At 33.7% G+C, this 57671-nt stretch carries 57 protein-coding genes, 1 pseudogene and 1 other annotated feature (2 of these 59 only partly in view); of the genes and pseudogenes, 47 read left to right on the forward strand and 11 right to left on the reverse strand.

Annotated features, from left to right (window positions below):
• From ACSKY2_RS01430 to ACSKY2_RS01445, 4 genes are all read left to right on the forward strand, one after another.
• A protein-coding gene (locus tag ACSKY2_RS01430) for a YdcF family protein (protein ID WP_489877843.1) crosses the window boundary here: on the forward strand, positions 1–447 show its 3' portion. The gene continues 633 nt to the left of window position 1, outside the view; only the last 447 of its 1080 coding nucleotides appear in the window; the start codon falls outside the window, past its left edge; the stop codon is at positions 445–447.
• A gap of 60 nt (positions 448–507) precedes the next feature.
• Complete coding sequence (locus ACSKY2_RS01435) at positions 508–1473, forward strand: D-2-hydroxyacid dehydrogenase (protein ID WP_489877844.1); 966 nt, start codon at positions 508–510, stop codon at positions 1471–1473.
• A 218-nt stretch (positions 1474–1691) separates the two neighbouring features.
• Entirely contained in the window at positions 1692–3374 is a 1683-nt protein-coding gene (gene dld / locus ACSKY2_RS01440) for a D-lactate dehydrogenase (RefSeq protein ID WP_489877845.1), read from the forward strand.
• A gap of 272 nt (positions 3375–3646) precedes the next feature.
• Positions 3647–4492 carry a metallophosphoesterase family protein gene (locus ACSKY2_RS01445; protein WP_489877846.1) on the forward strand — a complete coding sequence of 282 codons (846 nt, stop codon included), beginning with the start codon at positions 3647–3649 and terminating at the stop codon, positions 4490–4492.
• Between the two features lie 54 nt (positions 4493–4546).
• On the opposite strand, the gene ACSKY2_RS01450 is transcribed toward ACSKY2_RS01445, so the two are convergent.
• Complete coding sequence (locus ACSKY2_RS01450; protein WP_489877847.1) at positions 4547–4972, reverse strand: Hsp20/alpha crystallin family protein; 426 nt, start codon at positions 4970–4972, stop codon at positions 4547–4549.
• 192 nt (positions 4973–5164) lie between these two features.
• Here ACSKY2_RS01450 and ACSKY2_RS01455 point away from each other — a divergent pair, with 192 nt between their 5' ends.
• Positions 5165–6499, forward strand: coding sequence for a threonine/serine exporter family protein (locus ACSKY2_RS01455; RefSeq protein WP_489877848.1), 1335 nt, complete (start codon positions 5165–5167; stop codon positions 6497–6499).
• 239 nt (positions 6500–6738) lie between these two features.
• Here the strand turns inward: ACSKY2_RS01455 and ACSKY2_RS01460 are convergent, their stop codons facing one another.
• The gene (locus ACSKY2_RS01460) at positions 6739–7515 is read right to left on the reverse strand and encodes a 2-keto-4-pentenoate hydratase (RefSeq protein WP_489877849.1); all 777 of its coding nucleotides are present in this window, start codon (positions 7513–7515) and stop codon (positions 6739–6741) included.
• A gap of 219 nt (positions 7516–7734) precedes the next feature.
• Here ACSKY2_RS01460 and ACSKY2_RS01465 point away from each other — a divergent pair, with 219 nt between their 5' ends.
• The 4 genes and pseudogenes from ACSKY2_RS01465 (at position 7735) to ACSKY2_RS01480 (ending at position 11326) form a co-directional block, all read left to right on the forward strand.
• Positions 7735–8427 (forward strand): phosphatase PAP2 family protein, encoded by a 693-nt coding sequence (locus tag ACSKY2_RS01465; protein WP_491737199.1) that lies wholly within the window; start codon positions 7735–7737, stop codon positions 8425–8427.
• A gap of 304 nt (positions 8428–8731) precedes the next feature.
• Positions 8732–9209 (forward strand): annotated as a pseudogene (locus ACSKY2_RS01470) (NUDIX hydrolase); the annotation flags it as partial.
• A gap of 208 nt (positions 9210–9417) precedes the next feature.
• On the forward strand, positions 9418–10092 hold the full coding sequence (locus ACSKY2_RS01475) for a 2,3-bisphosphoglycerate-dependent phosphoglycerate mutase (RefSeq protein WP_489877851.1): 675 nt from the start codon (positions 9418–9420) through the stop codon (positions 10090–10092).
• Between the two features lie 76 nt (positions 10093–10168).
• Positions 10169–10423: a binding site (T-box leader), on the forward strand.
• A gap of 84 nt (positions 10424–10507) precedes the next feature.
• Positions 10508–11326: a MetQ/NlpA family ABC transporter substrate-binding protein gene (locus ACSKY2_RS01480; RefSeq protein ID WP_489877852.1), complete on the forward strand. Its 819-nt coding sequence runs from the start codon at positions 10508–10510 to the stop codon at positions 11324–11326.
• Between the two features lie 72 nt (positions 11327–11398).
• On the opposite strand, the gene ACSKY2_RS01485 is transcribed toward ACSKY2_RS01480, so the two are convergent.
• Complete coding sequence (locus ACSKY2_RS01485) at positions 11399–12331, reverse strand: sugar-binding transcriptional regulator (RefSeq protein WP_489877853.1); 933 nt, start codon at positions 12329–12331, stop codon at positions 11399–11401.
• A 293-nt stretch (positions 12332–12624) separates the two neighbouring features.
• Between ACSKY2_RS01485 and ACSKY2_RS01490 the strand changes: the two genes are divergently transcribed.
• The 8 genes from ACSKY2_RS01490 to citG all read left to right on the forward strand — a co-directional run bounded on the left by ACSKY2_RS01490 (position 12625) and on the right by citG (position 20103).
• A complete protein-coding gene (locus ACSKY2_RS01490; RefSeq protein WP_489877854.1) occupies positions 12625–13779 on the forward strand; it encodes an NAD(P)-dependent malic enzyme in 1155 nt (384 codons plus the stop codon).
• 66 nt (positions 13780–13845) lie between these two features.
• Entirely contained in the window at positions 13846–14832 is a 987-nt protein-coding gene (locus ACSKY2_RS01495) for an AEC family transporter (RefSeq protein WP_489839667.1), read from the forward strand.
• A 29-nt stretch (positions 14833–14861) separates the two neighbouring features.
• The gene (gene citC / locus ACSKY2_RS01500) at positions 14862–15914 is read left to right on the forward strand and encodes a [citrate (pro-3S)-lyase] ligase (protein ID WP_489878214.1); all 1053 of its coding nucleotides are present in this window, start codon (positions 14862–14864) and stop codon (positions 15912–15914) included.
• Complete coding sequence (citD, locus tag ACSKY2_RS01505; protein WP_489877855.1) at positions 15904–16197, forward strand: citrate lyase acyl carrier protein; 294 nt, start codon at positions 15904–15906, stop codon at positions 16195–16197. Before citC ends, citD begins: the two co-directional genes overlap by 11 nt.
• Positions 16197–17111, forward strand: coding sequence for a citrate (pro-3S)-lyase subunit beta (gene citE, locus ACSKY2_RS01510; protein ID WP_489839665.1), 915 nt, complete (start codon positions 16197–16199; stop codon positions 17109–17111). The genes citD and citE overlap by 1 nt, the downstream gene beginning before the upstream one ends.
• On the forward strand, positions 17101–18639 hold the full coding sequence (gene citF / locus ACSKY2_RS01515) for a citrate lyase subunit alpha (protein ID WP_489877856.1): 1539 nt from the start codon (positions 17101–17103) through the stop codon (positions 18637–18639). Before citE ends, citF begins: the two co-directional genes overlap by 11 nt.
• Before the next feature lie 70 nt (positions 18640–18709).
• Positions 18710–19255 (forward strand): citrate lyase holo-[acyl-carrier protein] synthase, encoded by a 546-nt coding sequence (gene citX / locus ACSKY2_RS01520; protein ID WP_489877857.1) that lies wholly within the window; start codon positions 18710–18712, stop codon positions 19253–19255.
• Between the two features lie 2 nt (positions 19256–19257).
• Positions 19258–20103 carry a triphosphoribosyl-dephospho-CoA synthase CitG gene (citG, locus tag ACSKY2_RS01525; protein ID WP_489877858.1) on the forward strand — a complete coding sequence of 282 codons (846 nt, stop codon included), beginning with the start codon at positions 19258–19260 and terminating at the stop codon, positions 20101–20103.
• Positions 20104–20179: 76 nt separating this feature from the next.
• Here the strand turns inward: citG and ACSKY2_RS01530 are convergent, their stop codons facing one another.
• Positions 20180–22399 carry a glycoside hydrolase family 3 C-terminal domain-containing protein gene (locus tag ACSKY2_RS01530; RefSeq protein WP_489877859.1) on the reverse strand — a complete coding sequence of 740 codons (2220 nt, stop codon included), beginning with the start codon at positions 22397–22399 and terminating at the stop codon, positions 20180–20182.
• A gap of 381 nt (positions 22400–22780) precedes the next feature.
• On the opposite strand from ACSKY2_RS01530, the gene ACSKY2_RS01535 reads away from it, so the two are divergent.
• The 8 genes from ACSKY2_RS01535 to ACSKY2_RS01570 all read left to right on the forward strand — a co-directional run bounded on the left by ACSKY2_RS01535 (position 22781) and on the right by ACSKY2_RS01570 (position 30027).
• Positions 22781–22903, forward strand: coding sequence for a teichoic acid D-Ala incorporation-associated protein DltX (locus tag ACSKY2_RS01535; protein WP_489878215.1), 123 nt, complete (start codon positions 22781–22783; stop codon positions 22901–22903).
• A 48-nt stretch (positions 22904–22951) separates the two neighbouring features.
• A complete protein-coding gene (gene dltA, locus ACSKY2_RS01540) occupies positions 22952–24478 on the forward strand; it encodes a D-alanine--poly(phosphoribitol) ligase subunit DltA (RefSeq protein ID WP_489878216.1) in 1527 nt (508 codons plus the stop codon).
• Positions 24475–25701 carry a D-alanyl-lipoteichoic acid biosynthesis protein DltB gene (gene dltB, locus ACSKY2_RS01545; protein ID WP_489877860.1) on the forward strand — a complete coding sequence of 409 codons (1227 nt, stop codon included), beginning with the start codon at positions 24475–24477 and terminating at the stop codon, positions 25699–25701. The genes dltA and dltB overlap by 4 nt, the downstream gene beginning before the upstream one ends.
• A 22-nt stretch (positions 25702–25723) precedes the next feature.
• The gene (gene dltC / locus ACSKY2_RS01550; protein ID WP_489839659.1) at positions 25724–25963 is read left to right on the forward strand and encodes a D-alanine--poly(phosphoribitol) ligase subunit DltC; all 240 of its coding nucleotides are present in this window, start codon (positions 25724–25726) and stop codon (positions 25961–25963) included.
• Positions 25956–27212 carry a D-alanyl-lipoteichoic acid biosynthesis protein DltD gene (gene dltD, locus ACSKY2_RS01555; protein WP_489877861.1) on the forward strand — a complete coding sequence of 419 codons (1257 nt, stop codon included), beginning with the start codon at positions 25956–25958 and terminating at the stop codon, positions 27210–27212. The genes dltC and dltD overlap by 8 nt, the downstream gene beginning before the upstream one ends.
• A gap of 97 nt (positions 27213–27309) precedes the next feature.
• Entirely contained in the window at positions 27310–28452 is a 1143-nt protein-coding gene (locus tag ACSKY2_RS01560; RefSeq protein ID WP_491737200.1) for a hypothetical protein, read from the forward strand.
• Positions 28436–29275 (forward strand): alpha/beta hydrolase, encoded by an 840-nt coding sequence (locus ACSKY2_RS01565; RefSeq protein ID WP_489877863.1) that lies wholly within the window; start codon positions 28436–28438, stop codon positions 29273–29275. Before ACSKY2_RS01560 ends, ACSKY2_RS01565 begins: the two co-directional genes overlap by 17 nt.
• Positions 29276–29496: 221 nt before the next feature.
• Complete coding sequence (locus ACSKY2_RS01570) at positions 29497–30027, forward strand: hypothetical protein (protein WP_489877864.1); 531 nt, start codon at positions 29497–29499, stop codon at positions 30025–30027.
• Between the two features lie 95 nt (positions 30028–30122).
• Here the strand turns inward: ACSKY2_RS01570 and ACSKY2_RS01575 are convergent, their stop codons facing one another.
• On the reverse strand, positions 30123–30869 hold the full coding sequence (locus ACSKY2_RS01575; protein WP_489877865.1) for a LysR family transcriptional regulator: 747 nt from the start codon (positions 30867–30869) through the stop codon (positions 30123–30125).
• Between the two features lie 124 nt (positions 30870–30993).
• Between ACSKY2_RS01575 and ACSKY2_RS01580 the strand changes: the two genes are divergently transcribed.
• The 3 genes from ACSKY2_RS01580 (at position 30994) to ACSKY2_RS01590 (ending at position 34955) form a co-directional block, all read left to right on the forward strand.
• Positions 30994–31494 carry a cysteine hydrolase family protein gene (locus tag ACSKY2_RS01580; protein WP_489877866.1) on the forward strand — a complete coding sequence of 167 codons (501 nt, stop codon included), beginning with the start codon at positions 30994–30996 and terminating at the stop codon, positions 31492–31494.
• Positions 31495–31723: 229 nt separating this feature from the next.
• Positions 31724–33961, forward strand: coding sequence for a GH25 family lysozyme (locus ACSKY2_RS01585; RefSeq protein ID WP_489877867.1), 2238 nt, complete (start codon positions 31724–31726; stop codon positions 33959–33961).
• 214 nt (positions 33962–34175) lie between these two features.
• A complete protein-coding gene (locus ACSKY2_RS01590; protein ID WP_489877868.1) occupies positions 34176–34955 on the forward strand; it encodes a YdcF family protein in 780 nt (259 codons plus the stop codon).
• Between the two features lie 48 nt (positions 34956–35003).
• Here ACSKY2_RS01590 and yaaA read toward each other — a convergent pair whose 3' ends face one another.
• The gene (gene yaaA / locus ACSKY2_RS01595) at positions 35004–35747 is read right to left on the reverse strand and encodes a peroxide stress protein YaaA (RefSeq protein ID WP_489877869.1); all 744 of its coding nucleotides are present in this window, start codon (positions 35745–35747) and stop codon (positions 35004–35006) included.
• Positions 35748–35983: 236 nt separating this feature from the next.
• Here yaaA and ACSKY2_RS01600 point away from each other — a divergent pair, with 236 nt between their 5' ends.
• The 18 genes from ACSKY2_RS01600 to ACSKY2_RS01685 all read left to right on the forward strand — a co-directional run bounded on the left by ACSKY2_RS01600 (position 35984) and on the right by ACSKY2_RS01685 (position 53337).
• Positions 35984–36628 carry an SDR family oxidoreductase gene (locus ACSKY2_RS01600; protein WP_489877870.1) on the forward strand — a complete coding sequence of 215 codons (645 nt, stop codon included), beginning with the start codon at positions 35984–35986 and terminating at the stop codon, positions 36626–36628.
• Positions 36629–36935: 307 nt separating this feature from the next.
• Positions 36936–37991, forward strand: coding sequence for an acyltransferase (locus tag ACSKY2_RS01605; RefSeq protein WP_489877871.1), 1056 nt, complete (start codon positions 36936–36938; stop codon positions 37989–37991).
• Positions 37992–38057: 66 nt separating this feature from the next.
• The gene (locus tag ACSKY2_RS01610) at positions 38058–38618 is read left to right on the forward strand and encodes a GNAT family N-acetyltransferase (RefSeq protein ID WP_489877872.1); all 561 of its coding nucleotides are present in this window, start codon (positions 38058–38060) and stop codon (positions 38616–38618) included.
• Between the two features lie 382 nt (positions 38619–39000).
• Positions 39001–40623 (forward strand): peptide ABC transporter substrate-binding protein, encoded by a 1623-nt coding sequence (locus ACSKY2_RS01615; protein ID WP_489877873.1) that lies wholly within the window; start codon positions 39001–39003, stop codon positions 40621–40623.
• Positions 40624–40632: 9 nt separating this feature from the next.
• Complete coding sequence (locus ACSKY2_RS01620) at positions 40633–41805, forward strand: metal-dependent hydrolase family protein (RefSeq protein WP_489877874.1); 1173 nt, start codon at positions 40633–40635, stop codon at positions 41803–41805.
• Positions 41806–41963: 158 nt separating this feature from the next.
• Positions 41964–42410 (forward strand): MarR family winged helix-turn-helix transcriptional regulator, encoded by a 447-nt coding sequence (locus tag ACSKY2_RS01625; RefSeq protein ID WP_489877875.1) that lies wholly within the window; start codon positions 41964–41966, stop codon positions 42408–42410.
• Positions 42400–42840 carry a GNAT family N-acetyltransferase gene (locus ACSKY2_RS01630; protein ID WP_489839643.1) on the forward strand — a complete coding sequence of 147 codons (441 nt, stop codon included), beginning with the start codon at positions 42400–42402 and terminating at the stop codon, positions 42838–42840. Before ACSKY2_RS01625 ends, ACSKY2_RS01630 begins: the two co-directional genes overlap by 11 nt.
• A 293-nt stretch (positions 42841–43133) precedes the next feature.
• Positions 43134–44099 carry an aldo/keto reductase gene (locus ACSKY2_RS01635; protein WP_489877876.1) on the forward strand — a complete coding sequence of 322 codons (966 nt, stop codon included), beginning with the start codon at positions 43134–43136 and terminating at the stop codon, positions 44097–44099.
• Positions 44100–44141: 42 nt separating this feature from the next.
• Positions 44142–44993: an aldo/keto reductase gene (locus ACSKY2_RS01640; RefSeq protein WP_489877877.1), complete on the forward strand. Its 852-nt coding sequence runs from the start codon at positions 44142–44144 to the stop codon at positions 44991–44993.
• A gap of 26 nt (positions 44994–45019) precedes the next feature.
• The gene (locus ACSKY2_RS01645) at positions 45020–45790 is read left to right on the forward strand and encodes an SDR family oxidoreductase (RefSeq protein ID WP_489877878.1); all 771 of its coding nucleotides are present in this window, start codon (positions 45020–45022) and stop codon (positions 45788–45790) included.
• Positions 45791–45832: 42 nt separating this feature from the next.
• Positions 45833–46231 (forward strand): MerR family transcriptional regulator, encoded by a 399-nt coding sequence (locus ACSKY2_RS01650; RefSeq protein ID WP_489839638.1) that lies wholly within the window; start codon positions 45833–45835, stop codon positions 46229–46231.
• Positions 46232–46596: 365 nt separating this feature from the next.
• Complete coding sequence (locus ACSKY2_RS01655; RefSeq protein ID WP_489877879.1) at positions 46597–46890, forward strand: KxYKxGKxW signal peptide domain-containing protein; 294 nt, start codon at positions 46597–46599, stop codon at positions 46888–46890.
• A 23-nt stretch (positions 46891–46913) separates the two neighbouring features.
• Positions 46914–47051 (forward strand): hypothetical protein, encoded by a 138-nt coding sequence (locus tag ACSKY2_RS01660; RefSeq protein WP_489877880.1) that lies wholly within the window; start codon positions 46914–46916, stop codon positions 47049–47051.
• Positions 47038–47925, forward strand: a complete 888-nt coding sequence (locus tag ACSKY2_RS01665; protein ID WP_489877881.1) for a pectate lyase-like adhesive domain-containing protein — start codon at positions 47038–47040, stop codon at positions 47923–47925. Before ACSKY2_RS01660 ends, ACSKY2_RS01665 begins: the two co-directional genes overlap by 14 nt.
• A gap of 146 nt (positions 47926–48071) precedes the next feature.
• On the forward strand, positions 48072–48617 hold the full coding sequence (locus tag ACSKY2_RS01670; protein WP_489877882.1) for a helix-turn-helix transcriptional regulator: 546 nt from the start codon (positions 48072–48074) through the stop codon (positions 48615–48617).
• Between the two features lie 395 nt (positions 48618–49012).
• Positions 49013–49444, forward strand: a complete 432-nt coding sequence (locus ACSKY2_RS01675; RefSeq protein ID WP_489877883.1) for a MarR family winged helix-turn-helix transcriptional regulator — start codon at positions 49013–49015, stop codon at positions 49442–49444.
• Positions 49434–51701, forward strand: coding sequence for an ATP-binding cassette domain-containing protein (locus ACSKY2_RS01680; protein WP_489877884.1), 2268 nt, complete (start codon positions 49434–49436; stop codon positions 51699–51701). The genes ACSKY2_RS01675 and ACSKY2_RS01680 overlap by 11 nt, the downstream gene beginning before the upstream one ends.
• A 514-nt stretch (positions 51702–52215) precedes the next feature.
• Positions 52216–53337 (forward strand): aminotransferase, encoded by a 1122-nt coding sequence (locus tag ACSKY2_RS01685; RefSeq protein ID WP_489877885.1) that lies wholly within the window; start codon positions 52216–52218, stop codon positions 53335–53337.
• 223 nt (positions 53338–53560) lie between these two features.
• Here the strand turns inward: ACSKY2_RS01685 and ACSKY2_RS01690 are convergent, their stop codons facing one another.
• Positions 53561–54232, reverse strand: a complete 672-nt coding sequence (locus ACSKY2_RS01690; protein ID WP_489877886.1) for an HXXEE domain-containing protein — start codon at positions 54230–54232, stop codon at positions 53561–53563.
• Between the two features lie 14 nt (positions 54233–54246).
• Entirely contained in the window at positions 54247–54900 is a 654-nt protein-coding gene (locus ACSKY2_RS01695) for an HXXEE domain-containing protein (RefSeq protein WP_489877887.1), read from the reverse strand.
• A 103-nt stretch (positions 54901–55003) separates the two neighbouring features.
• Between ACSKY2_RS01695 and ACSKY2_RS01700 the strand changes: the two genes are divergently transcribed.
• Positions 55004–55561: a TetR/AcrR family transcriptional regulator gene (locus tag ACSKY2_RS01700; RefSeq protein ID WP_489877888.1), complete on the forward strand. Its 558-nt coding sequence runs from the start codon at positions 55004–55006 to the stop codon at positions 55559–55561.
• Positions 55562–55939: 378 nt separating this feature from the next.
• On the opposite strand, the gene ACSKY2_RS01705 is transcribed toward ACSKY2_RS01700, so the two are convergent.
• From ACSKY2_RS01705 to ACSKY2_RS01715, 3 genes are all read right to left on the reverse strand, one after another.
• On the reverse strand, positions 55940–56968 hold the full coding sequence (locus ACSKY2_RS01705) for an MFS transporter (protein ID WP_489878217.1): 1029 nt from the start codon (positions 56966–56968) through the stop codon (positions 55940–55942).
• Positions 56969–57118: 150 nt separating this feature from the next.
• Positions 57119–57286, reverse strand: coding sequence for a TetR/AcrR family transcriptional regulator (locus ACSKY2_RS01710; RefSeq protein WP_489877889.1), 168 nt, complete (start codon positions 57284–57286; stop codon positions 57119–57121).
• Positions 57287–57442: 156 nt separating this feature from the next.
• On the reverse strand, positions 57443–57671 hold the 3' portion of the coding sequence (locus tag ACSKY2_RS01715) for a MerR family transcriptional regulator (RefSeq protein ID WP_489877890.1). The gene runs 176 nt beyond the window's last position; only the last 229 of its 405 coding nucleotides appear in the window; its start codon lies beyond the right edge, outside the window; the stop codon is at positions 57443–57445.

Below are 57671 nucleotides of genomic sequence, written 5' to 3' on the forward strand. Positions count from 1 at the left end.
GAGAAAACAGGTTACTATCCTTGGTTAATATTTTCTGGTGGTCAAGGTGGGGATGAGTTACTACCTGAAGGGGAAGCGATGGCGAGTTATGCAGAACAACACGGTGCACAAACGTCACATATATTAATCGAAAATAAATCAAAAAATACTTATGAAAATATGCTTTTCTCTAAAAAAATATTAGCAGATAAAGATATTAATTTCTTAAATGGTTTATTTGCCACGAGCGACTATCATACTTTCCGTGCAGCTGGTTATGCTCGTTTAGTTGGCTTAAATATTGACGGTTTGGGTGCTAAAACAAGTCGTTTCTTTATCCCAAACGCATTTATCAGAGAATATATTGCGCTATTGGCAAATCATAAATTATTTCATCTCATTTGTTTGTTTATCATTTTAGTGTTTGAAATTCTTAGTTTTATTGTTGGTAATGGTATATTTTTCTAAAATGTCACTATCAAGGTTATAATGTTATTGTAGGTATTTTAGATATATGGGGGAATCATAATGAAAATTATTGTTTTGGATGGGAAAGCTTTAAACCCAGGGGATCTGGATTGGCATATTCTTGATCAATTTGGTGAAGTTGTTGTTTATGATGAAACACCGTATGATGATCAAAAGGAAATTAGTGCACGTCTAGCAGATGCAGAAATTGTGTTAGTTAATAAGGTACCGATTACCAATTCAGTTATTGATGCATCACCAAAGCTTAAATTGATTGCAGAAACAGCAACTGGTTATGACAATATTGATGTGCAATATGCACAAACGAAAGGGATTACAGTTACTAATGTGCCAACTTATGGGACGGATGCAGTTGCACAGTTTACATTTGCATTGATATTGGCTGTTACTAGCCGTGTGAAGCAACATGACGATTTGGTTCATGCGGGCGAATGGCAAAAGGTAGGGCGTTTTTCGTTTTGGGATGCACCATTAATGGAATTGAAAAATAAAACGTTGGGTATTGTTGGTTTTGGTAAAATTGCACAAGCGGTTGCAAAAATTGCCTTGGCGTTTAATATGAATGTCATTTTTTATAATCATCGCCCACGGACAGTTTTTGATGATGCGATTCATCAAGTAGATTTAGAGACACTATATGCTGAAGCCGATATTATCAGCTTACATATACCGTATACACCAGAAATGTCAGCATTCATTAATGCTGATACGATTGCAAAGATGAAGAAAACAGCAATATTGATCAATACAGCAAGAGGAAAATTGATCAATGAGCATGACCTAACGATGGCTTTAAACCATGATCAAATTGCTTATGCGGCTCTGGATGTTGCTTCACAAGAACCAATCAATGCTGATAATCCATTGTTAACAGCAAAACATTGCTATTTAACCCCACATATTGCATGGGCACCTTTGGAAACGCGACAACGCTTGTTAGATATTGTCGTTGAAAATATCCAGGGATATCTCGCAAATGATTTGGTCAATGTCATTAAAATATAAAATAAAAAATGTGCTATGTGAATAACATTGCACATTTTTTTATTGGCCAAATAACTAAAAAACAGGGAATTTAAGATAATAATGATAATTTTATTGACCTAAATTGTGAAAAATAGTACGATTATAGGTTACTAAAATTCACAAAATCTTCGTTTTTAGGGCAAAAAAGTGGTATATTAAAGTATAGACTGTACAAAAATAGGAGGTAGGTTAATTTTATGTCTACGGTAAAAGATTTAACGGCCATTGTTGGTAGTCACCATATTGTGACTAACGCAGCCAAATCATTACGCTATCGTAAAGGATACCGTTCAGGTTATGGAGAGGCTTTGGCAGTAGTTATGCCAGGAACTCTTGTTGAAATGTGGCAGGTTTTGAAAGTGTTGCATAGAGATAATATTATTATCATCATGCAGGCTTCAAATACCAGTTTGACAGAGGGATCTACACCGACTGAAGGATATGATCGTGATGCAGTTATTGTCAAGGGTAGTCGTATTAAAGACTTACAATTAATTAACCAAGGTAAGCAAGTGATTGCTTTCCCAGGTACGACATTATTTAATTTGGAAAAGTCATTAAAGCCATTGAACCGAGAGCCACACTCAGTGATTGGCTCATCAACGTTGGGTGCTTCAGTTATTGGTGGTATCAATAATAATTCAGGTGGTGCATTGATTCAACGTGGGCCTGCATACACAGAATTGTCATTGTACGCTCGAATTGATGAAAACAATGAATTACACTTGGTAAATCATTTAGGTATTGATCTTGGTGATTCACCAGAAGAAATTTTGGATAATTTAACAAATCGTCGTTTTGATTTGAATAATGTGCCCAATTCAGACGAACGTGTTGGTCATAATCGTGATTATGAGAAGCGTGTTCGTGATGTTGATTCTGATATGCCAACGCGTTATAATGCTGATCCTAAAGAATTGTATGAAGCATCGGGTGCAGCTGGTAAAGTTGCCACATTTGCTGTCCGCTTAGATACGTATCCTTCAGAGGGTGAATCACAAGTGTTCTATATTGGAACGAATTCACCTGCTGTCTTAGAGAAAATGCGTCGTCACATCCTAGCAGAATTTAAGAACTTACCTGTTTCAGGTGAATACATGCACAAGGATGCCTATGAGTTAGCTAAGTTATACGGTAAGGACTCATTAATGGTCATTGATAAGTTAGGTACAAGTATGTTACCAACTTTATTTGGTTTAAAAGCAACTGCTGAACGTATGTTGGGACATGTACCAACGTTCAAGCCTTATTTCCCAGATCGTTTCTTGCAAAAAGCAGGACACTTGTTCCCAAACCAATTACCAAAGCGTATGGAAGACTATGCTAAACGTTTCCAACACTATCTACAATTAAAGATGGCTGGTGACGGTATCGCAGAGGCGCGTGCTTACCTGACTGAATTCTTTAAAGAAGAAGAAGGTGAGTTCTTTGAAGCAAATGCTGATGAGACAAATAAAGCATCATTGCATCGTTATGTTACTGCTTCAGTTGTTATTCGTTACCAAGAATTAATGCAAGATAAAATTGATATTTTGCCAATTGATGTTGCTTTGCGTCGTAATGATGATAACTGGTTTGAAACATTGCCAAAGGAAATTGACGATAAAATTCAATACAAAGTTTATTATGGTCACTTCTTAGATCACGTTATGCATCAGGATTACATCTTAAAGCCAGGTGTTGATGCTCATGAGTTGAAACAAGAAATGCTAAAGATTTTTGACGAACGTGGCGCAATTTATCCAGCTGAGCATAACGTTGGCCACTTATATGAAGCTGCACCAGCATTGGTCAAGCATTATAAGAAGAACGACCCAACAAATAGTTTCAACCCTGGAATTGGTAAAACTTCTATGAAGAAGTGGTGGGGAGAATATTAATAATCATCAGAGTATTAGATTCTAAATTAATTCGGTTGATTTAAAACCAAGCAATAACTGTTCAGAGTAAGTGTTCAGTTATTGCTTTTTTTACATCATGTTACTAAATAAATGGCTAATCTTTAAATAATGACAGGATAACTTCAAATAACGGTACAATCATAACCATTTGAAGTTATCATTAATATGGGGTTGTAGTTGTTTCATGAGTGGTTGAGGAGAAACTTCAAGGGAATCATGAAATTTTTAAGAAAAATGATGGGGGAAGTTAGATGAAAAAAAGGATTGCTTTGTTATCTGATATACATGGAAATGTCACCGCACTGAAAGCAGTCATTGCAGATTTAGCGACACAAGAAATTAATGATTGTTGGTTTTTAGGTGATTTGGTCATGCCAGGGCCAGCAACTAATGAACTATTTGCACTATTGGAGAAAATAAAAGTATCTGTTTATATTAGAGGTAATTGGGATGACTGCTTTTTAGATGTTCAGAATCAGACAGTTGGTAATCATTATGATGATCCGTCAGATGTTTATATTGGTATGCTAGGCCAGTATGTCATTGATCATCTTGATGGTGAGTATCAAAAGGCATTGCAGCATTTTCCAATCCATCAAATAAAATCGGTCAATGGGCTATCAATTAACATTTCACATAATTTAAATGATTTAAATTCGGGTCCTGCATTGTTAGCGGATGCAGCGACCACACATTTTGATCAATTATTTTTAAGTGATGATGTTGATATGGCTATTTATGGTCATGTGCATCATCAAATGTTACGTTACAGTAGTCGAGATCAATTAATTATTAATCCAGGTTCAGTAGGGCAACCATTTTTTAAACATCGTCAGTTAAATCGTGATCGACGGGCACAATATGCCATACTTGAGATTGATGATGCTGGCTTGGCGCAAGTTGATTTCAGAAAAGTCGCTTATAACTTATCAGAAGAATTGGCAATTGCTAAGGCAGCAGGATTACCGTATGTCAATTTATATCAGGAAATTTTGTTTGATGGTGTTGCTCATACACACGATGATGCGTTGTTAGCTGGGATTAATGCACAATATGATTATGTACAACAACTGAAAAAATTAAATCAACGACAATAAAACAGAAAGGGACTGACCGATATTAATGGCCAGTCCTTTTGCTTTTAATTGGTATTAATCAATAGTGATTTGTTGATTGTTGATTGATTCTGATTTTGGTAATGTAATCTTTAAGACACCATCAGTCAGCTTTGCATTAACTTTACTGATATCAACACCAGGTAAATAATAACGACGTTGAATCCGACCTTCAGCACGTTCATGGGTCAAAACATTTCCTTCAGAATCTTTGTCAGTTTTAGAAGTGTGTTGTGTAGCAGACACCGTTAACGTATCACCTTGGTAGTCCAAATTAATATCTTCTTTATTAACTCCAGGCACGTCAACTGATACTTCATAGTGATCATTTAAATCTACAACGTCACTCTTTAAGTGCTGACTGTCAGCATTAAATGCTGGCATCAAATGGTTAAAATCATTAAAGAAATGATCCCAATCATGAAACATACCATTAAAACGATTTGATAACTCGTTTGCCATAATAACTTCCTCCTAAACTAATTATTTTTTGTCAGGATTCTAATTTATCCTTCACCATTATTGTAGAAGCTTCATTTATAAAATGCAATGGGTGAAAATACAATTATTTAAGGATAAGCAGTAAAACAATTAATTGTTTTACCTATGTTACAATAAAAAGTAATGAAAAGTTGAACAAAGAAGGTTTTGGAAATGGCAGAAAAAAATGATGGTTTATCAACGAACCATATGTTAATTCCATGGGATGAACTTGCAATTAAAGAATCTAATACTTTAGTTGTCAATGCATCCCTTAAAGAAAAAACAATTATTGTTGGTCGTGTAGGATTAATTATGTTATCTTGTGGTACTGGTGCTTGGCGTGTTCGTGAGGCGATGAATACAATGGCACGTATTTTAAAAGTTTATTGTTCTGCAGATATTGGATTAATTTCCATTTCGTATACTTGCTTTGACGAGACTAGTAGTTATACAGAATCATTATCTTTAAAGTCGACAGGTGTTAATACAGATAAACTAACAAATATGCAACAATTTGTGACAATGTTTACAAATGAGGGTGCTTTTTTAAAGGTAAAAGATGTCCATCGTTTATTAGATCGTATTAATGGTAAAAGAGGCAATTATACGCCAATATTACTTGGCTTAGCTGCAGCTCTTGCGTGCAGTTCTTTCGTGTTTTTACTTGGTGGCGGACCAGTAGAAATGTTTTGTTCATTCTTTGGTGCAGGATTAGGAAATTACACGCGTGCGAAAATGAATGGCAAACATTTGACTATTTTTGCAGGTTTAGCAACAGGTGTGGCAGTTGCTTGTTTAACATATCTTGTCTTGTCACGAAGTTTAGAATTAATTTTCAATATTAATGTGGCACATGAGGCAGGGTATATTGGTGCGATGTTATTTGCTATTCCAGGATTTCCATTTATTACAAGCGGTCTTGATATTGCTAAGTCAGATATGCGGTCTGGTATTGAACGACTTGTTCACGCAGTTTCCATCATTTTGATTGCAACTTTGGTTGGCTGGCTAGTTGCTTTGGCTAGTGATTTGAAACCAGATAGCTTTTTGCCATTAGGGTTAAGTCCTTGGTTACTATGTTTATTGAGGATTCCTGCTAGTTTTTGTGGTGTTTTTGGTTTTTCGATTATGTTTAATAGTCCGGTTAAGATGGCAGCAACAGCAGGATTTATTGGTGCAATTGCGAATACATTACGGTTAGAATTAGTTGATCTAACATCCTTACCAGCTGCAGCAGCAGCTTTTATTGGTGCTTTGACGGCTGGAATACTGGCATCTTTGTTTCATAAACGAATGGGATACCCACGTATTTCACTAACGGTGCCAGCCATTGTGATTATGGTACCAGGTCTATACATGTATCGGACAATGTATTATTTAGGTGTTGGCAACATTTCAACAGGTGCAGATTGGTTTATTGCAGCACTCTTGATTGTGCTATTTCTACCACTAGGATTAATTGTTGCGCGTATTATTATGGATCCGGACTGGCGTCATGTTGAGTAATACTGCTAAATAGAATAATATGAAAAGGGACTGAGACATCAGTCGTTATGATCAGCTGAAAAAGGCGCTAATCTATCAATTTTGATTGGTAGATTAGCGCCTTTAAACGTGTTCCAAAAGACTGAAGCCTTACTGTAACAACAATTAGGTGCTTCCGGTTCTGCGAACCCAAATCACCTAATCATTGTTACAATCAGCTTCAAAACGTCTTTTGTCACACTCTCTTTTCATATATGATTTTATTTTACATCAATGAAAACATCTCCTAAATCGTGGTCAAATGAAGCACGCCATTTACCAGCCGTTAGATGTTCAGGTAGTAAGAAAGTACCACTAGAAACATGTTGACCTGCCTCTAACTTTGTGCCGTTTGTTTCTAATTTTTTTACTAACCATTGTAACGATAGTAAAGGATTGCCTAATACTTCGGTTGCAGCCCCGTCTTTCAAATAATTATCATCATGGTATAATTTTGTGGTTACTTGTGCCAACTCGTCAGGTGTTTTGAAATGTGTGGTCGTCTCAACTTGTTTGCCATAGACAATATAACCACCGACAGCAGCATCAGCAATGACAAGATATTTTGATAGGCTAGGGAACCAATCAGAAAAACGAGAGTCGGGAACCTCGATAGCGGGAGATACTAAAGTTTTTGCCATTAAGTCCTCTAATGAATCTGCAGAAGTTAATGGTTCTTTTGCAGTAAACATCAGTTCGACTTCAGCCAAAGGTGCTAATAATTGATCAGGCGATAATGTAGCTGGTGACTGTAAAAAATGACTGGTAATCTGCGCACCGTATAGTGGGGAATCAGAATCAAACATATCTTGTGTTTCTTTGCTTGTCAATGAGACTTTATATCCGCCAACTTTTTCATCTTTGAGTTCAGTTAAATAATGTTGAACAGCATATGCATCTTCTGAATTATCAAGAAATGAGGCATAAGATTCTTGTAATAATGGTTGTTTCGTTGTGTATGCCTGATGGAGTACTTCAGCAAATTCTTTGTTTGTCATGTTCATAATAATACCTTCGACTTTCATTTAAAAACAATGAGTGACAATCTCATTTAAATTTAATATTTCTTACCATTTATCATACGCTTAACCATTTCGTAAAGAAAGAAAAAATGTTATGATTTTGTCTCCTTTTTTTGAGACCCATTGCAATCAAGTAAGGTTTAAAGTATTATTTGCTTAATGTAATAAATAATCAATCATGAAAGGTTTGTTTTTATGTCTAAAATAATCAACTATAAAAGGGATTATTTATATTTTTCAATTATTGCTCTCGTTGTTTTCGGGCTAATATCGGTATTAATAGCGACAAATAATAGTTATTTGTTGACTGTCGATAATAAAGTGACAGCATTTTTTGAAAATGCCTTCGGGTATCCAATGATGGATTACCATCATGGTATTTTTAACGATGTGATGACATTTTTAGCGAGCTACGCCGATGCAAAACCATTAGTCGTCATAACTTTTTTTATAGCAATCATATTATTTATAAAAAATTATCGCTTGTTAGCATTCTGGCTTTTGGCAGTCGTTAGTACTGGTGGTATGCTAGGAATTGTTGTTAAATCTGCTATTCATCGCGCACGACCAGTACATCATCTGGCCATAGACAATGGTTTCTCTTTTCCAAGTGGTCATTCAGTTGCTAGTACTTTACTGCTATTATCGATTCTATTAGTATTAGTACCAATGATGAGAAATCAATGGTCACGAATTATTACACGCACGGTCATTATTTTAATCTGGATTAGCATTTTATTTTCACGTTTATACTTTAATGCACATCATTTAAGTGATTTAATTGGCGGTGTCGCACTGGGGATTTTTTGGGTATTTGTTGCGATGGCGATTTATGGTTTAACTGCAAAAATGTTTAAAGAACACTTATTTAAAAATAGTATTGTTTAAGTTAAATAGCAACGTCTTCGGAACGAAGAACGTTGCTATTTTTATTTTATTCAACAATGCCGAATGATGTGCGACGTCCTTGTCATTATTGATTAGTTTACTATTTATTGTAAAATTTTGATATGTAAATAATTTTACCGACTCGACGCTGAGAATTTGTATAAGAAGTATATTATAATGCATGCTGCGATAAACATTGTGATAGTGACAAAATAAACGGTTTATAAGGAGGGATAACGTAACATTTAAAAGAGGATGACTAGATTAGAATGATGTTAAAAGCAATGATAAAAAGGGGAAAAATATGACTAAAACGCATACGCATCGTGCATTTGGTGTTTATGGCATTGTCACGATTAATGATCAATTGGTTGTTATTAAGAAAAATGGGGGACCATATATTAATCGTTACGATTTGCCAGGTGGTAGTTTGGAAGATGGTGAATTATTAGAAGACGCAATTATTCGCGAAATTAGCGAAGAAACTGGGCTAAAAGCTGAAAAGTTAGTACAAATAAGAACGACTAGTTTTAAACACCCTTGGCAATATTTAAATGCTGAGATGAATCAACATATTGCAGTTTTTTATCAAATACAGGCGTATACCGGCAATTTATTGCAGGCGGTTCGTCAATTTAATGGTCAAGACTCATTAGGTTGATTTAATGGCTATAAACGATCAAAATTCATCACCCTTAGTGTTAAAGGCAAAAGAATATTTAAAGACAAATGAGTTTCGGGTTGCCGATTCTGTTTATCAAAGTTGGCATGTTCTAAATGATGAAGAACGTGTTTTTAAAAAAAAAGCAAACTATCTTTTCTATTTTGATAAATATAATGATTTACCAAAATTTTTAAAAACTATTTGTGACGTATTTAACAAAATGGCAATTCCGTTTATAATATTGCAATATAACCACGAAGTGTGAAGTAATAATATTTTGTATTATTTTTATAGCACAATGTGTATGATTGTTCAGGAGGTAAGGGATGGTTAAATTAATATTAATGCGTCATGGTGAAAGTACAGCAAACATGCAAAATACTTTTACGGGATGGACTGATGCACCGTTAACGACAAAAGGACGGTTACAAGCTAAAGATGCGGGACGACGATTAATAGATGAAGCAGTAGATATTGACGATGTTCATACATCATTTCTAAAAAGGACAATTATAACGGCGTATCTCATCTGTAATGAATTGCAAATAAATTGGATACCAATATATAAAACGTGGCGATTAAATGAACGGCATTATGGGGCATTAGCAGGGCTTAATAAAGATCAGGCACGTGAAAAATTTGGTAAAAAACAAGTTGAATTGTGGCGACGCGGTTTCATTGATACTCCGCCTAAATTAGTTGAATCCGATCATCAGTTAGTTTACGATCGGATTGGTGTGTCTATACCAAGAACAGAAAGTCTAAAGATGACTTTAGAAAGATTGATGCCGTATTGGGAAAATGATATTCTGCCTAAATTGCAGCAAGGAAGAAACCAGTTGGTTGTTGCACATGGCAGTAGTTTACGAGTTTTAGTAAAATATCTTGAAAAGATTGCAGATGATCAGTTAGATGCCATTAAAATACCGAATGCAACACCAATCATTTATACTTTTGATGAACATTTTCATATTGAAAATAAACAGATCTTAGATTACTAAGGAGTCGTGTTAGTTGACAATAAAATTAAATATTTCTAATAAACTTATTGACTTTTCATTTTAATCCAAATATACTTATTGCACAAGGAAGAGGTGAGTAATCAATCTTAGATTGTTCAGAGAGTTGTGTTTGGTGTAAAGCAACCAATTTTGTTGATGAATATGGCCTCGGAGTGTAAAAATAATGAGTTATTAAGAATTTTTAATGAATTATTTTCGGGTGCGCCCGTTATTGCGCTAGGGTATCATGAAATATTTATAGGTACTTAATGGAGTGTTCAAATTAATGGACAGAACTCGGGTGGTAACACGATAATCAATCGTCCCGTTGTATTACATTGTTGTAGTACAACGGGATTTTTAATGACATGTTAAATGATTAACTCGTTAATAAGATATTGGAGGCAAAATGTAAATGAAAAATAGTGTAAAATTTGGTGTGTTAGTTGGCGCAACTGTCTTAATTTCAACCATAGGTTTGTCCTTGCAAATAGCCAGTGCGGATACTAATAAAACAGTAACGGTCGGGGTTGTTGGTGATTCTTCTCGTGAACTATGGGAAAATATTGGTCAAAGAGCACAAAAAAAATATGGTATTAAAATTAAATTAAAAGAATTTAATGACTATGTGAAACCAAATCAAGCATTGGTTGATGGTAGCCTAGATTTAAATGCTTTTCAAACAAAAATCTTTTTTGATGATCAAAATAAAAAAATGGGCAGTAAACTAACCTCTATTGGTAAAACAGTGATTGTTCCCATGCGGTTATACTCGTTAAAAACGAAAAAAATTAGTGATTTTAAGAACGGCAGTACGATCGCAGTGCCTAATGATGCGACTAATGAAGCACGTGCACTAGATGTGTTAGTGCAAGCAAAGCTTATTAAATATAATAAAAAAGTCACTGATCCGACTGCAAAGGACATTACTTCAAATCCTAAACATCTGAAAATTAAAGAGGTAGATGCAGGACAAACGGTTTCTGCTTTACAAACCGCTGATGCTGCAGTCATCAATGGTAATTTTGCTCATGACGCGAATTTGAATGATAAGAACATATTATTAACACAAAATTTGAAAAAGAATGTCAGCCCTTATATTAACTTGATTGCTTCTCGAAAGAATGAAGCAAATAAGAAAATATACAAACAAATTGTAAAGGTATATCAGACAAAAGAGACCAAAACAGAAATTAAAAAATTATTTGGCAATTCAGAATACCCTGCATGGTAGTGAAAATAATCAGACAAAATCCCCCAAAAAAGTCATCCGCTTTTTGGGGGATTTTGTCTGATTATTTTAGAACTAACGATCGGTTAAAATACGATTAGCAACAGATTCTGTTGTGATTAAATCTGTTATGAAGCCACCACGTAAAGCACCTAGTGTTGCATTTGTCTTAAATTTACTTTTTACGATACAAATACGTCGGGGGGTTGCTAAGACACTATCTAAATCGACGCCAAATGTTTTATCAACCGACAAATTTAGAAAGCGACCATTAATATCATAAGGTCGTCCATACAACATGCCAGCAATGCTATCAACATCGACACCAGGGAAAATATCGTTAATGCCCTGATGCCAAGCTGGAATAGAATTAATTGATGCTAAAGTTCCCAATCCGGTGAAAATCATATCCATACGACTTGAAGCAGCAAAAGTTGAACGAACAGAAATTTCTTCTGTTAAGCCATGGCGAACAGCATCGTTAACAATATAAAGGGGACCAACCATTGTTAAATAATTTGCTGAAAATTTATGAGCAGCACGTTCAACCATCCTCATGGTACCAGCCGATGAGTTATATTTCATATTCTCGCCCATAAACTGCGTAAATGTAACATTTTCTAAGACTTTACTCTGAAATTTTGAGATAACTTGATATATTGTGCCGCCCCAGGCTGTACCAATAATGTCATTATTGTGAATCAGTGACTGGACATGTTGTGCCGCAAAATTAATCGTATCTTGAATTGTATCATTTGGATTATCAGAAGATCTGATGATATAAACATTTGGAATATTAAATTGTTTTTTAATTTCACGCTCAAGCTCGATATTACGAGTTGTAGGCGTTGTTATTTCAATTTTTACAATACCGCTATTTCGAGCATCATCTAAGGATTTGTTTACTAAATAGCGACTAATCCCATATTTTTTAGATATTTCAGCAAGACTTAATTGAGAGATATAAAAGTCTTGTGATATGTTTGCAAGAAAATCATTGTTAGTCATGTATTCACCTATTACACATTCATTTACAAATTTAATTCCATCATAGCATATTTTAAAAAAAGAAATACACTTAAAAAATTTAAAAAATATTTGGATAAATGAACTTGTAACCAGTACTATTTTCTCAGAAATTTTATAACATTTAAAAATATAGAGTTTATTTTAAAAAATATAAAATAAACTCTTTAATTTTTTAAAATAAAGCGCTACAATTACAAATGTTAACAAATGAAAGCGTGCACGTTTAAATAATTAAAATTAGAATCAAAAGTATTTGACAGGAGGTATAAATCTTGGTCGACAGGGAAAAAGTGCTAGCATTGCATGAAAATCATACTGGTGTTTTAGGCATTAACCCGGCATTTGACGTGACAAATCGAACTGAATTAAGTGAGGCATATACACCTGGTGTTGCTGATTTGGCAAAATTAATTCAAAAAGATGAAACTGAAAAAAATAAATACACGACAAGTGGCAAGTTGATTGCAATTATAACCGATGGTTCTGCTGTATTGGGATTAGGAAATGTTGGCCCCTCTGCTGGATTACCAATTATTGAGGGAAAAGCATTATTATACAAAGATTTTGCAAATGTTGATGCAATGCCATTAGCATTGAATCAAGTGCCTATTCCAGAATTTGTGGCAACGATTAAAAATATGTCTAAGTCATTTGCAGGTATTCATTTAGAAGATATTGCTGCGCCACGTGTATTTGAAATTGAAGAAAGATTAAACAAAGTTTTGGACATTCCGGTTTATCATGATGATCAAACTGGAACGGCTATCGTTGTATTAGCTGGTTTGATTAATGCTGCGAAATATGTTGGTAAGTCATTAAAGAATTTAAAAGTGGTTATTAATGGTGTTGGTGCTTCGGGAGTTGCAACAGCCAAGATTTTATTAGCTGCCGGTATTCAACATTTAACTTTGGTCGATATTCATGGTGTTATCCGGGATGATGACGCTAGGTATAACAGCTATCAGCGTGAATTGGCGCAACAAGTCATACAAGCACAAGGTAAGACATTAGATGATGTGATTGATGATCAAGATGTTTTCATTGGCTTGTCGGATGCTAATGTTTTGTCTGGAGAGATGGTTGAGCGAATGGCCAATCAACCGATTGTCTTTGCTTTAGCTAATCCGGTTCCTGAGATTGATCCAACTGAAGCAAATGCTGCTGGTGCAGCCGTTGTAGCAACCGGTTCATCGCAATGGCCGAACCAGGTTAATAATATTTTAGTATTTCCAGGTTTGTTTAAAGGATTACTTGCTAGTGGTTTAAAAAAGGTTGATATAAATCTGCAAGTAAAAATCGCTGAGGGATTAGCGCATATGATTAAAAAGCCGAATAAAGAAAACATCGTCCCTGGTGTGTTTGATACTGGTGTTGTGGAGACAGTATCTGAAGCAGTATTCAGTTATGTAGGTATATTAGATAATTAATTAAAAAGGAAAGTAAAGAACATTGAAACAAACATAAGGCAAAAATGATTTAGGAAGTGAATATAAATGGGTGTATTTTGGAATTCAATTCAATCTGTACTTGCCATTATCTTATTAATGGCAGTAGGGTATTGGGCACAAGGAAAAGGATATTTTTCAGAAGGATTTTCAAATTCATTATCAAAGTTGATTATGAAAATTGCATTGCCAGTTTCAATTTTTAATGCAATGCTAGAACGATTTAATCCGTCACAACTTTCAAAGCTAGCCGCTGGATTAATTTATGTTATTTTAGCCATTCTTATTGGTTACGCAGTCACATCATACGTGGTGAAATTAATGAAAGTACCACATGGTCGGCGCGGATTAATGATTCAAGCAATCAATGGTGCAAATACCGTGTTCATTGGTATGCCACTAAATACAGCATTGTTTGGTCAAACATCAATACCATATTTATTGGTTTACTACATTATTAATACGATTATTGTTTGGACTTTGGGTGTTTGGGTAATTGCTCAAGATGATCCAACAGTGGGTGCGAATGGGCAAAAGGTAAAGTTTGATTGGTCACACTTATTACCAGTACCATTGTATGGTTTTATTGCCGCACTACCATTTGTCTATATTGCACCATTAAAGCATGCTTATGAATCCATTTCATTTTTGAGTCAGACATTTGTACCTGATTTAGGTAACTTGGTTACACCATTATCTTTGATTTACATTGGTATTATGTTACGTAACTTTGGCTTAAGTAATATGAAATTTGATAGTCATGTTATTATGACGTTAGTTGGTCGTTTTATTTTATCACCAATTATTATGGTTGCCTTGATTTTAATTGGTTCACACCTATTTGGTATTCAATTAAATTCAATCTTCCAACAAACGTTGATTATTCAATCAGCAACACCAACTTTGGCTGTGTTACCAATTATGGCTAACGAGTATCATGGTGATGTAAAATTTGCAACGAATGTTGTTGCATCAGCTTCAGTATTGTTTATCATTGTTGTACCAGTCATTATGATGCTACAGACATTGTTATAGGATAATTTTCGCAAGGAGGATTTGTCATGATGCAAGTGAAAGATTTATATATAGCAAATCCAGCTGTGCGACATAAATGGGAAACTTTTTTGATTGATCGTGGTATTACCAGATTTGACGATCGTGAAATAGCAACGATTGATGAAACGGTGGGTATTTATAAAGGCGATGATTTAGTTGCAACTGGTTCAATTGCTGGTCAGGTAATTAAATATATTGCTGCTTGTGAAAAAGATGTGCCAAAAGGTTCACGATTCAATTTGATATTGACCGAATTAACGAATCGCTTGGCACAACGAGGCATTTTTCACATATTTGTATTTACAAAGCCACAGTATCTGACGAGTTTTCAATACGTCGGATTTAATGAATTAGCGTTAACTAACCAGGGAGTTTTGTTAGAAAAAGGGCATCCCAATATCAGTGATTACCTTAATCGTGTACCAAAAATACAGAATGATGGTCATAAAAAAATTGCAAGTCTTGTGATAAATGCGAATCCATTCACCTTAGGACATCGGTATTTAATTGAACAAGCTGCTAAAGAAAATGACTTTGTTTATGTCTTTGTGGTTAATCAAGATGTGTCGTTGTTTACGACTAAGGAAAGACTAGCATTAGTTTCACAAGGCATTCAAGATTTAGGCAATGTTTGTGTCGTAGATGGTGGCCCTTATATGGTTAGTTATACGACTTTTCCAGCCTATTTTATCAAATCTGAAAACGATGTTATTAGATATCAAACAACATTGGATGCCACACTGTTTAAACAAAAAATTGTGCCATCATTAGCGATTACAAGTCGATATCTTGGTTATGAACCTTTTTCAAGAACAACAGCAATTTATAATCAAAGCTTGCAACATGAATTGGCAGATCAAGTTGATGTGCGAATTATCCAGAGAAAAGAAAATGAGAATGGTGATATTATTTCGGCGAGGAACGTGCGCCAAGCAATTGCGAAAAATGATTTAGAAACAGTTGCAAAAAACGTGCCAGTCTCTACGCTAAATTATATTAAAAAGAATTTTGTTAATATACAAAGTCGCATTAAGAAAGGACAAAGGATTAATGGAAATTAAGCAAACGGCAATTGCCGGTACATTAGAGTCTTCTGATGTACAAATCATGCTTTCAAAAGGAACTTCAGGCATTCAATTTGATGTTGAGTCCGATGTCGAAAAACAATTTGGAGATCAAATTCGGCAGACAGTCACTGATGTATTAACACATTATGATATTACAAACGTGGACGTCAAAATCATTGATAAGGGTGCTCTTGACATGGTTATCAAAGCACGGACTATTACAGCCGTACAACGTGCATTAGATATTGTTGATCAACCAACGTGGGAGGTGCTCTAATGGCAGAACAAGTAGAACGTTTGCGCCGGACGATGATGTTTGTACCAGGTAATAATCCAGCCATGGTTAAAGATGCTGGTATTTATGGTGCTGATTCAATTATGTTTGATTTGGAAGATGCTGTGTCGATGGGCGAAAAAGATGCCGCTCGTTACTTAGTTTATGAAGCATTACAAACAGTTGATTATGGTGATGCAGAGTTAGTCGTTCGTATTAATGGGCTAGATACACCATATTATGAAAATGATATTAAAGCGATGGTCAAAGCCGGTATCGATGTGATTCGTTTACCAAAGGTTGAATCAGCTAAGATGATGATACAACTTGAATCGTTTATTGCAGATGCTGAACGTGAATTTGGTCGTGAAGTTGGTTCAACCCATATTATGGCAGCGATTGAATCAGCTAAGGGTGTTTTGAATGCTTATGAAATTGCTGAGTCTTCGAAACGGATGATTGGTATTGCTTTATCAGCTGAGGATTATACAACTGATATGAAAACTCACCGTTATCCTGATGGTCAAGAGTTGCTATTTGCTCGAAACATGATTCTTCATGCAGCACGAGCAGCAGGTATTGCTGCTTTTGATACGGTGTTTACGAATATGGATGACGAAGCAGGATTCTATCGTGAAACTGAATTGATTCATCAACTTGGCTTTGATGGTAAGTCATTGGTTAATCCACGACAAATTGAAATGGTTAATAAAGTTTATCAACCAACAGCAAAAGAAATTGAAAATGCACAGAACGTTGTTGCTGCAATTGCTGAAGCTCATGCAAAAGGTTCTGGTGTTATCTCAATGAATGGTCAGATGGTGGATCGACCAGTTGTCTTACGAGCAGAACGTGTGATGCGTCTTGCGAAAGCAGCACATCTTGTAGATGAGGAGGGAAATAACATTGAAGAATAATGTAAACCGCGAATTGCCGGAAAAATTGATGAGTCGTCTGGATTATGAACCCTTTAAAACAACTGATTTTGGTACGCCTGATATTCAGCGTGTTGCACCAAAGGTTCATGCCACAGCAGTTGAAAGTAAGATTGTTGATTCGCTAGTCCAAGTGGTTAAGCAAACAGTTAAGGATGGTATGACGATTTCTTTCCATCATCATTTTAGAGAAGGAGATTATGTCTTTAACAAGGTGATGCGCATTATCATTGATGAAGGCTATCGTGACTTGACTTTGGCACCATCATCATTAACAAATGTTATGAATGATATTGTGGTCGAAGCAATCAACAAGGGTGTTGTTACAAATATTACATCTTCAGGAATGCGTGGTACGTTAGGGGATGCTGTATCACACGGTGCATTAAAAAATCCTGTTATTTTCCGTTCTCATGGTAATCGTGCTCGTGCAATCGAATCAGGTGAAATTAAAATTGATGTGGCCTTTTTGGGTGTACCTAATGCTGATGAAATGGGAAATGCAAATGGTATGGATGGTGAAACTGCTTTCGGTTCACTTGGTTATGCGTTAGTAGATGCACAATATGCTGATAAAGTTGTTTTAATTACTGATAATTTGAAAGATTACCCAAATGTGCCTGCTTCAATTAATCAAACGCAAGTTGATTACGTGGTTAAGGTAGATCAAGTTGGGGATGCTGATAAGATTGGGTCAGGAGCAACTCGTTTTACCAAAGATCCTAAAGAACTTAAAATCGCACAGACTGTTAATAAAGTCATTACGCATTCAAGTTATTTCAAAGATGGCTTTTCATTCCAAACTGGTTCAGGTGGTGCAGCATTAGCCGTGACACGTTTCCTACGTCAATCAATGATTGATAATCAAATTAAAGCTTCATTTGCCTTAGGTGGTATCACGAAGCCTACGATTGATTTACTTGAAGAAGGATTAGTTGATCGTGTGATGGACGTGCAAGACTTTGATAAAGGCGCCGCAGCTTCTATGCATTTGAACAAGAATCAGCAAGAAATTGATGCTTCATGGTATGCTGATCCAGCTAATAAGGGTGCAATGGTTGACAAATTAGATATCGTGATTCTTTCAGCGCTTGAAATTGATACGAAGTTTAATGTCAATGTTATGTCAGGGTCAGATGGTGTTATTCGTGGTGCAATTGGTGGTCACCAAGATGCTGCTGCAGCAAAGTTAACAATTATTTCAGCACCATTAGTTCGTGGTCGAATTGCAACGGTTGTACCAGACGTCACAACTGTTGTTACGCCAGGAGATTCAATTGATGTGTTAGTGACAGAGATTGGGATTGCCATTAACCCAAAGCGTCAAGACCTGATGGAAACACTTGGCCACATTCCTGGTGTACCAGTTTACACAATTGAAGAAATGCAACAAAAAGCGGAAGAAATTGTTGGTCGACCTAAGCAACTTGAGTTTACAGACAAGGTTGTTGCAATGATTGAATATCGCGATGGATCAATTATTGATGTCATTAAAGAGGTAAAGGATTAATTTATGAAGGACAAATGTCGCTGATTAGTGATGTTTGTCCTTATACATATTAGATATGAGGAGTGATGGCATGGTTGATATATTTAAAGAAGGTTCACCCGTAACGCTACTCGAAATTTTAGACAATAAAGATTGGCGAGTTGAACAACAGCAGCAGTTAATGAACAAATATCCACAAGCTGTTGTTGTTGCCGTTAAATTAAACATACCTGGTGCCATTAAGAATAATCAACTAATGACACAAATATTTATAGACGGTTGGCAGAAATTAAAGACGACTTTTTTGAATAATGAAGAATTAGTTAGCCAATACGACCTTGATCGTTTAACTGGTCCAGAAGGGTTTATCGTTATCGATGGGTCAATTGATGATGTTAAGCGTGAGACCATTCAGTTTGAAGTGGATTACATCTTAGGTCGCCTATTTGATGTGGATGTGATGACCCATAAAAGGGCAGCTAAGCAAATCTCACGAACGGCATTAGGATTACCACAAAGAGTATGTTTTGTTTGTCAACAGCCGGCAAAAATATGTGCACGTATGCAGAAACACTCTAGTCAGGAGATTAAGCAAGCTATTAATATTTTGTGTGGTGATTACTTTGAAGGGAAATGATGATGACAAAACAAGAAGTGATAGATGCAGCAGTGAAAGCATTACTGTATGAAGTTTCTGTCAAACCAAAACCGGGTTTGGTAGATCCGATAAGTGTTGGTGCACATGATGATATGGATATGTTTACTTTTATAGATAGTGCAATTGCTTTACGACCTTACTTTATGTCAGTTTATGACTGTGGTGTCAAATTTAAAGGTCAACAATTAACAGCATTATTTAAACAAATACGACCAATTGGTATGCAGGCCGAAAAATTAATGTTTCAGGCGACAAAAGGCGTTAATACTCATAAAGGTGCTATTTTTTCGTTAGGTATTTTGGTGGCAGCCACTGGTTATTGTCAGCAATCTGAACAATCTTATCAAACTAACGATTTTGTGCCAGTGATTCAGAAAATGTTACAAGAATTAATTGCAACAGATTTTAATGGTTTAACCAATAAAAACGAATTAACTGCAGGTGAAAAGCAGTTCATACAGTATGGTAAAGGCGGAATTCGCGCGGAAGCTGCAAGTGGTTATCCAGTTGTATTTAAAATTGCGTTGCCATATTTAAGAAAGATTCGAGGAACACGCAATCAAAAATTGTTAGATACTTTGATGATCATTGTGAAAAATACGGAAGACTCCAATCTTATTAAACGAGCAGGAACCGTTAATGTTTTACCTTGGGTGAAAGAAAAAATTAATCATTTCTTTCAATTAGGTGGGAGTCAGACAGGAGCAGGCATGCAATATTTGGCAGATCTTGATGAAGTATTTATTGAGAAAAATTTAAGTCTGGGTGGATCCGCTGATTTACTTATTTTAACTATTTATTGTGCCTTGTTAGAAGGAATTCTGTAATTGTTGATTATTATATAAAAAGCCACATATGATGATTTAAAATTAATCATCATACGTGGCTTTTTACTGAGACTTGTTATTGGTTAGCTAAAGATAGAAAATCATTTAATTGCTTGATGTCAGCACCGACCATAACGACTGCTCTTAGTGGCATATTAGCTAGTAATTCTTGATTATCCTCAGTGCTTGTCATGTAAGTAATGACTTCATTAAGACCTGATTCTTGCAGAGCTGGTTGTAAGTCATCTCGTTTAACAACTTCACTGATATAGGTTTCTGTTGTTATAGGTGCTAATGAACTTGTTCCCAATTTAACAAATAAACGTTGCGTTAAGTGAATGTCTCGTGATGAACTACCAATTTTAATGAGATAATCGCCGTTATCAACGACCCAAGATTGATTATTGACGTTATACCAAGCAAAATGACGTCGTCTTAATTCAATGTCAATATCTTTTGTTTGGCCAGGGGCCAGAGCAACCTTTTTAAATGATTGTAAAGAATTAACGGGCATTTCGACATCGCTTACTAAGTTTTCAATATATAATTGGGCAACTTCTTGCCCGAAACGTTGGCCAGTATTTGTTATTGTAAAGTGTACATGAACACTTTCTTCATTACTTTGTATCTTCAAATGATCGTATTTAAATGTTGTATAGCTTAATCCATGTCCAAATGGGAAACTAACAGGACGTTCTTTTAAATCATAGTAACGATAACCAACAAAAATACCTTCATGATAGTTTTCTTCATGGTGACTAGCATTAAATGTGCCATAAGTTGGGGTATCTTGAATTTTAATTGGGAAGGTTTCAGCCAATTTACCAGAAGGATTTACCTGACCTGTTAAAATATCCCAAGTTGCTTCACCAACAGCTTCGCCAGCAAGATAAGTTTCTAAAATAGCTTGCACTTCATTTTTCCACGGCATAGTAATTGCAGACCCATTTTGTAAGACAACAATCAAATGAGAATTTACTGTGGCTAGTTGATGAATTAATGAAACTTGATTATCTGGTAAATCAAGTGTTTTTTTATCAAAGCCTTCTGATTCATCACGTTCCGGCACACCAACAAACATAATTACTTTATCACTTGCTTTGGCAGCTGATAATGCATCTTGAACCATTTGTGCATCAGTTTTTGTGTCATCGATGCGGTAACCTGGTTCATAAACGATACGTTGTTTACTAGACTGTGCAGCTGCAAGAGGTGTCACGATTTTATAAGCATTAACGTGTGAGCTACCGCCACCTTGATAGCGAGGTTTTTCAGCTAACTCGCCAATAAGTGCGACATTATCTGTTGTACTTATTGGTAAGATATGCTCATCATTCTTCAAGAGAACCATGCTATCGTCAGCAATTTGACGTGCAAATGCATGTTGTTCGTCCTTATCATAGGTTAAAGCATGGCTGTTCTCAATATGAAATTTTTCGACCAAATGTAGAACTCGCAAAACAGCAGTGTCTAAGACGGATTCTTCTAATTCACCATTATGAACGGCAGTAACGATTCGTTTTACTGAGTATTCACCATTACCAGGCATCTCTAAGTCTAAGCCAGCTTTTAAGGCAGCAATATTATCTGCAACGGCGCCCCAATCAGACATAACAAGGCCGGTAAATCCCCATTCGTTACGCAGAATTTGCGTTAATAAGCGGTAATTTTGTGAGCTTAGTTGACCATTAATTGCATTGTATGAACACATGATAGTCGCTGGCTCAGCATGTTTAACAATTTTTTCAAAGGCTGACAGATAAATTTCACGCAAAGAACGTTCATCGATATTAGAAGAAGAAGTGAAGCGTTGATTTTCACGATTATTGCCAGCAAAGTGCTTTACACTAACACCAACACCTTGTTGTTGGACACCGTTAACGTAAGCGACACCTAGTTCACCTGCTAAATAAGGATCTTCAGAGAAATATTCAAAGTTGCGGCCGGCTAAAGGCGAACGTTTGATATTTACTCCAGGTCCAAGTAATACTGAAACGTTTTCTGATTTAGCAGCTTTGCCGAGATGCTGTCCTAATTGATATAGCATATCAACATTGAATGAACTAGCGGTTAATGCTGCGCTAGGAAAATCAATCGCTTCAACACTTTTATTCAAGCCTAGTGCATCTGCATTATCGGCTTGTTTACGTAATCCAGATGGCCCGTCAGTAACCATTATTTCAGGTATGTTGTGCATTTCATTACTTGACGTAAACCAAAAATTTTTACCACTAACTAGCTCTGCCTTTTCAGTAGTTGTTAGTTTTTTTACAAAAGATAAATCAAATTTTGACATGTATTACCTCCTATTATTAACTAAAATTTAGCAAGACCAAGCGCATAAAAAATTGTAACAAGAATATAATAGCGCTTTCTATCAATAAATTTTAAATTTATAAAAAAATAAGATAGTTAAAAGCCTGTGGATTGATTGCCTTAAAATGATGTTTTAAATATAATAGCACAAAGTAAATGTTAAAAAAGTATGGGTGAATTTTTGGGCTTAAAAAATGATGAGACGTTAAAAATCGTGGCACGAATAATTTATTTTTAATAAATAGTTAAGGTTAAATCGTTAACTTACTGTTGAAACATTTGTAATATAAATGACAATTTATGAAATACATTGTCATAATAAGGAGGGCAATCTGTGGATAAAATACAAGTTTCACAAACGATGCGCCAGGCATTAAAATTTTTGTGTCAAACAATATTTTATGCCGTTATTATTTTTTCACTTGTTTATTTATATGGATACTCAGGCTTAGGTCAGGGTCATTTTATTTATAACGAGTTTTAATATCTACTCTACTAAAATTTTTAAGGGGTTAACATGCAAATTACGAATATGCTTGCGACGATTGATGGTTATGCAATGACACAACCAAATACAACGATGTATAACATGCTCGGAGAATGTCATACGTATGCTGACTTGAAGCGCGATTCTGATGGATTAGCAGCTTACATTGATTCATTAAATATTCCGCCAAAATCTTTAGTCATGGTTTTTGGTGGACAACAATATGAAATGTTAGTCGCTTTTATTGGCTTAAGCAAATCAGGTCACGCATATGCGCCGGTTGATGTTAATTCGGCAAATGAGCGTATCACAAATATTTTACAAATTGGACAACCAAGTTTGATTATTGCAATCGAACCTTTACCAATAGAGGTTGATCAGATTCCCGTCGTTGGATTGGCAGCTTTACATGACATCTTTTCAACCAAAAACAAGTATGTCATGACGCATCCGGTTAGCGCAGACGATAATTTTTACATTATTTTCACGTCTGGTACAACGGGATTACCAAAAGGTGTTCAAATATCTCATAATAATTTATTATCCTTTACAAATTGGATGATTAATTCGGAGACATTTTGTATACCTGAACACCCGCAAATGCTGGCACAGCCACCGTATTCTTTTGATTTATCTGTGATGTATTGGGCGCCAACTTTAGCAATGGGTGGCACGCTGTATGCACTACCAAAACAGATAACTGAAAATTTCAAAACGTTATTTGAAACACTACCTCAGTTACCGGTAGATGTATGGACTTCAACGCCATCATTTGCAGATATGGCGATGCTATCAGAAGACTTTAATGAGGCAAATCTTCCCAGCATAAAATATTTTTATTTTGATGGTGAGGAATTGACAGTTAATACGGCAGTAAAATTACACGAGAGATTCCCTAACGCAAGAATTGTGAATGCATATGGGCCTACTGAAGCAACCGTTGCGTTATCAGCTGTACAAATTACACCGGCAATGCTTGATCAAGCTGAACGATTGCCAATTGGTTTTCCAAAACCTGATTCACCAACAGTTGTTGTTGACAACGAGGGCGAAGTTTTACCAACTGGTAAAATGGGAGAGATTATTGTTACTGGTCCAGGTGTTTCTAAGGGTTATATTAATAATCTTGAAAAAACACAACAAGCCTTTTTTATGTTTCATAATCAACCTGCCTATCATACGGGTGATCTTGGTTATTTTGACTCAGCAGGTATGCTTCATTATGGTGGTCGGTTAGATTTTCAGATTAAGTTTAATGGTTTTCGCATTGAATTAGAGGAAGTTTCGCAAATACTAAGTATGTCTAAGTATGTTTCTGCTGCAGTTGCAGTGCCTAGATATAATGAACAGCATAAGGTTCAAAATTTATTGGCATTTATCAGATTAAAGCCAGGTGTTCATGATGCATTTCGTAAAGAGATGTTGTTGACCAAGGCAATTAAGGAAGATATTAAAGATAATATGATGCCGTATATGATGCCATCAAGATTTCTGTATCGGGATGAGTTACCATTGACGCCTAACGGTAAAATTAATATCAAGGCACTAATTAGTGAGGTTAATAAGCGATGATGGATTGGTTACAAGCGTTGCCTAATTTACAACCTTATGGGGATCCACAATATTTTGTTTATTTAATTGTTTTACTAGTTCCAATCGTTATCGCTATTTTTTTAGGTAAGCGACTGAAATGGTATGAATCAATCATTTCACTAATTTTTATTGTTCTCATGTTTGCAGGAGACCATTGGCAGCAGTTTGTCGCCTTATGTGGTTACATTATTTGGCAATCAATGATTGTTTTTGGTTATGCTGCTTATCGAAGAAAAGCGGATAATAAATGGATTTTTTATGGTACTGTTTTTTTAGATATTTTGCCGTTGGCAATTGTTAAATTGACACCAGCCTTTACTATGGGTAAAAGTTCAATTATTGGTTTTTTAGGTATTTCGTATCTGATGTTTCGATCGGTTGGTATGTTAATGGAAACACGTGATGGTGTGCTAAAAGAATTTACACTTAGCCAGTTTTTACGGTTTATGTTGTTTATGCCAACAATTTCTTCGGGACCAATTGATCGTTTTCGTCGTTTTACTGCTGATTATGAACACTTACCAGATCGTGATAAATATTTAAGCATGCTGGAAAAAGCAGTTCATTACCTTTTTTTAGGGTTTCTATATAAGTTTATCTTGGCATATATTTTTGGCTCGTTATTATTGCCAAACATAGAACATATGGCATTGGCAGAAGGAGGGGCCTTTAATTTACCAACAATTGGTGTGATGTATGTTTATGGCCTAGATTTATTTTTTGATTTTGCTGGTTATTCATTGTTTGCAATTGCCATTTCATATGTGATGGGTATTGAAACACCGGTTAATTTTAACAAACCATTTTTGGCTAAAAACTTAAAAGATTTTTGGAATCGGTGGCATATGTCACTCAGTTTTTGGTTCCGTGATTTTGTTTTTATGCGTTTAGTAATGGTATTTATGCGCCACAAAGTTTTTAAAAACCGTAATGTGACATCTGGTGTTGTATATGTCTTAAATATGACTATTATGGGTTTTTGGCATGGGGTAACTTGGTATTATGTTAGCTATGGTATTTTCCATGGCCTAGGTATGGTTATTAATGATTGGTGGTTACGTTATAAACGACGTCATAAAGATCAATTACCACATAATAAATTAACAGAAGCATTAGCAATCTTTATAACATTTAATGTTGTTATGTTTAGTTTCTTGTTATTCTCAGGATTTTTAGATCAATTATGGTTTCACAACTATTAATAAATAAAAGAGGTATATTAAAATGAATATTAAAGAAGAAGTTTTAAGTATCATTAATGAATTATTTATGGCTGATGTTAGTGATATGATGGATGACGATTTGTTTGATGCCGGTGTGCTTGATTCAATGGGAACCGTTGAATTAGTGTTGGAACTTGAAGCAAAGTTTAATATTAAAATTCCAGTTTCAGAAATGGGACGTGATGATTGGAATACAGCGAATAAGATTATTCAAGGAATTAAGGAGTTACAAGATGTTTAAAAAATTGGGCCTAATTTTTGGCCCAGTGATCTTAGCTTTTGTCCTGGTTTTTTCAATAATCATGTTGGTTCCAGAATCAAGTCAAACAAAACATAATTTTCTTGAGGAACAGCGTGCTGCTAATGCTTTAACGCCAACAGTTTTTAAAAATGGGACTTTAAAGCAACGCGCACTAAGTGATCCAAATCATCGTTTTGTACCATTTTTTGGTTCTAGTGAGTGGAATCGCATGGACAGCTTTCATCCATCAGTCATGGCAGAAGCTTATCATCGATCATATCGTCCTTTTCTACTTGGTCAAAGAGGGGCACAATGTTTAACGCAATATTTTGGCATGCAACAAATGACACAACAAATGCGTCACAAACAAGCTGTTTTTGTTATTTCACCTCAGTGGTTTGTTAAATCTGGAGAGGATCCAGCAGCATTTAATTATTATTTTAATCAAACACAAGCTTTAACTTGGTTGCAGCATGCTAAAAATACAGCTGCTGATCAATACGCTGCAAAACGTTTGTTACAAATGAATATCTCTTCTTCGCTAAATCATTATTTAGCAAAAATTGCCGCTGGAAAATCTTTATCTAATACAGATTTAACGAAAATAGCAATCAAATTAAGATTTTTAAATCATGAAGATTCGTTATTTGCGGACATACAAATTGGTAATAACTATACAAAAAAGATTTTGCCCAAGGTTAAGAATTTACCCAAAACTTATAATTATCAACAATTAAATACTTTAGCAGATTCGTATGCCCGAAATAATACAACGAATAATAAATTTGGAATTGATAATACTTTTTATCAGCAACGAATTGCTTCACAATTAAAAGAAATTAAAGGGTCACAAAAAGCGGTTAACTATCTACAATCACCAGAATACGGTGATTTACAGCTGATTTTACAACAATTTGCACGCACAAATACAAATGTGCTGTTTGTTATCCAACCAGTGAATGAAAAATGGGCTCGATATACAGGGTTAAATACCAGTATGTATCAACACTCTGTTGCAAAAATTAAACATCAATTAACGTCTCAGGGATTTAAAAATATTGCTGATTTTTCAAATGATGGTAAGAAAAAGTATTTTATGCAAGATACAATTCATTTAGGATGGCGTGGTTGGCTAGCGTTTGATAAGAAAGTGAATAACTTTTTAACAACAAAGCAACCAGCACCAACATATCATTTAACTGACAAATATTATACAAAATCGTGGATGATGGATTCGTATGCTTATTAAGTAGGTTATCGATAGAGAATATTTTAAATTGTCTTTTAAGGTGGTGGAGGCTCTCTACCACCTTTTTTTGTTCATTTCAATGAAGGAGTATATTTAAATGCACCAGATATTCCGAATAGTTCAAAAAAATATGTATAAACTACTGCCAAGCGTTATTTTTTTAACATGGCTAACATTGATACAACGTTTGTTTATTCAACCAGACGGCTTTTTCCCTACCATTCTTAATTATCAGTCATTTATGACTAGTCATGGTTTCATTAATATGGTGATGAATATGCTGATAACGGTAGGATATCAATTAGTTATTGTATTAGTAATTAGTTTATCATTGATATCAATCTTACATGAAGAAATGTTGCGTGATCATTTAAGTATTTTAGTTGCTATTTCAGGGATAATTGTCTGGTGTTTGATGAATAATCTTTTGTATCTCAATTGGTTAGTTTTACCATTATATGTCATCTCAATTGCTTGGCCACTAAAAAAAGTACCCTCCAAATGGCGTTTTTCTCTGGGTATCATGATTAGTTCAGGATATGCGATGTATATATTAATTGCACAAAAAATTTATCATTTTAATTTGGCGATGTTTCTACAACAAAGTTTTAATAACTTTATTGGGGATGGGTCAACAAATGTTTTTCATACAATTGTTTTACAGATTATATCAACTATCACCAATTTACTAGGATTGAATAGCATTTCAATGTTAGATAGTCATGATCTTAATTTAACAAGTGCTAATGACAATCTTGTTGCAACTTTACAACATCATACGGTACCATATTTATTCACGACTTATCCGTTATCTAGTTTCTTATTAGTGGGTGGTGCAGGGATGTTGTTAGCCTTGTTTATTGCATTCATTGTACAAGGGCATTCGCTTAAGAAGATACCATTAAAATGGTATTTTGTTGGTATACCACTAATTTTTGATTTGTGGTGGCCGTTGGCCTTTATGTTGCCAATCTTTTGGCGATTTAATGTTTTGAAACGGGCGGTTATGGTGACGACAACGAATGCCATCATTGGTAGCTTATTATTATATTGTCATTTAAAACCGGCTGTTTATTGGGTGCCAAACGGGATGCCTAATTTATTTTTTGGTGGATTAGCATCACATCACTTGGTTGCCTATAGTATTGTTATTATGGTGCTTTTACTAATTGATGTCATGATCTATTGGCCGGTGGCACATCAAATGATGATGGAGATAAAAGATGCGGAAAATAATTAAAATGTTCCTTTTAGTGGGTACTGTTACCTTAATTGTTAGCATGCTGATATTAGAAGTCAATTGGAATCATCATAAAACAACGGTGAATCGTGCCATTTATAATTCAAAAACATCACCGACGATTTTGGTACCAGGATCTTCAGCTTCACAAGATCGATTTGATTACTTAATCAAGCAATTAAATACTGGTAATAATAAACATAGCTTGATTAAGGCAGTGGTTAATAAACAAGGGGTTGTGAAAATTTATGGTAAATATCATGTAAATGATCCAGCACCTTATTTTGTCATAGCTTTTGAAAACAACCAGGATGGTTATGAAAATATTAAAAAGCAAGCACAGTGGTTAGACAAAGCAATTCTAACTTTGCAAGAACGGTATCGTTTTCGACAATTTCAAGCAATTGGTCATTCAAATGGTGGTTTAATTTGGACACGTTATTTAGAAAAGTACTATCAAAAGCAGTCAGTTCAATTATCAGTATTGATGACGATTGGCACACCTTATAATTTTTCTGAGAAAAATGTGCATAATCGGACCAAAATGCTTGATGATTTCATAAAAAATCGGAGCAAATTGCCTAGTGATTTAACGGTGTATTCAATATTGGGGACAGAAACATATGACGACGACGGTATTGTACCAGAGCAATCAGTTGAAACTGGCAAATTTATTTTTCAGAAACAGGTTGCTAATTATACACAAATAACCGTGACAGGTGATGATGCGCAACATTCAGATTTGCCACAGAATCGACAAATTATTAAGTTAATTGAACAAAATGTATTACCACAAAACCATCGGAATTGGCGAAAACGTTAATATTCATTAAAAATTAACTTATCAAAACAACATATCTTAAAAAGTGATAACGTTATCTGTTTTTTAAATTATGCAAATCGTTGGTCAGTCATTAAAATAATGGTATTAATTTGATGTTTCATTGAGCAATTTTAATTAATTACGTAATCACATAAATTTTTGATAATAACAATGTTGAAGTTTTTGGTAGAATTACTGAAAAGATTTAGAGGATAACTATCATGGGGAGCAAGGGCAAAACTTGGTATATTTATATAATTTTTCTAATAATAATTGGTACAATTGGATTCAGCGTTTTCACACACGATCATTCATTAACGAACGCGCAATTTGAGTCATTACCTATAAATGAACAATTCAAAAAAGCGCCTGCTGGACATTATATTCATTTGCAGAAAAAAAGTGATATTATTTATCGAACAACTTGGAGTGCAAAACAGATACATGATTATTTGATAAATCAAATGAATAATACAACAATAGTTAATCGTAATGGTACAACTGATGCCAAAAGTAATTTAGGAACCAGTCATTTATTTAATGATAATGGTGTATCGAATACCGAAAATGGTCCGGGTATTTTAACTTTAATAACATTTGAACTGAATGGTAATGGTAATTTTAATAGTAATATGAGAAATAATTCGTTTTCGCAAAAAAGTAAGTATGATTATAATTGGTACTTTAATAGCTTAAGTGATGCGAAAAAAGATACCAATGTTGCCAAATATGTGAAAAAAATTATTCGGTGATGTACTAATTTTATTATCAACGTAATTGAACATTAAAATAGATGATTGCTCATCATGAGACAATCATCTATTTTTGTATAATGATGGGTTTGTTATTAACCTTGTTTTGCACGATATAAATGATAATTTAGCGGAATGTCCGTCCCCTGTAACTTAGTAAAATCCTTTTTATTAGCAAGAGAGACGGGCAAGAAGGCGATACCTTGACCTTGCGCAACCATTTGAGTAATTGTTTGTAGTGAGTCGATTTCAAGCACCCGATTATCGTTTGTGACATTTAACAATGTTTTTTTCCTAAATTCGCATTCGGGGTCACTGTTAATCAGAATTGGTAAATTTTTATTTTCAAAATCAGTTTCATGATGTGCTAAATAATTACAATAAATTGTACAAACTTTTTGTAGTGAATAATTTGATTGATTATTTAAATCAGAAAATGTCACAACAATGTTATATAAGTGTTTAGTTGATTCTTGGATAATGTCGTTTTGTTTTTTAACAATAATTTTGCTAAAAGCATCATAATCAATGAGATTATGATTGACCAAATCCGACACTAAAACTTCTGATCCTAAAAGAGATTTTTTTTGATGCTTAATCTGATTGGTTACGTTAGTGAATTCTTTTTCAATGTTTAGCACTGCGGTATAAAAAAGATTACCTTCAGTTGTTGGTATGACACCACTCGAAGTACGTAAAAAAAGTGGCGTATGAAGCTCTTTTTCCATTTCTTGTAGCCTTGTCGTGATATTCGATTGGGCGTAACCCAATTTTTTAGCGGCTTTATTGATTGAACCAGATTCGTATATCGCATGAAAAATACTTAAATCGTTAAAATTCATTTTGAATACCTATCACTTTTTGTGATAAGTATAACATTATCTAGTATTATTCTAAAACACTAAGAAATCCTAAAATAAGAATTGTTAAAAATAATAGTTAATTTTTTACGGAGGACTTTACATTATGAAGAAGGCATTACTTGTTATTGATCCACAGAATGATTATTTACCAGATGGTAGATTTCCCTTATGGAATATGGCAGCAGTTGTTAATAACATCAAAAACTTAATTATTAGAGCAAACGAAGAACATGAACCAGTTTTTATTGTGCAGCATATTGCAGATCCATCACTAGGTATCGCACCATTCTTTAACGAAGGTACGGGTGGTGAAAGAATAATTGAAACACTTGATGGATTGGTGCCAAAAGAAAATACGGTCATCAAACACTATGCTGATGGATTTTACAAAACCGAACTAGAAAATGTTTTATCAAGGTATGATATAGATACACTTGATATTTGTGGTATGATGACACAAAATTGTGTGACACATACAGCTATCTCACCCGCAGCAAGTAAATATGATGTTCGTATATTACAAGATGCATGTACAACGACTAATGAGAGTATTCATTTAATTGCTTTGAATGCAATATCTACTAGACAAGTTACGATTATTTAGATGATATTGTTGTGATTTTTTATGGAAGATAAGGCAGGTCATTTTTTGATGAGCTGCCTTTTATTTTATTCAATGACGTTATCATGTTTTTTATTTATTATAAAAAATAATGATTAAATTAGAGCATAATTTTACCTTATAATTAACAATTTAGGGAGTTGTTTTTGATGTTAGTCTAGTCAGACATTGAAGAGACCGCTTTATTTTGTATAAAATTTTAAGGAGAGCCATGGTGAAAGATTCCAGTAAAAATTCATATTATAAAATGTATAAATCAAGAAAGCAGTGGGTTTATGGTGCTATTTCAATAGCAACGATGATGACCATTGGGACAATGGCGAACACGAAAGTAGCAGCCGATACAGTCAGTCAAGATTCAAATAACGGTAAAGATTATGTCGCAGACAATACGTTAACGCAACAACAAATTATTTTACCAAACAATGCGAGTCAGGTTGATGATACTGAAAAAGACACAACACAAATAAATACAGATGAAAATGGGCAACATCTTTCAAATAAATCTGATATATCGACTAATCAAGAAGAGATGAACAATGCAAATGTTAATACGGACAATAGCATGCAATCATCTGATAATGAAACAAGTACAAGTACAAGTACAAGTACACTTAATCAGGATATCTCGCAGAATGCGCAGAATAATAATTCCGCAGTGAATACGACTGTGACATCGCAAAATAGTGGCACCCAGAATATATCACAGCACACGATTTCACAAGATGCATCATCTAATGAATCAAATGATGCATCAGCCAATGTATCAACTAGCGATACGGAAAAAACGACAACAACGGTAAAAAATGATGTGGCATTGCAAACAAATCATAGCGAAACAGAGGGGCAAGGTAATACTAGTAATCAAGCAACAACTAATCAAACGCTTAATAACGAAACGACTTTATCATTAAGAAGTGGCATTCCGAATATTGTTGCTGGTACGTCTGGTTTGCCACGCATTGATTTTGTGGATGTTTCTAGCTGGAATAGTAATTTGACGGTTGCAGATTTTTTGAAGCTAAAGGCTTATGGTGTCAAGGGGGTAATTGTTAAATTAACAGAAGGCAATAATTATTTGAATCCATATGCTAGTAGCCAAATTGCCAATGCTCGTGCAGCTGGTCTACAAATTTCGGTGTACCATTATGCCACTTATAATTCACAAAATAGTGCAATTGTTGAGGCAAATTATTTTTTGCAGAATATTAACAAATTAGGATTGTCTAAAGATACACTATTGGTTGATGATTTAGAAGACACCGTCACTCAAGTTGGTAACGTTACTGCTAATGCATTGGCCTTCCAAAATCAATTAGTTGCAGCTGGATTTCGTAATCAAATGCTGTATACGTCACCTAATTATATTAATGTGACTGGGTTAAATACCCAGTCATTTGGTTTAAAAAATATTTGGATGGCCTCGTACCCTTATTATCCAGATGGTAATAATTTATGGCATACACAATATGGCGCATGGCAATGGAATTCACAGACAACCTTTCCAGGCGTTGCAGGTGTATTTGATGTTAGTATCGATTATGGGTCACCTTTTTTTCAACCAAAAAACGGTTATTTGAATGATGGCACTGGTTGGTATTGGTTTGAAAATGGGACTCGCTACACTGGTTTCAAATATTATATGGGAACGTATTACTGGTTTAACAATGGTGTGCGTCAAAATAACCAATGGGAAAGTGCTTGGGGCAATAAATACTATGTCGATGATAATGGTCGTGCTGTGCAAGGATTCCAATGGATCAATGGTCAGCAGTACTACTTTGGCGATGATGGGACATTTTACGCTCGAACTGATCAATTTATCAAACAAGATAATGCAACTTATTATGCTAACAAACAGGGGGTATTAGAACCATGGCAAGGCTATATTCAAACAGCTAATGGCAGTTGGCAATGGTTTGAGAATGGTCAAGTATATACGGGTTTTAGATACTACATGGGGGCGTATTATTGGTTTAACAACGGTGTGCGTCAAAATAATCAATGGGAAAGTGCCTGGGGCAATAAATACTATGTTGATGGTAATGGCCGTGCTGTGCAAGGATTCCAATGGATCAATGGTCAGCAATACTATTTTGGCGATGATGAGACATTTTATGCTCGAACTGATCAATTTATTAAACGAGATAATGCAACTTATTATGCTAACAAACAAGGGGTATTAGAACCATGGCAAGGCTATATTCAAACAGCTAATGGTAGTTGGCAATGGTTTGAGAATGGCCAAGTATATACGGGTTTCAGATATTATATGGGTACCTATTATTGGTTTAACAACGGTGTGCGTCAAAATAATCAATGGGAAAGTGCTTGGGGTTATCAATATTATGTCGATGGTGATGGTCGTGCGGTACAAGGTATACATTGGATCAATGGTAAAAAATATTATTTTGGTAATGATGGCACCTATTATTTACGGGAACAATAGATATCATTAATTAGATGAAACGTTAGATTAATAAAAATAGAGCGAGTTGGGAAATTTTACCAACTCGCTCTTTCATTGTTTTCATATATAATGAAGGTCATTGCCTTGATTTGAAGGCTGTAATACAATCAGTTTAATAACTCATGATTGTTTGTCATTAACAAATGATCGTCCACTAGCTTGAGTATTTTGTTAAAAATGTATGGAGAATATAATGAATTTAACTAATATTGATCACGATATTAATATTTTGAGTGATTTCTTAAGTCAACGAGATTTAACAACGTTAAGCACGGAGGATTTGATTGAAAAATTTCATATTAGACAAGTTGATGTGATGGTGTTATTTGGTGGTAGCATTTTGGCAGGTGGGGACGTCTTAGCTGAAGCCATCAATAATCATATTGCTAAGCACTTTGTGATTGTTGGTGGGGCTGGACATACAACTGAGACATTAAGGCGAACTGTCCGTCATATTTATCCTGTGATTGCAACAGAAAATTTGTCAGAAGCAGAAATTTTTCAAAGTTATATTCGACATCGTTATCACTTAGACGTGGATTGGCTTGAAACTAATTCCACTAATTGTGGTAATAACATTACAAATTTATTGGCATTGTTAGCAAAAAAGCTACCTGATTGGCAATCAATTATTTTGTCACAAGATGCAACGATGCAACGGCGAATAGCAGCTGGATTACGAAAATACGTCCAAAATAAAAAAATAATCATTAATTACGCAACATACGACATTAATGTTCAAAATCACGAGATTATCGAACCACCATTTGGTATGTGGCATCTGAAACGTTACGTTAATTTGATAATGGGGGAAATTGTGAGATTACAAGATACAAAAGATGGCTATGGTCCAAATGGTCAGAATTTTATCAGTCATGTTGACATACCAGAAAATGTTATCAACGCATTCCATAGATTACAGGTATCGTTATCAAATAGTGTGCGGCATGCTAATCCAAAATATGCTAATTAGTCGTTAGTAATAAGCAATAGAGTATCATCGGGAAAGTACTGAGTTAAACTATTCTTTATGAATAAAAACTAATTTTTGACTGGTTGAATAAGTTGAGTCAAATATGTAAGTTGCTGATTGAAAGTCTTTTAGTTCAGCAACCGTCGTTAACTTATTTTCAACAATGAAACGGACCATTTCACCACGTGCTATTTTTGCAGGAGTAGCACGAACTTGTAATTTATCACCAATAACGTGTGCGAAAGTAATTTCAACAAATTGATCATTTGACTGTAAATAAGGTGTTATTGCTTGTGAATACTCTTTAGAGGCTAGGTTGATAATTGGTTCTTGTTTGTTAATTTCACGGTATAGGCGATCACCCCAAAACTCATACAAATTTTTAGTATGATTGATAGACAAATGGGCGTTCATTTCCAAACGATGAGGCACAATACCGTCGAATGGACGTAAGATACCATAAAAGCCAGATAGAATACGCAGAACTTTTTGGAGATAATCTAGCGCATCCTGACTTAAAACGTCAGGAGCCATATATTGATATTGAATCCCAGAATAACTAAAAATAGCAGGTGTTAAATGATGATGTAAATTGATGTTTTGTAATTGTTCAAAGTGTTTCGCCGTTAATTGCTGACTTGTTTGCCATAAATGTTGTACTTCATCATAAGACATCTTTTGTAATTCTTGAAGAATCATTTCTGTTTGGGATAAATAAAGTGGTTCATTGTTTGGCGTAAAATTATCCTGATCGGTTACCATTTTTTTGGCTGGTGAAATAATAAGTTGCATTTAGAGCATCCTTTCTGCATCATTAAACTTGGCTTGTTTGAAGTCATGATTTTTTATATTTAATAATATTTTAACTAATGACGGTAATTGATGACTATCTTGCGATAACGAACTACCATAATAAGTATAACTGGTTTAGTAAATAGCGACTACCAACTATTATTTATTTGACGATTCTGTTTGTCTGTGATTAAACTAAATTAATAATCAATATTCATCATAGAGGGAGGTTTAAAATGAAAGTATTTGTTATTGGTGCTGGGGGCAATGTTGGCCGTTTGGTTGTGGATCATTTAGTAAAAGCAAATGATCATGCAACTGCAGGTGTACATCGTGAAAAACAGGTGATTGATTTCCAAAGAAAAGATGTGAATGCAGAGGTCTTTGATTTGTTAAAGCAACCGGAAGAGATGGCTCAACAGTTACAAGGATATGATGCAATTGTATTTTCTGCTGGATCTGGTGGTAAGACTGGTGATGATATGACCATGTTAGTTGATCTAGATGGTGCAGTAAAAAGTATGCAAGCTGCAGAAATCGCAGGTGTGAAAAGATTCATCATGGTTAGCGCGATTTATGCAGAAGATCGAACAAAATGGATTACAATCAAACCTTACTATGCAGCAAAGTTTTATGCTGACGAATGGCTACGGAATCGGACATTGCTTGACTATACGATTTTGGAACCGGGCAGTTTAACTTTTGATTCTGAGACAGGTAAAGTAACAACTAATGTCTCTGATACAGGGGGATCAATTAGTCGGTCTGATGTTGCTGCTGCTGTTGTTGCAAGCTTGCATGATAATTCCTCAATCGGTAAGATTATTCCGCTAATTAGCGGACAAACGCCTGTTGAAATAGCGATTAATCAAGCAAAGTAAATATAAGTATCGTGTCACGATAAAAGAGCTATTTTCCAAAATGAAATTTTGAAAATAGCTCTTTTATATTGTCATTCGTTTATTAATTAGCTTCTGATGAGAATAAATGTCATCATTTTTGGAAAAGAATATAAACTGAAAAATTTAGATTGTTATTGTTAAAAAAATATGGTTGAAACCATTATTGTTTTTTTGAAATTAAATAAAAAAAATTGATAAAAATAACAGTTAATAATACTTTATAATGTATTTTTGGACGTAATTCAAATTAGTTCTCAAATTAATGTTTAGATTTAAGGATGCATTTATGGAGTCAAATTTAAAAACGAGGAAAAGATTTTATTACTTAGATATATTGAATATTATGGCAACAATAGCAGTTGTTGTGTTGCATACGTCAGAGTATGCATTCCGTTATCATCCGCAACAACTAGTTTGGTATATTAGTCTATTTATTCAAGTGTTGTTTATCTGGGCAGTGCCCATTTTTTTTATGATTTCAGGTGCAAACTTGTTAAATTATCGGGAACGTTATGATACAAAAACCTTTTTTAAAAAACGTTTTTTACATGTTTTTATCCCTTTCTTGTTTTGGTCATTGATTTGGTATGTCTGGAATCATTTTGTGATTCAACAACAAAGTTGGTCAATTGTTGGGTTTATTCATGGCGTTGCCTATGGGAAAATACAACCTATTTTTTGGTTCTTTTATTTTATCATTCCAATTTATATTGCAATGCCATATTTGTCAGTTATTGCAGAAAAGAAAAATAAACGACTTGTACAATATGTTATTCTATTATATTTTGTTGGTACCGATGTTATAAATTATGTTTATAGTTTGATGAATCAAGCTGCTAGTCAATTACTAAATAATATTCCCATGGCACTAACAACGGGGGTTGGTATTTTCTTTGTGGGTTGGTATTTGAACACCTTTTGGTTAAACGCCAAAAAAAGAATTTATGTGTACATTGGTTCAATACTAAGTATTATTTTTATGTTTATCCTGACGGTATTTTTATCTGCTAAGCAAGGAGAGACGGCACAAAACGTGTATTCAATATTTTCCATTGGTGGTTTTTTATTGCCTCTTGGTATTTGGGTATTCGTACAAAATAAGTTTCCATTGACGTGGCATCCTTCAAAAAAAGTTGCTTATTGGTTAAAACAATTTTCAGGTGCATCTTTGGGCGTCTATGTGATTCATGAATTTATTATTTCGATAGTGACACATTTTTGGCCAATACCAGATAATTCTTGGGAGTATTTATTTGTGTTGCCCATAATTGTTTGGGGAATAAGTATCTTTACTATTTTATGTTTAAAAAAGTTACCAATAGTCAAGCTAATTTTACCTTAGGGTTATTAAAGATTATTGGAATGGATAAGTGGTGTAAACACCTAAAATAAAGGGAAATATAAATAAATGATGCAAAAAATTTTAACAGATAGATTGATTATTAGACCATTAGAGACAACAGATTATGCGAGTTGGTTGAATGGTTTTTCTGAACGTAAGCCATCTCAAAATCCATTTGATGAAGGTCTTATGGACATGAGTGTTTGTACACAAGAATGGTTTAATGATTTGGTCAAAAAACATGACGAGTTAAGAAATACAGATAACACATATATTTTTGCAATTTTTGATAAAAACCATCATCATATTGGTATGGTTGATATTGCAACACTTGCCAGAGCCACTATGAATTGGGGTGAAATTGGCTATTTTATTCATAATCAATTATGGCGAAATGGTTATGCGTTTGAAGCAATATCAGCTATTTTAGAATTTGCTTCTCGTGAATTACAGTTTCACAGAATAGAGGCACATGTCAGTTTGCCAAACACACCCTCTAAAGAACTGTTAAAGAAATTAGGATTTTCGTTTGAAACTGTTCGAAAGAACTTTATGTACGAATTTGAACAGTGGTCGGATAAAGAGGTTTATTACTATAACTTAAACAATAATAATTTAACTGATTAGAACTTTAATCGATGATTGTTTTGACAAAATCAACGATATTCAGGGAATAATTAAAATTAACATTCTTTAATTTATTTTTAATTAACTGTTGATTTTTCTAATTATGATGTTATCATTAAATTATTCTAATCATTACAAGGAGAGATTTCATGATATTACAAACAACAAAAATTAATGATGTTGTAATTTCAACAACTATTTTATGGTGGCGGCCAATGAGATAGTTGGCTATTTGTGATGGGCTAGCTATCAGTTATGTATTAACGATAGCTAGCCGCTAGATTATTTATTTTAGTAAAAGACAGCGGTTAGTTAGCACATATTGTGCTGATTAACCGCTTTTTTGTCTAAAAAACATTGTTAACAAACGGGAGAAATTATAATGACATTAAAAAAATTAACTTTACTCATGGGTGTCGGGATATCAACGACTATTTTTACAGTTGAACAACAAAATCAAACGGTTTTTGCAGATCAAACAATTAATTGGACAGAGCCATCGTCACTAACGACAACTAATCCATCTCAGGCAAATGATGCAACAGCAACCGAAATTGTGACTCAAATCGGACAAGGTTTATATCGTAATGGTAAACACAACAAGGCGGAATTGGCCGATGCAAAATCAGTTGACATTTCTGATGGTGGTCGAAAATACACTTTTCATTTAAAGTCGAATCTTCGTTGGTCTGACGGTGAACAACTAACCGCAAATGATTATGTTTATGGTATTCAACAGACTGTAAGCCCGAAAAATAAATCAAATGGGGCAACCTTAGCAACACCGATAAAAAATGCCACTGAAGTTACTAATGGGACTAAGCCAGCAAATGAATTAGGAGTGAAAGCCATTGATAACAACACCTTGGAAATCACATTAAATGAACCAGTACCTAGTTTTAAAAGCATTTTAGCTAGTTCCTCATTTTATCCAGAACCACAAAAATTTGTGACTAAGCTTGGTGATCAATATGGTACCTCTGCTAATAAAACGCTCTCAAATGGACCTTTTGTCTTAAAAAAATGGAATGGGTCAAGTGATTCTTATCAATTAGAAAAAAATAAATTTTATGAGGATAGTTCTGATGTTAAAACAAAACGTATTAATGTTCAAACGGTTGTTGATAATTCAACAGGCTACAATTTGTATAAATCTGGCAAATCAGATTACACACCATTAACAGCAGATCAAGTCAGAATTAATGAAAAAAATAAAGCTTATCACAGTTTAGTTAATGGTCGAACAGATTTTTTGGGCTTGAACACAAAACAAAAATATTTAAAGTATAAAGATATGAGAATTGCTATTCGTCAATCAATTGATACGAAGGGATTGACAAATAAGGTGCTTAAAAGTATTGAACGACCAGGTAGGTCATTTACACCAGAAAATACAATTACAAATCCAAAAAATCATAAAGATTTTAGCAAAGAGGCAACGACGAAACAATATCCATTTAATAAATCTATGGCAAATAAACGATTTAAAAGTGTTAAACAACAATTAGGATCAAGTAAAATTCATCTCAGTTTGTTAGCTGATAATGACGAACAAAGTAAAGTTGAAGCACAGTATATTCAAAGTCAATTACAAAAGAATTTACCAGGTTTGACATTAACCATTAAGTTCGTACCTAAAGCAGCACGAGTTAAAGCACAGCTTGCACATCAGTTTGATATTGTGCTTACTTCATGGGGAGGAGATTATGCAGATCCGATGAGCTTTTTAAATCTATTTACAAGTGATAGCGGTATTAATATCGCACAATTTAATGATAATCAATACGATAACGCTTTAAAAAGAGCTAACGGTGAAGATGTGAATAATCAAAGCGCTCGTTATCAAGATTTAATACAAGCAGAACATCGTTTACAAAGTGAATTACCAATTGTGACGTTAGGACATAAATCGACACCTGCATTAATTCGTCCGGATGTTAAAGGACTAGTAATCAACACATATGGTGCAACATTTGATTTTAAGAAAGCATATAAGGCTAAATAGGAGAATAATATGACAAAAGTACGTTTTAACAATGCAAATGTATTTATTAAAGGTGATTTTAAACAGATTTCTTTTACTGTTGACACTGATTTGGGAATTTTTACAGACAATGAAACATATGATTCAAAAGTTGACTTGTCTGGACGTTTTGTAATACCAGGTTTGATTAATGCCCATACACATATTTCTGACTTAACAGAAGCTGATAAGCAATCATTACCAGTAGTCACAAATCAAGTTGAACGAACGGTTTATGCCATCAAACATTTACACGAATTTTTGATGGATGGTGTCACAACGATCCGTGATGTCGGTTCAGTGAAAAATATTGATATTCATTTAGCAAAATTAATTAAGCAAAGAACAATTGTCGGTCCAAATATCATTGCAAGTGGCTCTGCGTTAACAATTACTGGTGGTCATGGGGCTGGATCGATGGGAATTGAGGTTGATGGGCCTGATGAAGTAAGAAAAGCAACTCGTCAATTATTAAAGCAAGGTGCACGAAATATTAAACTAATGGCAACAGCTGGGGTGACAGGTAATGATGCCGAAATACCTGGTAATGTAGAGTTTAATACTGCTGAATTAACCGCGGCAGTCATTGAGGCTCATCGTGTAGGCGTGCCCGTGGCTGCTCATGCACAAGGAACTCAAGGTATTAAGAATGCCATTCAAGCTGGTGTTGACTCTATCGAACATGCGATTTATCTAGATGATGAAGCCATTGATATGTTACTAGAAACAAAAATTCCAATTGTACCAACATTGGATGCACCAGCAGCCATTCATAATCATAAAGGACAAGTTGTCGATTGGATATATGAAAAGAATGAACCTGTTGTAGAAATTCATCGTCAAAGTATTAAAAAAGCCATTGATGCTGGGATTCATATGGTCATGGGAACAGATGCAGGCACACCATTTAATGATTTTATTGATGGTTCAACCAAAGAATTAGAAAGAATGACGTTATTAGGATTGTCACCTCGTCAAGCCATATTATCTGCCACAAGTGAGGCTGCTAAGTTATTAAGAATTGATCATCAAGTTGGCGAGATAAAAGATAATTTTATTGCAGATTTTATTATCCTAGATAAAAATCCGCTAGATAATATCAAAATTTTACAGGGTGCAAAAAAAGTATATAAATATGGTAAGTTAATCGCATTTGATGACTAAAATATTAAAATTAATTCAGAAAAGATTTTGCTTTTGATTTTTGGCAAACTTTTCTGAATTTTTTTCATGGTTTGTATCAATTAAAAAAAATTTATTTATCAATATAGTGGACAAAAGCCACTATATGCGATTATAATCAGTGTAAGGAGGTACCAATAGTGGAAGCTAAACAAATAGAACAAATTCGTAACTTTAATCGTCATTACACATTATTACTAGGTATTTTAGATAAACAAGTCTTTGATACTTCTTTAACCTGGCCAGAAGGACGACTTCTTTTAGAAATTAGTTTTAACTACCCTGTGACACCTATTGCACTTTCAAGATCTTTGAATTTAGATAAAAGCTATACTAGTCGCTTGATAAATCGCTTGATACAAAAACAAGAAATTATAAAAAAGGCTTCAAAGACTGACTTACGTTCGGTTGAACTATTTTTAACTAGTAAAGGTAACCAGACTGTTGCACAATTAAATCAAAAATCAGATCAGCAAATAAAAAAAATATTAATTTCTGTTCCTGAACAACAACGTGCGCAACTTTACCAAGCTTTTAAGTCAATCAATACAATTTTATTTGAAAATGAGGGAAATTATGTGGTCTGAAAAAAGATTTGAAGAACTAACTGCTTATGAACTTTACCAGATTTATTTTTTACGAGTAGCAACATTTGTCGTTGATCAAAAAAGAATCTATCAAGAGGTAGATGCTCATGACTTAACTGCATGGCACGTATTTAAAATGATCAATGAAGAAGTTGTCGCTTATGCAAGAATTTTTCAGGAAGGAGACCATATTACTTTTGGTCGAGTTGTCGTTGATAATAATTACCGTGGTCAAGGATTAGGAAAAGAATTAATGACCCATGTCATGCAAAATATTACTAATAAATTTCCAGAACAAAAAATTGAAATTGAAGCACAACAACAAGTGGAATCATTTTATAAAAAAATAGGATTCATCAGTCAAGGTCAACCTTTTATTTTTGAATCAACACCACATATAAAAATGACCCATCCAGAAATACGTCATTAGGACTAATGAATTTTAACGAGTCATTGGTTGAAATAATATGTACTAGTTAATAAAAATAATGTCACAAACGCTATCATCATAGTGTTTGTGACATTATTTTTATATGATAACGATTAATTAAGTTAAAAGCATTAATTAACTGTTCTCCTGAAGTTATAGAAGTTATTTATCAAATTAACTTAAAAACCATGCTTTTTAACGAATTATTTCATTAATAATGTCTGAAAGGCTTGCATTAGAGTGAACTCTAACGTTTATGATATAACATATCATAAAGAAAGAAGGATGCTAATATGAAGGTTAGAACATTGGGGAAATCAAACATTAAAGTGTCTGCAATTGGATTGGGTACAATGGGAATGGATCATGCTTATGGACCGCAAAGGAATCGACAAGAGATGATCCAGCTTTTACGACAAGCTGTCAAATTAGGCTGTAACTTTTTTGATACTGCGCCAGTTTATGGCGAAGAAAATGAAAAATTATTGGGTGAAGCATTTGAACCAATACGTCATCAAGTCGTGATTGCAACTAAGTTTGGTATTACCGGTCAAAAAATTGTCGATGGCAAAACACAAAATGTTTTAGATAGTCGGCCAGAATCAATATATGCACAAGTTGAGGCGTCATTAAAGCGTTTAAAAACTGAAACGATTGATTTGTATTATCAACATCGCGTCGATCCAAGGGTTGAACCTGAAACAGTTGCCAAGGTTATGCAGGATTTAATCCACCAAGGTAAAATCAGAGCTTGGGGAGTTTCAAATGCGCCGATAGATTATATTCGACGTGCTCATGCCATTTGTCCAATTTCAGCTATTGAAAATCAATATTCTATGGTTGCGCGTCAACCTGAAAAAGAACTATTTAACCTTTGTGAAGAATTAGGAATTGCCTTTGTGGCGTATAGTCCATTAGGAAATGGCTTTTTATCAGGTAGATATACCAAAAAAACAAAATTTCCGGAAGGTGATTTTAGAAATTTCATGGGACGCTTTAAGCCGGAAGTATTAGATCATAACCAAGTATTATTAGATATCATTAATGCAATGGCAAAACGTAAAAATGTGACTGATGCTCAAATCGTTTTTGCTTGGGAATTAGCACAGAAGCCTTTTATTGTACCAATTCCAGGAACAACGAAAATAACAAGATTAGAAGAAAATTTAGCGGCTGCTGATGTTGAACTAACGCCATCTGAATTACAAGAAATTAATGCGGCATTGGATAAGATTGATATTGATGAAACGCACTTTTAATATCACATCAAGTTAAGAAATTAATGATTGGAGAAGTAAAGTATGAAATATATTACATTAAATAATGGCGTTGAAATGCCACAGTTGGGATTTGGTGTTTTTCAAATTAGAAATCAAAAAGAAGCTGAACAAGCCGTTGTTAATGCACTTCAAACGGGATACCGTCTAATCGATACAGCTGCCTCATATGGCAATGAAGAAGCGGTTGGTCGAGCTATTGCTAAAAGTGATGTTGTCAGAGAAAAAATATTTGTCACTAGTAAACTATGGGTTTCAGAAACGGGATATGATGCGACCAAAAAGGCGATTGAAAAGTCATTGGTACGTTTAAAATTAGACTATCTTGATCTGTATTTAATTCACCAGCCCTATGGTGATATCTATGGCTCTTGGCGAGCAATGGAGGAAATGGTGCAGGCTGGTAAAATTAGGGCTATTGGTGTTTCTAACTTTGAAGCTGATCGTTTGATTGATTTAAAATTAAATAATAAAGTCGCACCAGCTGTGAATCAAATTGAGATTAATCCTTGGATGCAACAATTAGAAAATACGGCCTTTATGCAACAAGAAAATATTCAGGCTGAGGCTTGGGCACCTTTTGCTGAAGGTAAAAATGATTTATTTAATAATCCTATCTTGCAAGAAATTGGACGAAATCATGATAAAACAATTGGTCAAGTAATTTTACGGTGGTTATTACAACGAGAAATTGTTGTTATTCCTAAGACTGTACATTTAGAACGAATGGCAGAAAACATCAATGTTTTTGATTTTAAGTTAAATCAGGAAGAAATGCAGTGGATTAGTCAATTAGATAAAAAGGAAAGTCAATTTTTTGATCATCGGGACCCCAATTCAGTTAAACGTATTTTGAATATGACACGAAACGTTTAAATTTTGAAAAGAAGGTAATTAATATTATGACTGAAAAGTTAAAAAATAAGATTGCTCTAATTACTGGTGGTAGTTCGGGGATTGGTTTAGAAGCAGCTAAAATAATGATTGCGGAAGGTGCCTTTGTTTATATTACGGGTCGCAGAAAAAATATTTTAGAGCAAGCCGTGCAAACATTAGGTAGTCAAGCAGTTGGTATACAGGCTGATGTCAGTATAAAACAAGATATGACAAAAGTTTATACAATCATTAAGGAACAAGCAGGTAAGCTTGATATAATATTTGCCAATGCAGGTATTGGTAAATATATTCAGTTAGCTGATATCCAAGAAAATGATATTGATCAAACATTTGATGTAAATGTTAAGGGTGTTATTTTTACAGTTCAGACAATGATTCCTTTATTAACAAAAGGTTCATCCATTATTTTAAATACTTCAATTACGGCTGACTTAGGGTTGCCTGATTTTAGTCTTTATGCTGCATCGAAAGCAGCAGTTCGTTCTTTTGTTCATAGTTGGACTACTGATTTAAAGAATAAACGGATTAGAGTGAATGCAGTAAGTCCAGGCGTTATTCCAACAGCAGCTGCAACGGGGGAATTAGGACGTAGTAAAACACAAGAATTAGAGCGTCAGCAATGGCGAGCTAGTTTAACACCTCTTGGCAGAACTGGTCAGGTTCATGATGTTGCTGAAGCTGTGCTTTTTTTGGCATCTGATGATAGCGATTATATTACTGGTATTGAGCTCACAGTAGATGGTGGGTTATCTGCGGCATTTGCTAATAAGTTATAATTATAATATGTGTTTTAAGACAAAAAAGGGGTTTGTTAACTAATGAATATTGACAGAGTTGCAAAGAAATTCAATATATCAAAAGATACATTACGCTATTGGGAAAAAGTAGGATTATTACCCAAGATCAGCCGAAATAGTGCGGGTTATCGTGAATACACAGAATATGATTTAAATTGGGTATTCTATATTCAGGTTTTACGTAAAGCTGGAATGACTGTTGAAAGATTATTAAAATTTGTTTCCTTGTATCGACAGGGCGGACAGACTAATGAGACTCGTAAATCGATATTGGTTGATCAACGCCAAGAATTGTTAGCACAAATTAACGAAATCCAAAAAACTGTTCATTATTTGACATTTAAAATTGAACATTTTGAAGATCGCACTTTAAATTATGAAAATGAAAAATTAGCATACGAAAGAAAAACGACGGATTAAAGATGGGTAAATTGTAAAAGCAAGTGATGGCTGACTTTTACAACATTTAAACGAACAGTATCAGAAATATTTGATAGTAATTATATTCAAAAAATTAAATATTCTATGTTTTTAGGCGGTAAATTGTCGGAATTATTCTGACAATTTACCGCCTAATATTGTTTATATACTGATTATCATTGGGTTAATACTTTTTACCAACGAGTAACTTTTTAAAAATCGCATGTCTTTTTTTTCACACATTTTTTATTAGAACGAAGTCCGTTTTTTGATTTAAATAATACAAAAATGGCTTGAATTGAAAAAAGAAAATTTTAGATAATGGAGCTTGTATTATTTTTATAACGGTGGAGGATATGTTTAATATGTTTAATAAAAATTTTAATGATAAACTTCATTATAAAATGTATAAGGGTGGTAAACAATGGTTAGTAATGGGGCTGACCATATTTGGCTCTTCTTTAATTGGTGGCAATGTTTTAGCAGACACGAATGATACATCAGGTAGTGAATTACAAGGGGAAATTAATTATCAGGATATAACGAATAAAAAAACAAATGTTGTTATATTAGATAACAAAAATAATCGTACAAAAGAAATTAGTAATTTTCCGTCTAATAATGCAACCAACAGTGGGGCCAAATACGGACAGCGATAGTACAGTAGCTAGCAGTGCAGCAAATGCGGTCAAGTGATAGTGCAACAACTAGCAGTACAGCAAATACGGTCAGTGATAGTATGTCAATCAGTAGCGCTGCGGTGAATATGGGTAGTGATGGTAGTGTCGTAACTAGTAGTGCAGTGAGTGAATACGGGTAATGACAATGCTGTAACTGGTAGTGTCGCAATTACGGATAATAGTACAGCAACTAGGGATGCAGCGAACACAGGTAACGAGGGTAATGCAACAAATAGTTCAGATCCAATCAGTCATGTTGTTGCCAATAGTGCAGCGAATATAGTAAGCAATGGCGTTGCAATAAGTAATTTAGCTGGTAAAACGGATAGTATAGATAATAAATCAATTGATGATGATACAACGGTTACTGTCAGTACAGCACAAGATTTATATAATGCCATTGTTAACGGCACAGCCCAAACGATTTATATTGATTTAAATATTGATTTAACAACGATTAATCCTAGTGCTGGTATTGGCACTGTGGGTGTTAATCATGTTAGAAATATTAACTTGTCTTCAACATCTGGTAATCACTACATTGTAGATTTTGGGCCATATAGTTTTACCTTTAATGGGTCGGTAAATATCAGCATTTCTAATATTGATGTCTATGGCCGGAGTTATTACGGTATGTTCAATGATGCGGCTCGTTATGATTTTACAAATATGACCTATACTGGATCACAACTAGTATATTCACCGAGTGCTGATATTTATATTCATGGCAATGTTAATGTCACAACGGTTTCGTCTTATAATAATGGTTTTACCAATGATTTAAAATATACTCAGGACAGTTCAGCAACTGGCACACCAAATCGACAACAAATTATTCAAGGTCAATCAATCACATTTACGACGAATAGTCACTTTTATGGAACAACTATTAATGGTAATGTTTTAGAAATGTCTAATGGTGGTAAGGGTGTTATTCTAGAAGATAACGCTACTGTGGATTTATATCCACATGGTGATGGTTCGGGTGAGAAAATGGTACAGCGTATGCTTTAGTCATTAATAATGCGAATGTTTCTATTGGCAATGGCGCAAAGTTAAATATTTATGCAAATAATGATGGCTTTATTAATAATTCCGCTAGTGATATTTATCTAAGTGGGAATGCGAACTTTGTTATACATAAGAACGGTACATTAAATATGGTGAACGATGGTGAACCGATTGCTGTCCCTATCTACTTAGGGGGAAATGCACAGTTCCTAATTGATACCAATGCAACATTTAAATATACCGGTAAAAATTTAGGCAATTATGCTAAAAATATTTTTGTCGTGTCTGGTACATCAAATTTTTTGGTTAATCATGATGCTAATTATTATTTTATGACGAAAAATGAACAAGTTGAAATCAATAATTCGTCATTAGCTGAAAAAACAAAAAATTATATTTTAGAGCATATTACACATAAGTTAAGTTTAAAAGATTTAAGTCGTCATTTTGAGTATTCAGAACGGTATCTAAATAAGAGATTTAAAGAAAAATATAATATAACAATTAAACAATATGTGCTCCAAGAAAAAATAAAAGTTGCTAAAGATATGCTATTAACAACAGATTTTAGTTTAAAATATATTTCAACAAAACTAAATTTTTCAACAACAAGTTACTTTATTCAGGTATTCAAATCATTCACTGATGTCACACCAAAGCAATTTCGCAAGACAAAGCATAGTGTCGTTGAATAAGGATTAAAAACTATTTCAAGATGCCATAACGACATCGTTTTATAATAAACAAAATCATGCGATAAATAAGAACAAAGACAGTTCCTCACAATTGTTAGATATAAATATTTAACAATTGTGAGGATTTTTTTGTGAATAGATATGCCATCATTCTCTCAGATGAAAGTGATTATTATCAGCAATAGTGTTAGAATTTGCGCTAAATACGAAACATAAAGAAATTATTTGAATACTATTCCTACCTTTAATGATTTGTTCTAAGTTAAATAGTAAGAACATTTGAAGATACAAGGATACAGGATTAGGAATCATTAAAACTTTTAAAACTATTTTTAAAGTGGTTGCTATTCGTGTATAATTTCTATTTAGAAACTAAAATAAGGAGGATGGTTATAATGAATAATGAACTGACTGATACGTTAATGCATCTCCAGTGTGAATTAGTTGCTGAAAGAAGCTTAGTAAACCCCAAAGATATTAGTTGGTTACAATATGATATTTTAACGGCATTGCAAAAGCAAAGTTTATTACCATCTCAGCTTAGTATTTATTTAGGATTAAGTCGTTCCAAGTTATCTAAAAATTTATTAAGGCTTAGAGAATCTAATTACATTAAACAATCACCTAGTAAAAAAGATCATCGTGAAATGATTACAAGTTTAACTAATGAAGGCCAGAATTTATTAGTTAATATAGACGTTGGCCATAAGCACTTATCTGAAGTGGCTCAAAAAGTTTTATCTGTCAAAGAACAACAACAATTTATCGAGTTATCTAATAAATTAGTGACTATTTTATGTCAGGAGCGTGTGGAAAATGACCAATGAAGAAATGAATTATATTTCACTTTATGATGTTAGTACACATAATTTAAAACATATTAGCCTACAAATTCCTAAGTATAAAATATCTGTTTTTACTGGTGTTTCTGGTTCAGGAAAGTCTTCACTTGTATTCTCAACTTTGGCATCTGAATCACAACGTCAAATAAATAAAACATATAGTACGTATATTCAACAACTTCTTCCTAAATTTGAACATCCCCAAGTCGCCAGTATTCGTAATCTGCCTTTTTCGATCGTTGTTGACCAAAAACAAATCAATGGTAATATTCGTTCGACAGTTGGTACGTACAGTGAGATATATACAGGTTTACGCTTATTGTTTTCACGATTAGCACATCCGTTTATTGGATATTCGATGGCTTACTCGTTTAATAATCTTAATGGTATGTGTCCTAAGTGTGAAGGGACAGGTCATGTACATCAATTTATTATTAACAAACTTTTTGATTTAGATAAGTCGCTTAACCAAGGGGCTATTAATTTTCCTACTTTTCAACCTGGTGGTTGGCGATTAACTCGTTATACGGAAAGTGGGTATTTTGATGTGGATTTACCCCTAAAAAAATGGTCAGAAAAAGCGTTAAAATTGTTATTTTATGGTAAAGAGCAAAAGCCTAACAACCCAACTAGTAAGTGGCTTAAGACAGCAAAATATATCGGAGTTATTCCAAGAATTGAAGAATCTTTTTTGAAAAAAGATGCGAAAGAATACCAAGCAGAAATAAATCAAGTAACGGCAGAAGTTGTTTGCCCACTTTGTCACGGAGCTCGACTAAATCAAAAGACTTTATCGGCCAAAATTAGAGGGTCAAATATTGCTGAATGCAGTTCAATGTCATTGGATAAATTAAAAGATTGGCTTATAGAAACAAAAGATTCAAAAGTTCAACTAGTTGTTAAAGAATTAGTTGGAAAAATTAGCAATTTACAGACAGTTGGTTTGGGTTATCTTAGTTTAAACCGTGGCACAGCTACTTTATCTGGTGGGGAGGCACAACGTTTAAAATTAGCAAACTATTTGAATAGTCCTTTAACTGATGTTTTGTATATTTTTGACGAACCTAGTACTGGTTTACATCCACATGATTTAGAAGGTATTAATAAAATTTTTATGAAATTACGTGATCAAGGTAATACTATTGTGATAGTTGAACATGATCCAGATGTCATTAAAATTGCTGACCAAGTCTTTAATTTGGGGGAATTTGCTGGTAAAGAAGGAGGTTCAATTACTTATGAAGGTGATGTTTCTGGTTTATTTTCTTCAGATACTTTAACAGGAAATTATTTGCGAAATAAGGGGCAACTGTCTTCTTCTAATAAGCAGATTAAAAGTGACAATGAATTTTATTCTTTAAAAGAAGTCTCAAAATATAATATTAAGAATCTTTCTGTTAAATTTCCTAAAAATGCATTAACTGTCGTCACAGGTGTTGCTGGTTCTGGGAAAAGTACCTTAATTAATATTTTTAAAGAGAAATATACGAATACAGTTTTACTTGATCAAAAACCGATCCACAGTAGCATTCGTTCAAATGTCCTGACCTTTTTAGGTGTATTTGATAAATTACGTCACATTTTTGCTAAGAGTTCAGGTCAGAATGTTTCTTTGTTTAGCTATAACGGTAAGGGTGCGTGTCCTGTTTGTAAAGGAAAAGGAATGATTAAGTTAGACTTAGCTTATATGGGTGATACGACTGAAACATGTGAAGTTTGTGATGGTAAACGTTATTCAAAAGAAGCTTTGCAAGTGAAATTTCATGGGTATAATATAGCAGACATACTTGATCTTTCAGTTACAGAGGCAGTTAAACTGTTTACAGGTAATTTGGCTAAAGCATTAAATAATTTAATAAATGTCGACTTGGGTTATATTAAATTAGGCCAGAGCCTAGATACTTTTTCTGGTGGAGAGTTACAACGTGTTAAATTAGCGAAAGTTTTATTGCAAGATCAGACGAATCTTTTAGTGTTAGATGAGCCCACTAGTGGCTTACATGAGGCAAACGTGCAAAATTTAATTGATCTATTGAAAAAGTTAATTAAAGAACAACATTTAACTATTATCGTTATTGAACATAATCTTAGGGTAATGGGGCAAGCAGACTGGCTGGTTGATATTGGTCCTTTTGCAGGAAAAAATGGTGGCAAATTACTATTTCAAGGAACGCCATATACGTTAGTACAACAAAATAATACTTTAACTGCTAAAGCAATGAAGCGTTATTTTAATGGTTAAAATATTGAAAGTAGTTATTCTAATTAATAATATTAATTTTTAAAATTGATGTGAGATTTAAGAAAATAGGCAGTAAATAGGAGTATGTCATTTTTTTCAATTTGTATAGTGAAGAATATTAAAATTACCATGGCGAATATAAGGTTACTGATAAATTATAATTATTTGTCTTTAAGTTGTCATTTATTCTAATGCTAGGTGCGAAATTTTTCTATTAATTTTGCTAGTGTTAATAATGGAAAATTTAAAAACTTGACAAATCCTTGAAAATAAGCTTATTATGAGAAATACTAATAAATTTTTAATAAACTTGCACGCTGTCACTGAGTGGTGTGTTATAGGTGTTCATCGATAAACCGTAAGTACGATGCAGTAATGCATTATAAGGTCTATCAGTGAGCATCTTTTTTTAAATTTTTATAAGTAGTAAATGTAAAAAACTCATTAAATAGAGATAAGATGATAATCATCATTTATAAAGTATGAGATTATCAAACAAATAGGAGTACATGTCATGAAAATAAAACCTTTTGGTGTAGAAAAATGGATGAATGATTATGAAACTAGAGCAATCTATAATTTGGGAGAAACTTGTGTATCTCCTTTAACTATAAAAGAATTATGTGATTTAGTAGGAATCGATAGTATTTCATACGCTAACGAATTAGTAAATACACAACTAACTTATGGTGAAATTGAAGGAAATAGTGATTTTAGAAATAATATCGTAAAACTATATCATGAGATATCTTCCGAACAGGTTGTTACTACCCATGGAGCCATTGGGGCAAATAGTTTAGTATTAAATACGATAGTGGAGCCAGATGATGAGGTTGTGGTTGTCACGCCTACTTATCAGCAACTTCAATCCATTCCAGAAAGTTTGGGTGCAACTGTTAAATTAATTGCATTAAAAAAAGAAAATCGCTATTTACCGGATCTTAATGAATTAAATAAACTGATAAATCATAAGACTAAATTAATTGTGATTAATAATCCCAATAATCCTACGGGTGCATTGATGAGTAAAGAGATACTAGTACAGATTGTCCAGATGGCTAAATCAATTGATGCTTATATTCTGTCTGACGAAGTTTATCGTCATTTAAACCAAAGAGATTGTTATTCACCATCGATTACTGATTTATATGAGAAAGGAATTTCAACAGGTAGTATGTCAAAAGTTTTTTCTATGGCAGGACTAAGGACTGGTTGGATAGCAACGCAAGATAAAGCTTTAATGCATATGATTAAAGAACGGCGTGATTATCAAACAATATCTGGAGGCGTTTTAAATGAAAAAATTGCTAGTACAGCATTGGAAAATGCTGCCACAATTATTCATCGTAATAGAATGATTATTCAAAAAAATAGAAATATTGTTGAAGAATGGATCAATAAAACGAAAGGATTTTCTTGGGAGCTACCACAAGCAGGGACAACAGGATTAATATACTATGATTTTGATATTTCAAGTTTGGAATTTGCCGATAAACTAATGAATGCCACGGGTGTTTTAATTGTACCTGGTTCTGCTTTTGGCATCGAAAATGCTTTTAGAATTGGTTTTGCTTTCGAAAAAGAAAAATTGCAAAAGGGTCTTGAGTTAATTGCTATGTTTTCTGAAAATATTTGATAAACGAAGTGGAAAACTATTTTTATTCATTAAAACACATAATAGAGGGATTGCATGCGACAGACTAGTGACAGCTAGTCTGTTTTTAAATTATATACAAAAGGTACTGATAGCTAATCTGTCAGATTAGTTATCAGTACCAAATATTGTATGATATCACATTATCATCCTTGAGATATTGATAATGTGATGTTATAAATAAGCGAATATTAAGAGTTTGAATCTAATGTAAATTTTTTAAATTATCGATTGATTGATTAAATTTAGTCATATAAGGGATTGATTTTTCAACATCAGCTCTGGAAAACGTATATTTGTTATTATTATTGAAATACTGGAAGAGCGGTGACCGGAATCCAATCCAATAATTAAAGCCAACCCAAATGATGGCTAATAACAAGTCCCACCAATTAAAGATACCAGTTGGAATAGCTTGATATAAATACCAAATTGAGACAAGTGTTAAACCAAAAGTGGCTGTAAATGTGCCAGGGTTATACCAACTTTTTAAGCCAATGTTAAAAATAACAACATGCATTAAAAATTCTAGAAAAGCGAAAATAACAGCTGCTAAAATAGTCCAGTGCCATTGCGGTATCAATAATGGTAATAAATATACAGCAATTGCAAACCATTCATTACCAAACAAGGCACTTAATTGGTTTAGTTGCCATTGCGATACATCTGGGTTCACTTTGCGCATCTCAACTTTGATACCTCCCCAAGCAAAGCCACCAGGCAGACCAAATTCTTCAAAAAAGTGAAGATGAATGATGATTAGTCCTAACAACAGTGCTTTTTGCTGTAAATCCCAATTTCCCAAACCAAGAATTAATGCAAAGCCACCTGCAATGTAAACAGCAAATTCATACCAGTGACGCACAATACGTTCCATAATTTTTCCTCTTTCTACAGTCCTTTTTCTTTCATTTTATCCATGATGTGATACCGAGAAGCTTCTTCTTCTGTGAATTCATAAGGACTATTTGGATCTCGAAAGGTTAAAATTGGTAAAGGAATCGTGACAATGACCGCAATCAAAAGCGTAACTATTCCCCATAGATAATCCCATCCTGTAGCCAAATGGTGTTGTGTTATATAAACAATATAATAAATACCAATTGGTAAATGTAATAAGACGGCACTCAACATGCCTGGATTATACCAACGTTTCATACGAATATTAAACATAAAACCATGACCAATTACTTGAGTAAAGCCAAATAAGCTTTGTGCTAATCCTAGCCAAATAAATTGAGGGAAAAAGACAGCTAATAAATAGAAGACATAGGCTGAAATATTGACAACCATACTACTTTTAACATTTCCTGGGTAGCGTCGATAATTTTCTTTTTCACCATAAAGTACACGGTTTATAACGATTGCTGCACCACCAGGTAGACGATACTCTTCAAATTGATGCAAAAGTAGCGCCATGAAATCAGCCATTAAAATGATTTGAATGGCTGATAGTTGATAGTCTCCTACGAAAATCATGTAAAATGTCAGTAATACAAAAATAACTAGCCCAAAATCATACCAATGATGTTGATAAAAATTCATAATATTTACTCCTTTTTTAAATAACTCATTTGTTACCTTTATTAAAATAAATTATACTATAGTTATACTTGTAATTAACATCATCTAAGAGGAAAATGCACATATGACAGGAAATGAGCAAATTAAAGAACACCATCGGGTAAAACAAGTTCAACAAACGCAAGATGATTTTGCAATCGCATTAATTCAGCTATTAAAAAATAAGAAACTTAATCAGCTTTCTGTTACAGAAGTTACAAAAAAAGCGGGTTATGCACGTCGTACTTTTTATAGCCATTTTGATTCACTTGAAGCAGTATTAAGCTATTATATAGATAAATTGACATTAAATTTATTTGATTTTATCAAATTAAACGCACACAATAGTTTTTCAGAAATGGTTAAAGCCTTTTTTAATTATTGGGAAATGCATAAAGTATTCTTGCATCTATTAGAAAAGAGTGATTGTTTGTCATTACTAGAAAAATCTTGGCAAGAAAATATTGCTAATAGTGAACTTGAACATAGTGAAATAAAAAAATTTCATTACGCTCAGATTTTTGCACTTGGTGGTATGTATGCAATGCTAGTGGATTGGGTTAAGACTGGTTTTCAAGAAACACCACAGAAAATGGAAGAAGCAGCTCAAAAGATCTTTAATCATTTAACTAATGAAGATTAATGAGTGAAATAATGATTAAAATTATATGAAAATATATTTTTGCTGGCTTCGCCTTTCAGTAATGAAGTAATCGAATGTTAATTTTCGTGGACTTTGTAAAAAATAGAACTTATTTTAGTAAAAGTGTATTACCATTTAAGCTTTATATATCTTTGCTTTTCACATGATAAAAAAGATCTAGATTGTCTATCTAGACTATAAAAATAAACGATAAACTATCAAAAATTTTTCGATAATTTATCGCCTAAAAAACTATTCATCTTTATATGCTTGAATATATTTCAATATGCCATTATTAAAAAAAGCATTTTTAAATTACTGTTAGTACATAGTTTATGTGTGCTCTTAGTTGGATAAAAAGTTAATAATTTACCGTGTTTATAAAATATACCGTCGTTCTTTAAATTGGATAATAATTACTAAAATAAGGTAAACAATAATGCTAATCCAAAATAGAGTTGTAAGCTTTTTAATGTTAAGAATGCTTTGAATAAATAATGCTGAATAGGGTGACAAAGTTCCAGCTAAGTTATAAGTAATTAAAACTAGAGATGTTCCGGATGGATTTCCATTATCGTCAACATTTACCGTATTAAGAAGCCAAGGGAAAAACAATCTGACACCAAAACCAGTTAAGAAGCCTCCAATTACAGTTAAGAAAGTTGTATTTGAAGTTGCAATCAGAGACATTGCTAATGCTAATATAAGAAAAGCTATAATTAGAACTTTTTTACCGACATGATTGTATAATCTTCCAAAAATTACTCCTCCAAACATTGCACCTAAACTTAGAGCTAAAATTACAAAACTGGCATCAGTAGGGGTACCATAGCCTTTATCTACCATCAGGGTTGGAATTTTAATTCCCATAATCATATAAAATGTAATTACAACGAATGTTAGTAGTAATAAACCATAAATTTTATTGGGTAACTTTGTCTTAATGGTGTTTCCATGATTTTTAATGTTTATTGGTTGGCGTGCTATTTTTGGAACAAAAATACTAAACATAATTAAAGCAGGAATAGTTATTACATATGCTAAGAAGGACATTTGCCAATTAATTTGAACTAATTGCCCAGAAATAAAAGTAACTAACATACCACCAAAACCTTCAAAAGTACTTTGAAATCCTAACATCTGAACTCTTTCAGGACCTTTAAAATAATAACTAATAATTGAAACTAGTAATGAATTGAACAAACCAATACCTAAACCGAAAAGAGCACGTGAAGTCATTAATAGAGAAAAATTATTAATAAATATAGGCGATATTCCAGAGATAATTGTTAAAGTAATTCCAAGAGTAACTGTTTGTTTTAATCCAATTTTTCTTGAGATAGTGTTACTAAAAAGAATTCCGATAATTAAAAACAAATTTGTGATAGAGGTACTGAAGAGAATGATTTAGCAAGTACAGGAATATCTGCATTAATAGCAGGTGCAGAAGTGGTTATAATAGATACTAATAAAATTGATAGTTTTAATAATAATTTTTTTTCATATTTACTTCCTTTATGTGACCGTTAGTCATTTTTTGCTATAAAATTAATCGACTTACTCAGTCGATAGTATATAGTTATAAAATGTTCCTTTTGCAATGCCACTTGCTTTAACAATTTTATCAACTGAAATATTGTCATAACCGTTTTTACTGAGAAGTTGATCAGATACTTTTAATAAATTGTCCTTTGTTTGTTTATTATTTTGTTCTCTTTTTCCCAACAATAGTCACCTCCATATATAAATAATAGACTAATATTTTTTGTGTCAATGACTAACAGTCATTTTTTGTAGAAAAACCAAAAGTTAAGTGACTCATGGTTCTAAAATGATAAATTCATCTAATCTAAATAGACTTTTTACCTGCACTGAATGCAATTAATTATCTTCTGAATTAATGGTGTCAAATGGGCGTAAACCTTGTTCAGCCTTTAGCATATGTGTTTGATAATTAGATAATTTGTAGTCTAACTTTTCTTTTGCTTTTGTTAAAGAGGCAATTTTTTCTTCTAATTGATCTCTTTGTTCTTGTAATAAATTAATTCGAGCTGGAATTGTTTTTTGACCATTTCTAAATAAAGTTAAATACTCGATTAAAGCTTCAACG

The organism is Weissella sp. ESL1156 (assembly GCF_058505625.1).

Coding starts and splice junctions, on each gene's coding strand:
- ACSKY2_RS01435 (WP_489877844.1), top strand. CDS start 508: ATGAAAATTATTGTTTTGGATGGGAAAGCTTTAAACCCAGGGGATCTG.
- dld (WP_489877845.1), top strand. CDS start 1,692: ATGTCTACGGTAAAAGATTTAACGGCCATTGTTGGTAGTCACCATATT.
- ACSKY2_RS01445 (WP_489877846.1), top strand. CDS start 3,647: ATGAAAAAAAGGATTGCTTTGTTATCTGATATACATGGAAATGTCACC.
- ACSKY2_RS01450 (WP_489877847.1), bottom strand. CDS start 4,972: ATGGCAAACGAGTTATCAAATCGTTTTAATGGTATGTTTCATGATTGG.
- ACSKY2_RS01455 (WP_489877848.1), top strand. CDS start 5,165: ATGGCAGAAAAAAATGATGGTTTATCAACGAACCATATGTTAATTCCA.
- ACSKY2_RS01460 (WP_489877849.1), bottom strand. CDS start 7,515: ATGACAAACAAAGAATTTGCTGAAGTACTCCATCAGGCATACACAACG.
- ACSKY2_RS01465 (WP_491737199.1), top strand. CDS start 7,735: ATGTCTAAAATAATCAACTATAAAAGGGATTATTTATATTTTTCAATT.
- ACSKY2_RS01475 (WP_489877851.1), top strand. CDS start 9,418: ATGGTTAAATTAATATTAATGCGTCATGGTGAAAGTACAGCAAACATG.
- ACSKY2_RS01480 (WP_489877852.1), top strand. CDS start 10,508: ATGAAAAATAGTGTAAAATTTGGTGTGTTAGTTGGCGCAACTGTCTTA.
- ACSKY2_RS01485 (WP_489877853.1), bottom strand. CDS start 12,331: ATGACTAACAATGATTTTCTTGCAAACATATCACAAGACTTTTATATC.
- ACSKY2_RS01495 (WP_489839667.1), top strand. CDS start 13,846: ATGGGTGTATTTTGGAATTCAATTCAATCTGTACTTGCCATTATCTTA.
- citC (WP_489878214.1), top strand. CDS start 14,862: ATGCAAGTGAAAGATTTATATATAGCAAATCCAGCTGTGCGACATAAA.
- citD (WP_489877855.1), top strand. CDS start 15,904: ATGGAAATTAAGCAAACGGCAATTGCCGGTACATTAGAGTCTTCTGAT.
- citE (WP_489839665.1), top strand. CDS start 16,197: ATGGCAGAACAAGTAGAACGTTTGCGCCGGACGATGATGTTTGTACCA.
- citX (WP_489877857.1), top strand. CDS start 18,710: ATGGTTGATATATTTAAAGAAGGTTCACCCGTAACGCTACTCGAAATT.
- citG (WP_489877858.1), top strand. CDS start 19,258: ATGACAAAACAAGAAGTGATAGATGCAGCAGTGAAAGCATTACTGTAT.
- ACSKY2_RS01530 (WP_489877859.1), bottom strand. CDS start 22,399: ATGTCAAAATTTGATTTATCTTTTGTAAAAAAACTAACAACTACTGAA.
- ACSKY2_RS01535 (WP_489878215.1), top strand. CDS start 22,781: ATGCGCCAGGCATTAAAATTTTTGTGTCAAACAATATTTTATGCCGTT.
- dltA (WP_489878216.1), top strand. CDS start 22,952: ATGCTTGCGACGATTGATGGTTATGCAATGACACAACCAAATACAACG.
- dltB (WP_489877860.1), top strand. CDS start 24,475: ATGATGGATTGGTTACAAGCGTTGCCTAATTTACAACCTTATGGGGAT.
- dltC (WP_489839659.1), top strand. CDS start 25,724: ATGAATATTAAAGAAGAAGTTTTAAGTATCATTAATGAATTATTTATG.
- dltD (WP_489877861.1), top strand. CDS start 25,956: ATGTTTAAAAAATTGGGCCTAATTTTTGGCCCAGTGATCTTAGCTTTT.
- ACSKY2_RS01560 (WP_491737200.1), top strand. CDS start 27,310: ATGCACCAGATATTCCGAATAGTTCAAAAAAATATGTATAAACTACTG.
- ACSKY2_RS01565 (WP_489877863.1), top strand. CDS start 28,436: ATGCGGAAAATAATTAAAATGTTCCTTTTAGTGGGTACTGTTACCTTA.
- ACSKY2_RS01570 (WP_489877864.1), top strand. CDS start 29,497: ATGGGGAGCAAGGGCAAAACTTGGTATATTTATATAATTTTTCTAATA.
- ACSKY2_RS01575 (WP_489877865.1), bottom strand. CDS start 30,869: ATGAATTTTAACGATTTAAGTATTTTTCATGCGATATACGAATCTGGT.
- ACSKY2_RS01580 (WP_489877866.1), top strand. CDS start 30,994: ATGAAGAAGGCATTACTTGTTATTGATCCACAGAATGATTATTTACCA.
- ACSKY2_RS01585 (WP_489877867.1), top strand. CDS start 31,724: ATGGTGAAAGATTCCAGTAAAAATTCATATTATAAAATGTATAAATCA.
- ACSKY2_RS01590 (WP_489877868.1), top strand. CDS start 34,176: ATGAATTTAACTAATATTGATCACGATATTAATATTTTGAGTGATTTC.
- yaaA (WP_489877869.1), bottom strand. CDS start 35,747: ATGCAACTTATTATTTCACCAGCCAAAAAAATGGTAACCGATCAGGAT.
- ACSKY2_RS01600 (WP_489877870.1), top strand. CDS start 35,984: ATGAAAGTATTTGTTATTGGTGCTGGGGGCAATGTTGGCCGTTTGGTT.
- ACSKY2_RS01605 (WP_489877871.1), top strand. CDS start 36,936: ATGGAGTCAAATTTAAAAACGAGGAAAAGATTTTATTACTTAGATATA.
- ACSKY2_RS01610 (WP_489877872.1), top strand. CDS start 38,058: ATGATGCAAAAAATTTTAACAGATAGATTGATTATTAGACCATTAGAG.
- ACSKY2_RS01615 (WP_489877873.1), top strand. CDS start 39,001: ATGACATTAAAAAAATTAACTTTACTCATGGGTGTCGGGATATCAACG.
- ACSKY2_RS01620 (WP_489877874.1), top strand. CDS start 40,633: ATGACAAAAGTACGTTTTAACAATGCAAATGTATTTATTAAAGGTGAT.
- ACSKY2_RS01630 (WP_489839643.1), top strand. CDS start 42,400: ATGTGGTCTGAAAAAAGATTTGAAGAACTAACTGCTTATGAACTTTAC.
- ACSKY2_RS01635 (WP_489877876.1), top strand. CDS start 43,134: ATGAAGGTTAGAACATTGGGGAAATCAAACATTAAAGTGTCTGCAATT.
- ACSKY2_RS01640 (WP_489877877.1), top strand. CDS start 44,142: ATGAAATATATTACATTAAATAATGGCGTTGAAATGCCACAGTTGGGA.
- ACSKY2_RS01645 (WP_489877878.1), top strand. CDS start 45,020: ATGACTGAAAAGTTAAAAAATAAGATTGCTCTAATTACTGGTGGTAGT.
- ACSKY2_RS01650 (WP_489839638.1), top strand. CDS start 45,833: ATGAATATTGACAGAGTTGCAAAGAAATTCAATATATCAAAAGATACA.
- ACSKY2_RS01655 (WP_489877879.1), top strand. CDS start 46,597: ATGTTTAATAAAAATTTTAATGATAAACTTCATTATAAAATGTATAAG.
- ACSKY2_RS01660 (WP_489877880.1), top strand. CDS start 46,914: ATGCGGTCAAGTGATAGTGCAACAACTAGCAGTACAGCAAATACGGTC.
- ACSKY2_RS01670 (WP_489877882.1), top strand. CDS start 48,072: ATGGTGAACGATGGTGAACCGATTGCTGTCCCTATCTACTTAGGGGGA.
- ACSKY2_RS01675 (WP_489877883.1), top strand. CDS start 49,013: ATGAATAATGAACTGACTGATACGTTAATGCATCTCCAGTGTGAATTA.
- ACSKY2_RS01680 (WP_489877884.1), top strand. CDS start 49,434: ATGACCAATGAAGAAATGAATTATATTTCACTTTATGATGTTAGTACA.
- ACSKY2_RS01685 (WP_489877885.1), top strand. CDS start 52,216: ATGAAAATAAAACCTTTTGGTGTAGAAAAATGGATGAATGATTATGAA.
- ACSKY2_RS01690 (WP_489877886.1), bottom strand. CDS start 54,232: ATGGAACGTATTGTGCGTCACTGGTATGAATTTGCTGTTTACATTGCA.
- ACSKY2_RS01695 (WP_489877887.1), bottom strand. CDS start 54,900: ATGAATTTTTATCAACATCATTGGTATGATTTTGGGCTAGTTATTTTT.
- ACSKY2_RS01700 (WP_489877888.1), top strand. CDS start 55,004: ATGACAGGAAATGAGCAAATTAAAGAACACCATCGGGTAAAACAAGTT.